This is a genomic window from Falsiruegeria mediterranea M17 (assembly GCF_900302455.1).
In the GTDB taxonomy this organism is placed as follows: Bacteria; Pseudomonadota; Alphaproteobacteria; order Rhodobacterales; family Rhodobacteraceae; genus Falsiruegeria; species Falsiruegeria mediterranea.
In genome coordinates this window covers 1-45344 of sequence record NZ_ONZG01000020.1, presented here as the reverse complement: position 1 = coordinate 45344, position 45344 = coordinate 1, and the positions used below count along the sequence as shown (strand labels likewise).

41 protein-coding genes and 1 pseudogene are annotated in these 45344 nt (G+C 59.5%); 29 read left to right on the top strand and 13 right to left on the bottom strand.

The window, feature by feature from the left end; translation table 11 throughout:
- Nucleotides 1-333 precede the first annotated feature (333 nt).
- On the top strand, nucleotides 334-1452 hold the full coding sequence (gene wecB / locus TRM7615_RS24285; protein WP_108792563.1) for a non-hydrolyzing UDP-N-acetylglucosamine 2-epimerase: 1119 nt from the start codon (nucleotides 334-336) through the stop codon (nucleotides 1450-1452).
- A gap of 26 nt (nucleotides 1453-1478) precedes the next feature.
- Nucleotides 1479-2735 carry a UDP-N-acetyl-D-mannosamine dehydrogenase gene (wecC, locus tag TRM7615_RS24280; RefSeq protein ID WP_108792562.1) on the top strand — a complete coding sequence of 419 codons (1257 nt, stop codon included), beginning with the start codon at nucleotides 1479-1481 and terminating at the stop codon, nucleotides 2733-2735.
- 79 nt (nucleotides 2736-2814) lie between these two features.
- On the opposite strand, the gene TRM7615_RS24275 is transcribed toward wecC, so the two are convergent.
- The 5 genes from TRM7615_RS24275 to TRM7615_RS24255 all read right to left on the bottom strand — a co-directional run bounded on the left by TRM7615_RS24275 (nucleotide 2815) and on the right by TRM7615_RS24255 (nucleotide 6815).
- Nucleotides 2815-3120: a hypothetical protein gene (locus TRM7615_RS24275; RefSeq protein WP_108792561.1), complete on the bottom strand. Its 306-nt coding sequence runs from the start codon at nucleotides 3118-3120 to the stop codon at nucleotides 2815-2817.
- On the bottom strand, nucleotides 3117-3443 hold the full coding sequence (locus tag TRM7615_RS24270; RefSeq protein WP_108792560.1) for a hypothetical protein: 327 nt from the start codon (nucleotides 3441-3443) through the stop codon (nucleotides 3117-3119). The genes TRM7615_RS24275 and TRM7615_RS24270 overlap by 4 nt, the downstream gene beginning before the upstream one ends.
- An 11-nt stretch (nucleotides 3444-3454) precedes the next feature.
- Nucleotides 3455-4738 carry a DUF2793 domain-containing protein gene (locus tag TRM7615_RS24265; RefSeq protein ID WP_125133743.1) on the bottom strand — a complete coding sequence of 428 codons (1284 nt, stop codon included), beginning with the start codon at nucleotides 4736-4738 and terminating at the stop codon, nucleotides 3455-3457.
- A gap of 238 nt (nucleotides 4739-4976) precedes the next feature.
- Nucleotides 4977-5648, bottom strand: a complete 672-nt coding sequence (locus TRM7615_RS24260) for an ABC transporter ATP-binding protein (protein WP_108792558.1) — start codon at nucleotides 5646-5648, stop codon at nucleotides 4977-4979.
- 3 nt (nucleotides 5649-5651) lie between these two features.
- Nucleotides 5652-6815 (bottom strand): KpsE/RkpR family capsule polysaccharide export protein, encoded by a 1164-nt coding sequence (locus TRM7615_RS24255; protein ID WP_235824206.1) that lies wholly within the window; start codon nucleotides 6813-6815, stop codon nucleotides 5652-5654.
- 114 nt (nucleotides 6816-6929) lie between these two features.
- Here TRM7615_RS24255 and TRM7615_RS24250 point away from each other — a divergent pair, with 114 nt between their 5' ends.
- Genes TRM7615_RS24250 through TRM7615_RS24240 form a run of 3 tightly spaced genes read left to right on the top strand, consistent with a single transcriptional unit; the run spans nucleotide 6930 to nucleotide 10171 of the window.
- Entirely contained in the window at nucleotides 6930-7727 is a 798-nt protein-coding gene (locus tag TRM7615_RS24250; protein WP_108792557.1) for an ABC transporter permease, read from the top strand.
- Nucleotides 7727-8884: a rhamnan synthesis F family protein gene (locus TRM7615_RS24245; protein ID WP_165821531.1), complete on the top strand. Its 1158-nt coding sequence runs from the start codon at nucleotides 7727-7729 to the stop codon at nucleotides 8882-8884. The genes TRM7615_RS24250 and TRM7615_RS24245 overlap by 1 nt, the downstream gene beginning before the upstream one ends.
- A 3-nt stretch (nucleotides 8885-8887) precedes the next feature.
- Nucleotides 8888-10171 (top strand): glycosyltransferase family 4 protein, encoded by a 1284-nt coding sequence (locus TRM7615_RS24240; protein WP_108792555.1) that lies wholly within the window; start codon nucleotides 8888-8890, stop codon nucleotides 10169-10171.
- A 40-nt stretch (nucleotides 10172-10211) separates the two neighbouring features.
- Here TRM7615_RS24240 and TRM7615_RS24235 read toward each other — a convergent pair whose 3' ends face one another.
- Complete coding sequence (locus TRM7615_RS24235; protein WP_165821530.1) at nucleotides 10212-12977, bottom strand: glycosyltransferase; 2766 nt, start codon at nucleotides 12975-12977, stop codon at nucleotides 10212-10214.
- A gap of 133 nt (nucleotides 12978-13110) precedes the next feature.
- On the opposite strand from TRM7615_RS24235, the gene TRM7615_RS24230 reads away from it, so the two are divergent.
- From TRM7615_RS24230 to glmM, 6 genes are all read left to right on the top strand, one after another.
- Nucleotides 13111-13740, top strand: coding sequence for a hypothetical protein (locus tag TRM7615_RS24230; protein ID WP_165821529.1), 630 nt, complete (start codon nucleotides 13111-13113; stop codon nucleotides 13738-13740).
- A 2-nt stretch (nucleotides 13741-13742) separates the two neighbouring features.
- Complete coding sequence (locus TRM7615_RS24225; RefSeq protein WP_108792552.1) at nucleotides 13743-15524, top strand: glycosyltransferase; 1782 nt, start codon at nucleotides 13743-13745, stop codon at nucleotides 15522-15524.
- Nucleotides 15521-17662: a glycosyltransferase gene (locus tag TRM7615_RS24220; protein ID WP_108792551.1), complete on the top strand. Its 2142-nt coding sequence runs from the start codon at nucleotides 15521-15523 to the stop codon at nucleotides 17660-17662. The genes TRM7615_RS24225 and TRM7615_RS24220 overlap by 4 nt, the downstream gene beginning before the upstream one ends.
- A 16-nt stretch (nucleotides 17663-17678) precedes the next feature.
- Nucleotides 17679-18335: a class I SAM-dependent methyltransferase gene (locus tag TRM7615_RS25805; RefSeq protein ID WP_207775271.1), complete on the top strand. Its 657-nt coding sequence runs from the start codon at nucleotides 17679-17681 to the stop codon at nucleotides 18333-18335.
- A gap of 68 nt (nucleotides 18336-18403) precedes the next feature.
- Complete coding sequence (locus tag TRM7615_RS24210; RefSeq protein WP_108792550.1) at nucleotides 18404-19162, top strand: class I SAM-dependent methyltransferase; 759 nt, start codon at nucleotides 18404-18406, stop codon at nucleotides 19160-19162.
- Nucleotides 19159-20499, top strand: coding sequence for a phosphoglucosamine mutase (gene glmM, locus TRM7615_RS24205; protein WP_108792549.1), 1341 nt, complete (start codon nucleotides 19159-19161; stop codon nucleotides 20497-20499). Before TRM7615_RS24210 ends, glmM begins: the two co-directional genes overlap by 4 nt.
- A 54-nt stretch (nucleotides 20500-20553) precedes the next feature.
- On the opposite strand, the gene TRM7615_RS24200 is transcribed toward glmM, so the two are convergent.
- Complete coding sequence (locus tag TRM7615_RS24200; RefSeq protein WP_108792548.1) at nucleotides 20554-21507, bottom strand: glycosyltransferase family 2 protein; 954 nt, start codon at nucleotides 21505-21507, stop codon at nucleotides 20554-20556.
- Between the two features lie 229 nt (nucleotides 21508-21736).
- On the opposite strand from TRM7615_RS24200, the gene gmd reads away from it, so the two are divergent.
- From gmd to TRM7615_RS24185, 4 genes are all read left to right on the top strand, one after another.
- Nucleotides 21737-22855, top strand: a complete 1119-nt coding sequence (gene gmd / locus TRM7615_RS24195) for a GDP-mannose 4,6-dehydratase (RefSeq protein ID WP_108792547.1) — start codon at nucleotides 21737-21739, stop codon at nucleotides 22853-22855.
- A 4-nt stretch (nucleotides 22856-22859) separates the two neighbouring features.
- Nucleotides 22860-23831, top strand: coding sequence for a GDP-L-fucose synthase (gene fcl / locus TRM7615_RS24190; protein WP_108792569.1), 972 nt, complete (start codon nucleotides 22860-22862; stop codon nucleotides 23829-23831).
- A 559-nt stretch (nucleotides 23832-24390) separates the two neighbouring features.
- A complete protein-coding gene (locus tag TRM7615_RS25685; protein WP_165821528.1) occupies nucleotides 24391-24639 on the top strand; it encodes a hypothetical protein in 249 nt (82 codons plus the stop codon).
- Between the two features lie 104 nt (nucleotides 24640-24743).
- Nucleotides 24744-25493, top strand: a complete 750-nt coding sequence (locus tag TRM7615_RS24185) for a hypothetical protein (RefSeq protein ID WP_108792546.1) — start codon at nucleotides 24744-24746, stop codon at nucleotides 25491-25493.
- Nucleotides 25494-25675: 182 nt separating this feature from the next.
- Here the strand turns inward: TRM7615_RS24185 and TRM7615_RS24180 are convergent, their stop codons facing one another.
- Nucleotides 25676-25858: a hypothetical protein gene (locus tag TRM7615_RS24180; protein WP_306417740.1), complete on the bottom strand. Its 183-nt coding sequence runs from the start codon at nucleotides 25856-25858 to the stop codon at nucleotides 25676-25678.
- Between the two features lie 283 nt (nucleotides 25859-26141).
- Here TRM7615_RS24180 and TRM7615_RS24175 point away from each other — a divergent pair, with 283 nt between their 5' ends.
- The 14 genes from TRM7615_RS24175 to TRM7615_RS24115 all read left to right on the top strand — a co-directional run bounded on the left by TRM7615_RS24175 (nucleotide 26142) and on the right by TRM7615_RS24115 (nucleotide 38000).
- Nucleotides 26142-26498: a hypothetical protein gene (locus TRM7615_RS24175; RefSeq protein ID WP_108792545.1), complete on the top strand. Its 357-nt coding sequence runs from the start codon at nucleotides 26142-26144 to the stop codon at nucleotides 26496-26498.
- Nucleotides 26499-26541: 43 nt separating this feature from the next.
- Nucleotides 26542-27162: a lytic transglycosylase domain-containing protein gene (locus TRM7615_RS24170; RefSeq protein ID WP_108792544.1), complete on the top strand. Its 621-nt coding sequence runs from the start codon at nucleotides 26542-26544 to the stop codon at nucleotides 27160-27162.
- Nucleotides 27163-27263: 101 nt separating this feature from the next.
- Nucleotides 27264-27548: a TrbC/VirB2 family type IV secretion system protein gene (locus TRM7615_RS24165; protein WP_108792567.1), complete on the top strand. Its 285-nt coding sequence runs from the start codon at nucleotides 27264-27266 to the stop codon at nucleotides 27546-27548.
- Between the two features lie 12 nt (nucleotides 27549-27560).
- Nucleotides 27561-27839, top strand: coding sequence for a VirB3 family type IV secretion system protein (locus tag TRM7615_RS24160; protein WP_108792543.1), 279 nt, complete (start codon nucleotides 27561-27563; stop codon nucleotides 27837-27839).
- Nucleotides 27829-30192, top strand: coding sequence for a VirB4 family type IV secretion/conjugal transfer ATPase (locus TRM7615_RS24155; RefSeq protein ID WP_108792542.1), 2364 nt, complete (start codon nucleotides 27829-27831; stop codon nucleotides 30190-30192). Before TRM7615_RS24160 ends, TRM7615_RS24155 begins: the two co-directional genes overlap by 11 nt.
- Nucleotides 30193-30393: 201 nt before the next feature.
- The gene (locus TRM7615_RS24150) at nucleotides 30394-31500 is read left to right on the top strand and encodes a transglycosylase SLT domain-containing protein (RefSeq protein ID WP_207775270.1); all 1107 of its coding nucleotides are present in this window, start codon (nucleotides 30394-30396) and stop codon (nucleotides 31498-31500) included.
- Nucleotides 31500-32327 (top strand): type IV secretion system protein, encoded by an 828-nt coding sequence (locus TRM7615_RS24145; RefSeq protein WP_235824204.1) that lies wholly within the window; start codon nucleotides 31500-31502, stop codon nucleotides 32325-32327. The genes TRM7615_RS24150 and TRM7615_RS24145 overlap by 1 nt, the downstream gene beginning before the upstream one ends.
- Before the next feature lie 113 nt (nucleotides 32328-32440).
- On the top strand, nucleotides 32441-33094 hold the full coding sequence (locus TRM7615_RS24140) for a VirB8 family type IV secretion system protein (protein ID WP_108792541.1): 654 nt from the start codon (nucleotides 32441-32443) through the stop codon (nucleotides 33092-33094).
- A 218-nt stretch (nucleotides 33095-33312) separates the two neighbouring features.
- The gene (locus tag TRM7615_RS24135; protein ID WP_235824203.1) at nucleotides 33313-33987 is read left to right on the top strand and encodes a TrbG/VirB9 family P-type conjugative transfer protein; all 675 of its coding nucleotides are present in this window, start codon (nucleotides 33313-33315) and stop codon (nucleotides 33985-33987) included.
- On the top strand, nucleotides 33984-35348 hold the full coding sequence (locus TRM7615_RS24130) for a TraB/TrbI/VirB10 family type IV secretion system protein (RefSeq protein WP_108792540.1): 1365 nt from the start codon (nucleotides 33984-33986) through the stop codon (nucleotides 35346-35348). The genes TRM7615_RS24135 and TRM7615_RS24130 overlap by 4 nt, the downstream gene beginning before the upstream one ends.
- Before the next feature lies 1 nt (nucleotide 35349).
- Entirely contained in the window at nucleotides 35350-36348 is a 999-nt protein-coding gene (locus TRM7615_RS24125; RefSeq protein WP_108792539.1) for an ATPase, T2SS/T4P/T4SS family, read from the top strand.
- Nucleotides 36335-36505, top strand: a complete 171-nt coding sequence (locus TRM7615_RS25680) for a hypothetical protein (RefSeq protein WP_165821527.1) — start codon at nucleotides 36335-36337, stop codon at nucleotides 36503-36505. The genes TRM7615_RS24125 and TRM7615_RS25680 overlap by 14 nt, the downstream gene beginning before the upstream one ends.
- Entirely contained in the window at nucleotides 36502-36906 is a 405-nt protein-coding gene (locus TRM7615_RS24120; RefSeq protein ID WP_108792538.1) for a hypothetical protein, read from the top strand. The genes TRM7615_RS25680 and TRM7615_RS24120 overlap by 4 nt, the downstream gene beginning before the upstream one ends.
- A gap of 14 nt (nucleotides 36907-36920) precedes the next feature.
- A complete protein-coding gene (locus TRM7615_RS24115) occupies nucleotides 36921-38000 on the top strand; it encodes a TrbL/VirB6 family protein (protein WP_108792537.1) in 1080 nt (359 codons plus the stop codon).
- 452 nt (nucleotides 38001-38452) lie between these two features.
- Here the strand turns inward: TRM7615_RS24115 and TRM7615_RS24110 are convergent, their stop codons facing one another.
- The 5 genes and pseudogenes from TRM7615_RS24110 to TRM7615_RS24090 all read right to left on the bottom strand — a co-directional run.
- On the bottom strand, nucleotides 38453-40411 hold the full coding sequence (locus TRM7615_RS24110) for a type IV secretory system conjugative DNA transfer family protein (protein WP_108792536.1): 1959 nt from the start codon (nucleotides 40409-40411) through the stop codon (nucleotides 38453-38455).
- On the bottom strand, nucleotides 40411-42708 hold the full coding sequence (locus TRM7615_RS24105) for a relaxase/mobilization nuclease domain-containing protein (protein ID WP_108792535.1): 2298 nt from the start codon (nucleotides 42706-42708) through the stop codon (nucleotides 40411-40413). Before TRM7615_RS24105 ends, TRM7615_RS24110 begins: the two co-directional genes overlap by 1 nt.
- Complete coding sequence (locus TRM7615_RS24100) at nucleotides 42695-43288, bottom strand: helix-turn-helix domain-containing protein (RefSeq protein ID WP_108792534.1); 594 nt, start codon at nucleotides 43286-43288, stop codon at nucleotides 42695-42697. Before TRM7615_RS24100 ends, TRM7615_RS24105 begins: the two co-directional genes overlap by 14 nt.
- Nucleotides 43289-43800: 512 nt before the next feature.
- Complete coding sequence (locus TRM7615_RS24095) at nucleotides 43801-44007, bottom strand: hypothetical protein (protein ID WP_108792533.1); 207 nt, start codon at nucleotides 44005-44007, stop codon at nucleotides 43801-43803.
- A 1002-nt stretch (nucleotides 44008-45009) separates the two neighbouring features.
- Nucleotides 45010-45344 (bottom strand): annotated as a pseudogene (locus TRM7615_RS24090) (hypothetical protein); the annotation flags it as partial.

Sequence of the window (45344 nt, the reverse complement as noted above, 5' to 3'; positions counted from 1 at the left end):
CGGTGTTTGACGGCAACCGCGGCGATTACACGATCACCCGGAGCTCGGCGACGGATGTGACGGTGACGGGGGCCGACGGCACCGACAGCCTGATCTCGGTCGAGTATTTCCAGTTCGACGACGAGACCGCGAACATCTGGCAATTCGCGATCGCCTAAGGCGGCGATCGCATTGATAACAAACACCCCCCCCGGCCCGCGTCATGCGGGTCGGGGGTTCGGGGTGGCAAGAGTACGGCTGGTCTTTGGCCTGCGGTGGGTTTTCAGTTGCAATTCCATCCGAAAACAGTAACCACAATCGCAATCGCTATATCGTTCAGAAGAGCTATTCGTCTTGAAAATTCTTGTAGTATTTGGAACTCGTCCCGAAGCCATCAAAATGGCGCCGGTCGTGCACCGTCTGAAAGAAACCCCCGGCCTGGAAACACATGTATGCGTCACCGCGCAGCATCGTGAAATGCTGGATCAGGTGCTCAATCTTTTTGATATCCAACCCGATTTCGATCTGAACATTATGAAGCCGGGTCAGGACCTGACGGATATCACCGCCAACATCATCCTGGCGCTGCGCGACATCCTGAAAGACGGCGGTTATGATCGACTGTTGGTGCATGGGGATACCACCACCACCATGGCCGCCTCGCTGGCGGCCTTTTACGCACAGGTCACCGTGGGCCATGTTGAGGCGGGGTTGCGCACTGGCAATATCTACGCCCCCTGGCCCGAAGAGATGAACCGTTCTCTGGTCGGGCGCATCGCCCAGATCCACTGGGCGCCGACCGAAACCGCGCGTCAGGCGCTGTTGGCGGAAAACGTGCCGGACGATCAGATCCTGGTCACCGGAAACACGGTCATCGATGCATTGCAGGACGTTGTCGCACGTTTTGAAAATGACGAAACGCTGAATGCCCAGATGCAGGCCCGGTTCCCCTTCCTCGATGCAGACAAGCGGATGATCCTGGTCACCGGCCACCGGCGCGAGAACTTTGGGACCGGGTTTGAAAACATCTGCCGTGCGCTGAAGGAAATCAGCGAAGAGAGCGATGCCCAGATCGTGTATCCGGTGCACCTGAATCCGAACGTGCAGGCCCCGGTCAAACGTGTGTTGGGCGATGCGGGTGACGTGCATCTGATCGACCCGCAGGATTACCAACCCTTTGTCTGGCTGATGAGCCGGGCCCACATCATCATCACCGACTCCGGCGGGGTACAGGAAGAAGCCCCGAGCCTGGGCAAACCGGTGCTGGTGATGCGCGAAACCACCGAACGTCCCGAGGCCGTTGATGCCGGCACCGTGCGCCTGGTGGGGACCGACCCCGAAAAGATTAAATCCGAAGCCCTGCGCCTGCTGGAAGATGATACCGCCTATGCCGAGATGGCCCGGGCCCTGAACCCCTATGGCGATGGTAAGGCGGCTCTGCGGATTGCAGAAATGCTCGCCGCTCAGAATTGATCCACAACACTTGAGGAACTAATTAGATGTTTGAACGCATTTCCATGATCGGATTGGGCTATATCGGCCTGCCGACCGCCGCTCTGTTTGCCGCGCACGGCAACCGTGTGATCGGCGTTGACGTGACCCCCCATGTGGTTGACACGATCAATGCCGGCAAAATCCACATCGTCGAGCCTGAGCTGGATGGGATCGTGCACAAGGCCGTGGCTGATGGCATGCTGCATGCCACGCTGGAAGCAGAGCCGGCAGACGCCTTCATCATTGCGGTTCCGACCCCCTTCAAGGGCGACTATCAGCCCGATCTGAGCTATATTCAGTCTGCTGCCAACATGATCGCGCCGGTGCTGAAAAAGGGCAATCTGGTGATCCTGGAAAGCACGTCGCCCATTGGGGCCACCCAGCAGATGGCCGAATGGCTGGCCGAAGCGCGCCCGGATCTGAGCTTTCCGCAGAGCGCCGGAGATGACGCCGACATCCAGGTTGCCCATTGTCCCGAGCGGGTCCTGCCCGGCCATGTGGTGCGCGAACTGGTGGAAAACGACCGCATCATCGGCGGTATGAGCGCCAAGGCCACCGAAATGGCCACCGCCATGTACAAGCTGGTGGTTCAGGGCGATTGTATCGCGACCGACGCCAAGACCGCCGAGATGTGCAAGCTGGTGGAAAACAGCTCGCGCGATGTACAGATCGCCTTTGCCAACGAGCTCAGCATCATCTGCGACAAGTTCGACATCAATGTCTGGGAACTGATCAGCCTGGCCAATCGCCACCCCCGGGTGAACATCCTGCAGCCCGGCGCCGGTGTCGGCGGCCACTGCATCGCGGTGGACCCTTGGTTCATCGTTGCGTCGGCCCCCGAAGAAGCCAAGCTGATCCATGCCGCTCGTCTGGGCAATGACGCCAAGCCCGACTGGGTGCTGGCCAAGGGCAAATCTGCGGTCATGGACGTTCTGTCGGACAATCCATCCCGGTCGATGTCCGACATCAAGGTCGCGTGCCTGGGTCTGGCGTTCAAACCTGATATCGACGATCTGCGCGAAAGCCCGGCGTTGGAAATCACCCGCAACTTTGGCGAGGTGGGTTGTCAGGTTCTGGCAGTCGAGCCCAATATTGACGCTCTGCCGGCCAAGCTGGATGGTCTGCCGATTACTTTGACACCTCTGGATCAAGCCCTGGAAGAGGCTGATGTGATCTGTGTTCTGGTCAAACATTCCGCCTTTGAAGATCTGCACAAGATATTGCCCGAAGGCACAGCATTGGTGGATGTTGTCGGCCTCTGAGCGGCGACACTCAAAACCTGACAAAAAGAGCCCCCGGTCGCTATGCGCCGGGGGCTTTTTTTGTTTCGGGACCTGGGTCTTAGAACCGCCGGGCCAGATCAGCCACCTCTGCAGGCAGGGGCGGCCAATCATCATCCCCGTGATCTTCGCCACAGGCCTCGCGCATGGCATGTATCCAGTTCAGCCCCAACCGATAAACGGCCATCTGCTCGGGGCTCAGCACGCCTGCTGCTGCGGCGGCGGCCAGATTGATCTGTGCGGTGGCGTCAATCACCGCGTAGATCTGGTCGCGGCACGCCTGTTTGCGTTGCATATGGCGGGCTTCGGCGACTTTGGTTGTGCGTGCTTCAGCGGTGATCACCTGTGAAAAATCAATCTGACTCATGCCTGTTCCTCTGCAATTTCAGTGGGTTCAAGGTCAAAGGGCGGCACGGGAACCTCACCGTCTGTGGTCTCGACCGGGATTGGAAACAGGGTTTCAGCAGGTGCTTTGGCCCCATGGGGCAACATCACCGAAAGATGGAGTTGCCCTTGCAGGCGCTCAACGTCCCCGGCAATCCAGTCATTGCTGATTGCACTGCGGGGCAGAATGGCCCCATCGGGCAGAGACGAGAAATCGAGGATATCCCCATTGAGGGTCAGCACGTCCCCGACACATGACATCTTGAGACGATCATCCCGACGGACAGGTACAAATGAAATACGCATGGGCAGTCTCCTCAGAACCAACGTCCGATCCATAGCTTGTCGCCGTCGATCTTGGTAATTGTGCCTGTGAATGCGGCGGCAGGTGTGGTGATTGCGGTATCGTCGTTGGTGCAGATCTGTGTCCCGTCAGCCCATCGCACATATTGGCCGCTGGCATTGCTGCCCTGTTCGACCACTGCGCCGGTCGGCACGCCGGCCAGCTGCGAGACCGGTCCAACCAACGAATTACTGTTATAGATCTCATACCAAGGCGACCAGTTGCCTCCGGAGTTGGCCCGCACCCGACGGAATTCCCGCAGCAGCGTTGGTGTGCTGCTGTGATAGCCATAGGTCGCGGTTTGCAGGACGGCGGCCCCAGTATAGATGGCCTGCGTTGTGACATATACAAACGCCCCATGCGGGGTCAGAGGCCAGGTCCCGGCGTTGGCATCCCTGATCAACCCGGCAAAGCCGGCATCGCAAGTATCGATGTTCGCGGTGGTCCCATTGGCTGAATAATAGCTTGTGTGATGGGACAGGGCCGCAGCATGGGCACCCTCGACCCGGACCAACCGCCCATCCGTGACATCGGTGGTTCCGGATTGAACGGCCGAGCCCGTTACGGGTGTGTCGATCTCCAGCTCGGCGGCGCTGAGCCGGACACGGGTGGTGCCATCGGGGGCCATCTCGATCTGCTGGCTGGTCGGATTGAGGCGCAGCATATCCTGCCAGTTGCTGCCATCTGCGCTGGTCTTGATGGCAAACGTCGTGTCACCAGCCAAACCCATCTCGGCATGGCCAGTCCAGTTCGATTGAAACAAGACGCTTGCGGTGTCACCGTCATCGGCCTTATTGATTTTGATCTGGTGTCCAGCCCCGGCATGGGAAAACAAGCTCGCGGGTGAGGCCACAGCCAGGCGGTTTGTGGCATCCGCCCCGGTGCCGATGCCCACCTCGCCCAGATTGTTCAGATCCGAGAGTTCGGGTTTCCACTCGGTGCCATCATGCACAAACGCCCGACCGCTGGACCGATCAAAGGCCCGCCACCCCTGGTGCGGGGTGACAAAAAGCCATGCATTGCCGGTCCAATAAGCCAATCTCCCCGCTTGTCCGGCCCAAGTCCCGGTGGGGGCGCTGCCAAGCGCGTGGGTTTCACCGGTCTCTGGCTCAGCGGGCGACGTTTGCGCGCCAACCTCCAGCACGACCAGCTGTGTCAGAATATCGAGACGTTGCAGCGCCTCGTTATGCGTTACATGTTTCTGAGCTTGCGAGGGCTGGATGTAGGGTAGATCCAACCGGGGTGATGAAGTCGCCATGAAGCTGCATCCCGTGATGATGACATTGACGAGAAATCTCACCGATACATGTCAAAATCTACCAAACGTACCGTCCTGCACTGGCGCAACACACGTTGATTTCAGAAGGGGGTCAAACACTTCTGCTGCGTCCGGGGCGCGACCCGGTCAACAGCTGACAAAGAGTTCCGCGCAGTGCGACCCATGCTGGAGTATGTCCCATTTTGTGCGCTCTTGCGTGACTCAAAGGTCCAGCAAGTTATTCAGGCGGAGAACGATATTTGAGGTTGTTTTCATGCAGTCGGATAGCTTTTTCCACATGTGTATAAAAGCTGAACGAGCCTCCCTCCAGCACAGCCCCCGAGTAGCAGATCTTACGTACATCAGACATGTTGTGCGAGACAAACAACGCACCGCTGTCCTTGAGCCGATCGAGCAGCATCTCCTCGCATTTTCGCTTGAAGGCCGCGTCACCCACAGCTGTCACCTCGTCGATCAGATAGGTGTCGAACTTGATCCCCATCGAGCAGGAAAACCCCAAACGAGAGCGCATCCCTGAGGAATAATTGCGCACCGGCTCGAAGAAGTGCTTTCCCAGCTCCGAAAAATCCTGGACGAAATCCAAAAGCTCCTGGGTATCCACGCCATAGACCCGAGCCAGGAAACGCGCATTTTGCGCTCCGCTCAGATCTCGGTGGAAACTGCCCTGAAACCCCACCGGCCAGGACACGCTGCCGGTGGTCACGATGCGCCCGGAATCCGGTTTCATGCTTCCTGCCAGCATCTGCATGAGTGTCGATTTTCCGGACCCATTGCGCCCGAGCAAGCCAACCGCCCGCCCCTTGGGTATTTCAAAGGATACATTGTTGGCCACCACCTTGTATCCCGTACCGACCCGAAAGGATTTGCAGACATTTTCCAGCCGGATCATGGATCACTTCCTGTCCTTGAGGCTGTAGATCACCAACATCAGAATGGACCAACTGCCAAACAGGATGAGCGACAGAACCGCCAGCAGGATTTCGCGCTGCGGATATTCCGGCGTCTCGGCCAAGGTCGGGTGCAGATATGCCGCCAGATACCGGCTTTGCCGCCGCGCCTCGGCAACGGCTGTGTCATAAGCAGACAAGGCCGAAATATAAGCCTGTTCGGCAAATTTCAGATCCACGGACAGGACTTCGAACTGGCCGACCAGATCGGCAAAAACCTTGACGTCATCATCGCCTGACACGCCCAGCTTGCGCCGCTCCTGGTCGATCCGCTTCTGGATCACCAACGTTTCGCGGCGGGTCTGTTCGATACGCGGGTCATTGGGGCGTACGGTTTGCGTCAGGATATCCAGTTCGATCAATGTTTCCGCCAGCTTCAACTGCAGAGAGCTGAGCAAACCCATTTGCCCTTGGATATCTGCACCGGGATCGACGATCTGAGTTTCATTGCGAAACAGGGTCATCGCCTGACGGGCCTCTTTCAGGCGCTGGATTGCCTGATCGAGCTCTTCACGGGCGTAGCGGGTCACATCCGTCCGTGCCACGGTGGACAGTTCGTTGATCATCGCGCTGGAGCGCTCCAACAAATCCTGTGCGATCCGCCGAGCATCCTGGGGGTCAAAGGCGCGGACCTCGACCTCGATCAATCCGGTGCCGGGGTCATAAATCACCCGCACCATGTCTTCCCAATAGTCCAGCAGATCCTCAAGCGAGCTGTCGGGCGCAAGCGTGAAATAAGGATCATCGGTCGGTTTCCCCCAGATCGTATGCAGATCCAGTGCCGTATCCACGGCCTCCACCAGTTCCTGGCTTTGGATGAACTTGTAAAGAATATCGGTATCCGACGATGACGATCCCGAGACATTGGTCAAACTGCCCAGGAACTCAAAAGCGGACCCGGTTTCCTCGCTGCGCACGGAAAACCCGACCCGCGAAGCATATTGATCGGCCGCACGGGTGTAGAGATACACACCAGCCAGCACGGTGGGCACGATTACACAGATCACAAAGGTGATGATCAGCATCCAGTGCCGGGGGCGCATGAACGCAGGGCGGACCGGGGGGGGGACGCTGTAGGCGGAGGGTAATTCGGACGGGGTCTCGGCCACAGTCAATCCATTCTTTTCAATATCTGTACAAGTCTTTACCCTAACTCCCGGACCGAGGCCAACTCAATTCAACACCCTTCTTTGAGCCATATATCACAAAGGATTGCGCGCCAGATGACATCTCCGACAGCGCCCCCACCAGGTCGGCGACGCTTCAAGACCTTTCGTGCCGTCTCGGCCCTGACCCTCCGGGAAATGGAAAGCACCTATGGCCAATCGCCCGGGGGCTATCTGTGGACCATATTGGAACCGGCGGCCGGGATCGCCCTGCTGAGCATCGTGTTCAGCCTGGTGTTGCGAAGCCCGGCCTTGGGGACCAATTTTGCCTATTTCTTTGCCACCGGCATCCTGCCGTTCATGCTTTATACTGGGGTCAGCGCCAAGATGGCGCAATCCATCCAGTTTTCCCGACCGCTTCTGGCCTATCCCGCGCTGACCTTTACCGATGCGCTGCTGGCCCGCTTCCTGCTCAATTCGGTGACACAGCTGCTGGTCATGTTGCTGGTGATCGTGGGCATCATCCTTTTCTACAACCTGCGCCCGATCATCGACTGGCCAAGCCTTTTCCTGGGCCTGGCCATGTTGCTGGCGCTCACCGCCTCTGTCGGGGTGATGAATTGTTATCTGACGTCCCGCTTTCCAATCTGGGGTCAGATCTGGGCCGTTCTGAACCGGCCCATGTTCATTCTGTCCGGTATCCTGTTCATTCCCGAAAACGTCCCGGCCCGGTTTCGGGACTGGTTCATGCTGAACCCGGTGGCTCATATTACCAGCCAAATCCGCAAAGGGTTCTTCGTCACGTATGATGCGGTCTACGTCCAGCCAGTCTATGTCTTCGTGATATCCTGTGTGCTGGGTATTTTCGGAATGCTGTTCCTGCTGAAAAACTATCAGTTCATTCTACAGCGATGATGTCACGACTGCTGCACCAGATCCGCGTTGTCCTTCGCTTTCTGACGCCAAACACACAGACCCGGCGCCATGTCCGGCTGCTGAAAGAAAGCGGCCTGTTTGATCGCGGCTTCTACATCCGCTCCAATCCCCGGCTGCGCAGACTGTTCCGCCTGGCACCAGAAAGACATTATGCTCTTTTCGGCGAACCAGCGGGCCTGTGCCCGAACCCGTCATTTTCCCCCCGGGCCTATCTCTACAACAATCCGGATCTGCAAGGAGGCGCCGCACGTCACCCGTTTCTGCATTACATTGAATGCGGACAGCACGAAGCCCGCACCGTGTTGGATACGGGGGCGGTGGCCGAGCTCCCCTTGCCGGTGATCCACCCGCCGTCCATGCATTCATCCCCCCCTGCGCCGGTGGCCGTGGCCCTGCATCTTTATTATCACGACATGTGGCCCGAATTTGCCACAGCACTCGAGCAGCAGAGCTTTGCCTTCGATCTCTATGTCACGGCAACCGGTGCCGAGGCCGAGGTCGCGCCCCTGCGCGCGCAGGTTCAAGCCCGGTTTCCCCAGGCCAGCGTCTGGGCCATGCCCAATCATGGGCGCGATATCTTTCCCTTTCTTCACCTCTTGTCGGCTGGCCTTTTTGCCCCCTACCGGGCCATCTGCAAGCTGCACAGCAAGAAATCTCCCCACCGCGCGGACGGCGCGGTTTGGCGGCAGAATCTGGTTGCCGGCGTGCTTGGCCCTCCTGACCGGACACAGACTCGGTTAGATGCCTTTCTGAACGATCCGCAGGCCGGGATCTGGGTTGCGGATGGCCAGCATTATCACGGAGAGGACTGGTGGGGCTGCAATCGCGACCTGACCCGGGACATCCTGGCGCGCGCGGGACTTGACCCGGCCACCGGGCCCCTGAATTTTCCGGCCGGGGCGATCTATTGGGTGAAACCCGCTGTTCTGGCCCAGCTTGCATCTCTGCGCCTGACGGCATCCGATTTCGAGCCCGAGCAGGCCCTGGTCGATGGCACCACCGCCCATGCGGTCGAGCGCACCCTTGGCTATCTGAGCCGGGCGGCCCAGATGGACATTCGCGAAAGCCATGACCTGGATGCCCCACATGTGGAGCGCAGCCCGTTTCAGAGAGCACGGATCAATTCATTGGATTAGAAGATGCATGTTTTAATACTCATAGACCAGTTTACCGCAGGCGGTCTGGAGACACACCTCCTCGGGAAGGTTGATGCATTGCGCCGTTTGGGCGCGCGGGTCACCTGTATGGGCGCACGCCTATCCGATATGGCCCCGCCAGACTTCCAGCGGCTGGATCTGGCCAAGGACATTCCGGCCAGCCGGTTTCTGGCTGAAGTGGCACGTTTAACAGCATTCTGCCAAACGGAGCAGGTCACTCACATTCACTGTCACTGCCCGTTTGTCGGGGTGCTGGGCGCCTGTGTGTCGGTGCGCTGTAATATCCCATATTTCCTGACGATTCACGGCATGTTCCAGGCAGCCCGAAAGGTGAACCAGACATTGGGGCTTCTTATTTCAAAGATGGTGTTCCCCTGCGCCGCAGCCGTGTACCCAGTCTCATCGGCGGCGCGCGATTGCATAGTGGCAACCCATGGTGTGCCGCAGCAGGATCAAACCGTCATGATGAATGCAGTCGGCAATTGGCAGCGGTCCCCACCCGCACCCCCGGACCATGGCAAATGGGCTTTTGTCGCCCGACATGAAAAGGAACATGTGGATGCCTTGCGGCATCTTGTGGCGGCTATGCCATCTCTGCCGATTTCCAGCTTGCATGTGTTTGGAGACGGGGCAGAGTCCGAACGCGCCAGAGCCATGACCGCCGACAACCCGGCTGTCGAATTTCACGGTTTTGTCGAGAATATCTCTGAACGGCTCGCGGAGTTTGATGGCATTGCCTGTCATGGGGAGCGCGTGTTTCTAGAAACAATGGCGGCGGGCCGCCCCTGCTTGATCTGTCATCGTGACGGGGTGATCGGGCTAAGCTCGCCCTCACTTATTGAGCGCACGCGCTTCAGCAATTTTACTGGTGAAGGGCAATCAAACATATCCGTTCAAGCACTACAGCGAGATTGGGAACGTTTGATCGGGCAAGACAACATAAGGGCCTGCCAAGATCTTCTCAGGCCCGACCATGATGCTGATCTGATATGGGCGCGTTATGTCAAAACAGCTCTGCACGGACACCTCCCACCAAAAGACAGATCAAGTCTCGAAGTTGCCCTGGCCGCGGCTCACAAGCTGGATGATGGGAATCTGATCTTTTGCCGTCCAGATTTCTTGGGGCATATGAAAGACATACTGCCCCCTTACAGCCAGATGGTATCTGCTCTCAACGATACCGGGTTTGTTTTGATGCGGTCCGAGATCACAACGCTACGGCGCAAACTGCGTGTGTTGAGACGTACGTCACTTCCGGCAAATTGATTGGATAAGACCGCAGGTAACGCGGAAGCACATCACCCGGTCAGGTGATCGAGGGCGGTTCGAGCGCAGCCAGGGACGCGGTTTCGGCACCGTCGATCAGCATTGCTGCGCGGGCACGGGCCGCTTTTGACGCTGCCTCCAGCCGACGATCGTCCGCGATAAGCGCACACAGCGCCTTGGCCACTGCAGCGGTATCGTCGGCTGCTGTCACAAACCCCGCACCCGCCTCACCCAGCAGGGTCGGCGGGGTCCCCCGGTCATAGCAGATCACAGGGCGCCCGGCGGCCATGGCTTCGAGCACGGTCAAACCAAAGCTCTCGGCAAAATGGGACAGCGACAGGACGATATCCGCCTGGCGCATGGCGGCCACCGGATCCGGGACATACCCCGCATGGCGTATGTTTGCCGGCAAATCTCCCAACCGTTTCAGATCCGGTGTCTCTGGGCCAATCAGCAGGAACTGAGCCTCTCCGCCCATCCGGGCAAACTGCCGGGCCACCTCGGCGAAATCCCGAACCCCCTTCTTGGCGATCAGGCTGCCGATGAGCGCCACGCGCGGCGGATCGGCGGGGGCAAAGGGCAGGGTCTGCAGGTCCGGGTTGATCCTGTTGGGCAGCAGGGCGATCTGACCAGCAGGCAGACCCAGCCACTCTGCCACAGCTTGTGAATTGGCGCTGAACCGGTCGGCGTGGCGCAGCAGATGGTGGCGCAGTTCTTCGGCGCTGCATCCCAGATCCATGCACAGGCGTGGATCCTGCGCGGGGAGCTCGTGCACATGCACCATGCTTGGAATGCCAACCTGTCTTGCGGCCCGCAGCGGGGCATCCATAACCGCGGTGTTCTGGTGTATTTCCACAGCTTTGCTGCTGCGGATCAGCTCGGCCAGCCCGGCAACGGTTGCAGGGTGTGGGGGGACGTTGCCAAAGATCCAGCCATAGGGTCGCACATGCACCTGATATGCGCGGGCTTTGAGCGTCTCCAGATAATCAGGGTTCTGGATTTGTGGCAGCACCACCGAGGGCGTCATGCCTGCCGCATACAGGCGCTCAAGCAGGTCGATCAGGCAGCGTTCAGCCCCAAATACATGAGAGCGCGCCTGATGCCCGAACACCAGAACATGCCGCCCCGCGGCGGGTGGGGGCAGGGCGCCCTCAAAGATCGGCAGAGGCGACAGGCCCTGTGCACGCCCTTCTTGCAGATAGTGGCGCAAAGGGGACCCGGAAAACGGCCCATAAGCCATACGGTAGCCCGAGGTGGAGAACCCTGGCCCCGGATCGCGATCCTCGGCCTCGCCGGTTGTTGCATAGTGCAGATGACCGTCCGTTTCGCGGATGCGCAGATCCGGATAGTTCTGCATGTACCAGCTGTCCTCATAGATCCCGGATGTGGCTAGCCATTCCGCATCATCCGCGCGCGGCGGCGGGTCATTTGTGGCGGGCAGGGCCAAGGCGGCGGGGATCTGGTAAGGGCGCTCTTTGGGGTATTGCGGCAAGGGCAGATCGCCCCGGTCCTGCATGCGAAGATGCCAGCGTTGCCCCGCCAGCTGATAATCCCGCCGCGCCCCGAACAGATGCGACCCGATCCCGGTTTCGCGCGCCTGTGTCAGGGACTGCGGGCGCACCCGGCCAAAGGATAGCGGGATACCGGGCAGCACCTCGATCAAGGACTTGGGGCCAAAGCGCGCCTGCAGGCGCAGATGATATTCGGTATCAGCGGCAGCGCGGGCCCGGTCCCAGAACCCGAGCGCTTCCCGGGCCTCGGCGCGGATCATCAGCGACGAGATGTCAGGATGGGTCAGCCCCTCTTCGCGCCACCAACGGGTAAAGCGCAGATCGGGGGTGGTGCGCACCCAATGGGCCAGGCTGGCGACGGGCGCGCGCGCGCCCGTCAGCGCGCGGGCCTGCTGCGCGATCCGGTCCGGATGGGCCCAGTCATCCGCATCCAGAACCGTGACAAAGGCACCGCTGGCCTGTGCCATGCCCAGATTGCGGGCGCCATAGGTGCCCGGTTCGGCATGTCCGTCCAACAGGCGGATACGGGGATCTTGCCGCGTGGCGATCCGGGCGATTTCGGCGGTTCTGTCGGTCGACCCATTGTCGACCACCAGAATTTCAAGATTGCCCCAGCTTTGATCGCGCAGGCTGCGCAGGGTGGTGGCCAGGGTGGTTTCGGCATTGTAGGCGGGCACGATGACACTGACCAGGGGGCCCCGGCGATTGGGGCGCACCGATCCTGCGGGGCGCAACCCATCAAAAGCGGGTTGATCCGGGTGGGCGGGGTCCACGGCAACACTGATCTTGCCCGCACGCCGGTAAAGCGGGGCCAGCACCTGTGTCCAGGCCGTACCATGCCCGGCGCCTATGGCCAGAATGTTGGCCTCGGCCAGGGTCAGATCGGGCAGGAGGCCGAACAGCGCCCGCGCCTGCGTCAGCATCTGGCGCGCCGCGGCAAGATCCCCGGCCATGACGTCAGCCTCGATGCTCAAAAGCGCCGGATCCGGCAGACAGAACCCGCGCAGGATCTCGCGGTCCGGATCGAGGCCGCGCAAAAGTGCTTGAGCATCCCCCCAGTTGCCGTTGCGCGCCTGCAGACGGGCACAGGCAAGCGTGGCCCAAACCTGATCGGCGCGGGGAATGTCTCCGGCGGTGTTGCGGGCCAGAGCGTCAAGTGTGTCGTGGTCTGCTTCCGACAGGCCCCAGCGCACATCGCGCTCTCGCCAGGCCGCCATCATGAGACAAGGCAGGCGCCCCTCGTCCCGACCCCACCGCAGGTAATGCTGCAACGGATCCAGCCCCGCAGCGGCCACATCTCCATATCTGTCCAGGTACCACTGTGCGTCAAAAAACAGCGGTCGGCACCTTGTGCGCCGAAGAAATTTGAGATGGTGCAGCATGGGAAGATAAAACAGACGAAGCGGTCGGGCAGGGGGCACCGCAGAATTGACCCGGGTAAGAGTGTCACTTTACAAAGGAAAAAATCAAGGTCATTTAGTGCACGTCTGTATTTGGCGCCATCCGTTTGACGTTTTTTTGGGATTGAAGATAATGACTGGAATTTCGGGGCAGAATGCCGGTTTTGCCCAACTTCCTGAAGCTGTCCGTGTTTTGCAAAGACAACTTGAAAGGCTCTATTTGTCCAGATCCGAACTGGAACGCGAGCTGCAGGAGTTGCGCGCAACACAGCCGCTGATGCTGACCCGTCCGCCGCGCCCCTCACTTCTGGTTCGAATCCTGATGCGCATCAGCAAGCGCCTGCGGCAGCGCCATTGTCTGGATATCATCCGCCAAAGCGAATTGTTCGATGCCGTCTGGTATCTCAAGACCTATGAAGATGTGCGCACCGCAGGCATGGATCCCGCGCTGCACTATCTGCTCAACGGCGCCAGCGATCTGCGCAATCCCGGGCCGTATTTCGACACCGAGCATTACCTCACACTCTATCCGGATATCCGAGACAACAAGATGAACCCGCTCTTTCACTACATGATTGCCGGGTTTAACGAGAAACGCTCCATCCGGCCGAACATGCCGGTCATCCCGGACCCCGCCCAGGACAAAAGAAACGTTTGATCATGTCTCAATCCCCGTCTTCATCTGTGCAGGGCTGGCGACTACCGCGTCGTGTCGCATATGTCGTGAACCACAGCTATCCCTACAGCAGTGACGGCTATGCCGTGCGCACCCATGAAATCGCGCGCGCCCTGGTCAAGCGTGGCCACGATGTGATCGTGTTCAATCGTCCCGGCCACCCCTGGGATGCAGACGATTTTCCCTCGGACCAGAAGGTCGCCCCAGAGCAGGTTATAGATGGGGTGCGCTATGTGTTCCTCCCCAGTGACAAACAGGTCGGTATGAACCGCCGCGCGCGTCTGCGTCAGGCCGAACGCACCCTGTTGGAGGCCTTTGAAATCTTTCGCCCCAATGCGGTCATCGCGGTGTCGAACTGGGAAAACGCAGAGCCCGCACAATATGCAGCCCGCCGGTTTGGGGCGGCGTTCCATTATGAACAGCGCGGGTTTTGGGAGATGACCCATGCGACCTGCAATCCTGGCTACGAGGACAGCGAGGAATATCAGCGGGACCGTACGAACGAGTTGCAGATCGCCAAGGCCGCCAAGCTGGTCTTTACCCTGAGCGGTGCGATGCGGGACGAGTTGGTGGCCCGCGGGGTGGACCGCAACAAGATCCTGCTGGTGCCCAACGGGGTGTCGCGCCCCAATCCGACCCGCGTCCGGCTTGACCGCAAGGACATCGGCTGCACGTCCCGGTATCTGCTGGGATATGTCGGCTCGCTCAAGGACTACGAGGGCACACAGGATCTTTTGCGTCTGGTGTCGACCTTGCGCAAAGATGGACTGGACGTGGATCTCATGGTCGTTGGATCCGGCGCGCCCAAGGGGTTGGTCGGCACCTCGCATGTCAGCAAGGCCGAACAGGAACTGCGGGCTGAAATCGAACGGCTCGGGCTGCGGGATGCGGTGCATTTGATCGCACAGGTCGAGCAGAGCCAGGTCGGCCCCTATTACAGCCTGATGGATGCAATGATCATGCCCCGGCACAGCACGCCGGTTACGGATCTGGTGCCCGCGCTCAAACCGTATACCGCCGCGGCCTATGGCGTGCCGATGTTCCTCAGCGATCTGGCCCCGCTGGTCGAGATGGCGCCGGACATCCATGCCTCGATCTTTCCCGAGGGCAACATCCCCGAACTGGCTCGGATGGTGCGCCACACGTTGGAACATGGCGGCCACCTTGCGGTGCTGAACACTCTGAAACCCGAGGTCTACTGGGACAAGCGGGTGGATCCGATGGTCCGGGCGTTGCAGCAGGCCGAACAGGCCGCCAAGCCCCTGTCTGATATCTTCGGCTCGACTGCTTCGCCCCATGCCGGTGATGCCGAAGCGCCCAAAGCCCGGTTTGATGCCCATATCCTGCCGCGGGTTGCACTGCGCGGCAACACCGGCGCCGATCCTGTTGCGGCGATCGGCCCCTGTGCGCATCTGTCCGAGGACACACAGATCACCCGCTTGACCCGCGCCAATCTGCTCTCGGAGCTGGCGCTTGGCGATGTGGGCTGTTTCATCATCGACTGGGCCGGTCTGCAGGAGGATCCCGGCGAGTGGTCGGGCCTGTGGTCGATCGCAAACATGCGCCTCAATCGCCAGATCATGGATGCCTGCCGCATTGCATTGGATCAAGGATGGCGGTTGCAGGTGATTGGCCCGGTGTTGCGCTCCAGGGCGCCTCTGTTCCGGACCGTTGCCGACGTTTTCGAGGAAATTCAGCCATCGCAACCGATGCTGCAACAGGCTGAGGCCGATCAGGACGCACAACGACAGGAAGCAAGCGCATGAGGGTCGCGATTCTCGCCGAGCAGAATTTCAATCTGATAGACGGATCCACGATCTGGCTGCTGAATGTGTGCAAGCTGCTGGCTCTGCAGCCTGACCTGACGATTGACCTGGTTCTGACGCATCGGTTGGACAATCGGGTTCTGGCCCAGGAATTGCCGGACACGATCCGGGTCTACAGCGCCGACGTTCTGCTGGAAACCGCCGGCATTGCCGACGCGCAGCTGCGTCCCGAGACCGTTGTTGATGTGATGCGCGCCTGGGAGGCGCAAACCGGGCCCTACGATCGTATTTTTGTGCGCGGTGCCGACTATCTGACCCGGTTGCTGAACACGCCCGAACTGCGGGACCGGATCGTGGCCTATGCCCCCAGTGCCATTCCTGATCTCGGCGCGCCGGAACCGGAATGGGTGCGCCTGGCGCGCGCCACCCGCACTCGGGTCGTGGTGCAGAGCGACACCGCCAAACACGCCATGGAAGCCCTGCTGGATTACCCGGCATATGTTGTCCATGTGGTGCCGCCCATCGTGTTCCAGCCCGACACTGCCCCGCAGGCCTGGGAGGGTCCGGCAACCCTGTGCTACTCGGGCAAGATCGACTTGCACTATGGGCTCGACTGGTTGATCGACCTCTGCGAAGAGGTCGCCGAAGATCCGCAGCTGAACGTGCAGTGGATTGCCGGCAAGGACACGCACCGTCCCCGCTATCGCCCGTTCTTCAAGGTGATGGACAGCTTCCGCGCCCGTCTGGCCGACGGGGCGCTGCCGGGGATATCGCTGCTGTCGAATATCCCCCACGCCGAGGCCAAGGATCTGATGCGGCAGGCCAGCCTGGCCTATTGCCTGCGTCATGACCGCTATGACGATGTGATCGAGATTTCGACCAAGATTGTCGAATTCTGCACCCTGGGCGTGCCACCGATCCTGAACGACAACGCCCTGAACCGTGCTCTGTTTGGCGACGACTATCCTTATCTGGTCGATATCGCCCAAGATGAGATCGCCCCCAAGGTTCTGGGCTTTCTGCGCAATACGGACAGCGCCGACTATGCTCGGGCACAGGAGCGGATCGCCGAGATTGCCCGGCAATTCTCGGCCGAAAGCCTGTCCGACAGCCTCAGTCATGCCATCCGTGGCTATCTTGCCAATGCGCCTGTGCTGACCGATACGCCGCGCAAGATCATGATCGCCACCCATGAACGCAAGTTCCTGCGCCAGTTCCTGGACCGCGTCCGCGGGGACAGCAATGTCGAGATCACCTGGGAGACCTGGAAGAGCACGATCAAGCCGCTGAACCGCCCGCATGTGCCAGACGATGTGGACACGGTACTGTGCGAATGGTGCTGTCAGAACGCGGTCTGGCATTCCAACAACAAACGCCCTGGCACCCGGTTGATCGTACGGCTGCACCGCTTTGAGGCGTTCCGGGAATTCCCCGCCCTGGTGCAGTGGGACAATGTGGATGCCCTGATCGTCGTCTCGGATTGGTTCCGCGACCGGGCGATCGAACGCTATGGGATCGCGCCCGAGCGTGTTCACGTCATGCCGCAATATATCGACTGGCACGGGCTGCAGCGCCCGAAACTGCCCGAGGCGCGCTTTACTCTGGGGCTGGTGGGTATCAACCCGTTCGAACATAAGCGGTTTGATCGGGCCATTGATTTCTTCAAGGCCCTGCGCCAGCGCGACTCGCGGTTTCAGCTGGCCGTGCGCAGTTCCATGCCATGGGAGATCCAATGGGTCTGGGATCGCCAGGATGACACCCGTGCAAAATTCGAGGAAACGTTCCAACGCATTTTCACCGACCCGGATCTGGCCTCCAGCATCCGGTTCGATCCGGCCGGCCAGGACATGGAGGAATGGTATCGCGGGATTGGCGTGATCCTGTCCAGCTCTGACAGCGAAGGATGCCATACCTCGGTGATCGAGGGTTTGGCCTCTGGGTGCTTGCCAGTCGTACATGACTGGCCCGGGGCCAGGTCCCTGTTCGATCCACATGTTTATGCAGATATGGCCAAGGCCATTCCCGCCGTGATCGCATTTGCCGATGATCCGGAAACAGGGCAGACCCGCGAGACTCTGGCCTCCAGCGTGGCCTGTCATGATGTTGAAAATTTTGCACAGAATTTCATGAAGTTATAACCGAGAGGGAATAGGGGTGAAGAAAGTCACTTTTGAACAGGTAGAGCGCAAGCGCAGAGAGTTGTCACAGGTTCTACGCCAGTTCCGGGCTGCAAAGGGGCGTTATCACAACCCTGCTCCGGAATTGCCGGCACATATCCTGGAAGAGTGTCAGGTGCTGCCGGGGCGGCTTGCCCTGCTCGACAAGTTGGAACCCGATCAGACCCTGGGACTGCTGGGCGTTGCCACCGGCGATCTGGCGGCACAGATCCTCTATCGCAGCAAGCCTGCCATGTTGCACTTGTTCGACGAAGATCTGTCTCGCATGGTCAACCCGGACATCCGTGCCGAACTGGCCTCGGAGGAATGCCGCCTCAAACCCCATGTCGGGGGTGTCGGCGACACGCTGTCCCGGCTGCCTGATGCGCATTTCGATGTGTTCTACATCAACGGCGATCACGCCTATGACGCGGTCAAGGCGGATATCGAACGCATCCTGCCCAAGATCAAACCCGGCGGCGCGATGATTTTTCATTCCTATACGACCTGGTCGGCCGTCACCATGTATCACTGTGGGGTTGCCCGGGCCGTGCATGAATTCTGTTTGGAAAACCCTTGGCGGTTCCGCTATCTAGCGCTGGAACCAATGATGTACAACGACGTGATGTTGGTGCATGAGGCCGACAACAGCTGAGGCTGTGGACCGCACGTCGTACTTTCGCTCGCTCGAGCGCTTTGATCGTATTGGAAAGGAAATAAGTGATGGCTCCGACCAAGTTTCAGGCCAAAATTCTCAATAAAGGCCAGGAGCGTTATACCCGTTACCAGGTGCAGCATCGCAAGTATTTTGGCGCGCCGCAGACCGGGCGGGTCCTGGATTTCGGCTGTGGGGCGGGGGGCTTTGTCCTTGGCGCCTTGCAGGACGGGCTGGATGCCTGGGGGATTGAGGTCGATGAAGAGCGTGAGCGCCAGTTCGACAACATCACCGAACGCAATTTTCCGCAGTGGCGTGATCGATTCTATCTCTATCCCGGGCGGTTGATGCCCTATCCGTCGAACCATTTTGACGGCATCTATTCCTGGTTCGTGTTCGAGCATGTCCCCGATCCGCAGACCTCTCTGCGCGAAATCGCCCGTGTCCTGAAACCCGGTGGGACCCTGCACATTCACGCCGAAGATGTGCGCAACCTGTGGGAAGGTCACGCGCTGGCGCCTTGGCCCGCCTATATGCCCCGTGAGTTTGCCGCAGCCTATCTCGAAGGTCTGGGCAAGACAGATCATGCGGATTTCGTGACCAATCTGGTGGTCTATATCAGCGCCCCGATCATTCAGGAAATCCTGACCACCCTTGGCCTGGAAGTTGTCTATGCCAGCGCCGCACCGGTTCGCCCTGCCATTCCCGAGGGACTTTATGTTACAAATGACCAAGAGGCCCGCGCCCTTGGGATGAAAATGCGCAATATCGCAATTTCCGGGCCTCAGGAAAATTTGACCATTATTGCTAGAAAACCAAAGATATGACGCGAAAACTTTTTGGAACAGACGGCGTAAGGGGGCGTGCAAACAGCTACCCTCTGGTTGTTCCCACTGTTGTCAGCCTGGCCTCGGCCGTCGGGCAATATTTCAACCGGGACAAACAGCGCCACCGGGTGGTGATCGGCAAGGACACACGCCGATCCTGCTACATGCTGGAAAATGCCCTGGCTGCGGGATTTACCGCAGCGGGGATGGATGTGTTTGCACTGGGGCCCATTCCGACCCCGGCGGTCGGGCGGCTGACCCATTCGATGCAAGCCGATCTCGGGGTGATGATTTCCGCCTCGCACAACCCGCATTATGACAACGGGATCAAATTCTTCGGTCCTGACGGATACAAGCTCGACGATGCTGCCGAGGCCGAAATCGAGGCCCTGATGCAGCAGGCCATTCCGCCCGTCGATGCATTGAAAATCGGCCGGGTCGATCGTCTCAACGACGCGGGCGGGCGATATGTGGAATATGCCAAGACAACCGTTGCCGATCGCGGCCGGCTGACGGGGCTCAAAGTGGTGTTGGATTGCGCCAATGGTGCCGCCTATCGGGTGGCCCCCACCGTGTTGTGGGAACTGGGCGCCGAGGTGATCCCGATGGGGATCAATCCAAACGGATACAACATCAACGCAGGGTGCGGATCGACCCAACCTGATCTGGCGGCCATTGCGGTGCTGGAAAACAAGGCCGATATCGGGATCTGCCTGGACGGAGATGCGGATCGCATCGTGATCATCGACGAAACCGGTGCGGTGGTGGATGGGGACCAGCTGATGGCTCTGCTGGCCGAAAAATGGGCCGCAGCCCAGAAGCTGCGCCACAACACCCTGGTGGCCACGGTGATGTCGAACCTGGGGCTGGAACGCCACATGACGGACCGGGGGATCAAGCTGCAGCGCACGCCGGTGGGTGATCGCTATGTGGTCGAGGTCATGCGCAAGAACGGCTACAATCTGGGCGGTGAGCAATCGGGTCATATCGTCATGACCGATTATGCCACCACCGGGGATGGTCTGGTTGCGGCCTTGCAAGTCCTGTCCCTGCTACAGGAAAGCGGGCGTCCGGCCAGCGAACTGACCCGCGTGTTTGAAACCGTGCCGCAGATCCTGGAAAATGTGTCCTTTCTCGAAGGCATCGCGCCGCTGGAAAACCCCATCGTGGTCGAGGCGATCCGCGAAGGTGAGGCCCGTCTGGGCACAAAAGGCCGGCTCTTGGTGCGCAAATCGGGCACCGAACCCCTGATCCGGGTCATGGGCGAATGCGAGGATTCCGCCCTGCTGCAATCGGTGGTCGCAGACATCGCCCAAAGCATCTCGCAGCTGCGCTGAGACGCGCGCCTGCCTTTTGGGGGAAGGGCGCACAGCACTTACCTGCTCATGGTGTCAAAGCCGGTTGAGCACACAGGCCATGTACAGGGCGATATCCCCCAGTCGCCCTTGCCGATAGACCCCGGACTGGCGCAACGACGAAAGCCGTCGCACGACCCCTCCTCTGCGGGCCTGGGCGAAGTGCTGCAGAACCCTGTGGGCGTCGGGGGTCATCTGCGGTTCAAGCCCGGCCAAGGCGGCCAGATTGGTCGCGCTCCACGATCGGAACTGCCCCCCCAAAAGCGCAACCAGACGCGCCATCTGCGCCCGTGCCGAAAGGTTTGCACCAATCTGGTTGTGATCGTGCTGCCGGTAGGACAGCACGGGGTCCGGATCGCGCACAATGGTGCCACCACAGCCGCTGACCACCTGATAGAGCCACCAGTCATGTGCCACCGGGATAGCCTCCTCGTGGATGCAGGTTGCAACCAGATCCAACGCAGCCCGGTTCAGCACCATGGTGTTGCCACCGCCAATGGATTGCACCAGCGCATTGCGAAACCCCGGTGTCCGCGGGAAATGCGGGGACGGCCCCATCGGGGTCAGGTCCTCGTCACAGATCAGGGTCCGGGCACAATAGAGCGCAGGCACCTCTGCAGGCAGGGCCGCCAATTGGGTCAGGGCGCGTTCGATCTTGTCGGGAAACCAGACATCATCCTGATCCGACAGGGCCGCATAAGGCACGTCAGGCGGGACGGCTTGCAACAGTGACTGGAAGTTTCGGACAAATCCCTGCTGTGGTCCGTTCCGGCAGGTGATCTGCCGATCCGGATGGGCGGCCGCAAAGTCGGCCACGATTTCGGGGCCCTGATCGCGTGATCCGTCATCGGACACGATCAACGACCAATGCGGCCAGCTTTGCGCCGCAAAACTGTCAAGCTGCTCCTGCAGGAAGCGGGCGCCCTGATACAGGCCCAAAAGGATGCAGACACCATCGTTTTCAGACAGCTGTGCCTGTGATGTCCTCATCTCTGTCTCCTGCCTGGGCCACGGGGTCCGAGTGTTTTATCCCGCTCCGGCCCAGACACAAGCATTGTAACGAAGGGTTTGGCAAAAGCCGCGCCAACCCTGGGGCAGACCGGGGGCAGACCGGGGCAAATGCCGCCGATCTGATACCTCGGTGGTGGACTTTACAGCCCGAAACAGAATATCGAGGGGGTCAGCCGCTCTGACGTGACAACTGCATCTGGAACTTCACATGAAATCAGCACTCATCACGGGGATCACCGGACAGGATGGATCGTATCTGGCCGAATTCCTGCTGGAAAAAGGCTATGAAGTCCACGGTATCAAACGCCGGGCTTCGTCGTTCAACACGCAGCGGGTGGATCACATCTATGAGGATCCGCATGCCGGAAGCGGCCGGTTCAAATTGCACTATGGCGATCTGACCGACAGTTCGAACCTGACCCGGATCATCCAGGAAGTGCAGCCTGACGAGGTTTATAACCTGGGCGCGCAGAGCCACGTAGCTGTCAGCTTTGAAAGCCCGGAATACACGGCGGATGTGGATGCCATGGGCACGTTGCGCCTGCTCGAGGCGATCCGCTTTCTGGGGCTGGAGAAGAAGACGCGGTTCTATCAGGCCTCGACGTCAGAGCTGTATGGTCAGGTGGTGGAAACCCCGCAGACCGAGAAAACCCCGTTCCACCCGCGCAGCCCTTATGCGGTGGCCAAGATGTATGCCTATTGGATCACGGTGAATTACCGCGAGGCTTACGGCATGTATGCCTGCAACGGCATCCTGTTCAATCACGAGAGCCCGCGCCGGGGCGAGACATTCGTGACCCGCAAGATCACCCGCGGTCTGGCCAATATCGCGCAAGGGCTCGAAGACTGTCTTTACATGGGCAACATCGACGCGCTGCGCGATTGGGGCCACGCCAAGGACTATGTGCGCATGCAGTGGATGATGCTGCAGCAGGACGCGCCCCAGGATTTTGTCATCGCCACCGGCGTGCAATATTCGGTGCGCCAATTCATCGAATGGTCGGCCCAGGAATTGGGGATCACGCTCGAGTTCTCAGGCACAGGCACCGAAGAGATCGCCACCGTGGCCGCGATCGAGGGCGACATGGCCCCCGCGCTCAAGGTCGGCGATGTGGTGATGCGCATCGATACGCGCTATTTCCGCCCCGCCGAGGTCGAGACCCTGCTGGGCGATCCGGCCAAGGCCAAGGCGGAACTGGGCTGGACGCCTGAGATCACCGTGCAGGAAATGTGCGCCGAGATGGTGCGCGAGGACCTCAAGACCGCGCGCCGCCATGCGCTGCTGACGCAGCACGGCATGGATGTGCCGGTGGCACACGAGGGCTGATCTGATGCAGAAGATCTATGTCGCCGGACATCGCGGTATGGTGGGCGGGGCCATTTTGCGCCAATTGCAGGCACGCCAAACGGCGGGCGAAGCGCTGGATCTGATCACCCGCACCCACAGCGAGCTGGATCTGACCGATCAGGCCGCCGTGCGCGATTTCATGGCGATGGAAACACCGGACGTGGTGATCCTGGCCGCCGCGCGTGTTGGCGGCATTCACGCCAACAACACCTATCCGGCCGATTTCATCTATGAAAACCTGATGATCGAATGCAACGTGATCCATCAGGCCTTTGGCGCCGGGGTGCAGCGTCTGCTGCAGCTGGGATCATCCTGCATCTATCCGCGCGCCGTACCCCAGCCCATGCGCGAGGATGCGCTGCTGACCGGCGTGCTGGAGCCCACCAACGAACCCTATGCGGTGGCCAAGATCGCGGGCATCAAGCTGTGCGAAAGCTACAACCGCCAGCATGGGGTCGATTATCGATCTGTCATGCCGACCAATCTCTATGGTCCAGGCGACAACTTTCACCCCGAAAACAGCCATGTTCTGCCCGCCCTGATCCGCCGCTTTCACGAGGCGGCACACAGCGGCGCAGAAGAGGTTGTGATCTGGGGCACGGGCACACCGCGCCGCGAGTTTCTGCATGTGGATGACATGGCCGAGGCCTCGCTGTTTGTGCTGGATCTGCCTGCGGACACCTATGCCGCCAACACCGATCCGATGCTGAGCCATATCAACGTCGGCACCGGCAGCGACATTGCCATCCTGGAACTGGCGCAGATGGTGGCCAAGATCACCGGCTTCACAGGCCGGATCACAACCGATCCGGACAAACCGGACGGCACCCCGCGCAAGCTGATGGATGTGGGTCGGCTGGCCGGGATGGGGTGGCGGGCGCAGATCCCGCTGCAACAAGGCGTCACCGAAACCTATCAATGGTTCCTCGACAATCAGGACCGGTTCCGGGGCTGATCCAGCTCTGCCTGGGCCAAGTCCGTTCTCCTTGCTGGTCAGCAAGAAAGGGGATTTGTCGCAACCCAGTTTAGAATGTGCCCTTTACGGGAATCAAAAGCGATTAATCCGTTTTATGTTAAATAATTTCGATCCTATACGAAATGAGCTGCGCAACCCCCAAATTCCCCACAGGCTGCAACAGTACACATTGTTACGCTTTTTCAAACTACGGAAACCAACGAGTGAACACCTTTGGGTTCCCTCGGACACTCAACCAAAGATTGCCTCGGCTAGAAGACGCCGACAGAAGGCTTCATAAAAAATACATTAGATGTATTGGGACGTTCCCAATACATTCGATGCCAATCGGCGTCACATTGTAGGTGTTATCCAACTTAATCCGTTTTATCGCTGACAGAACACAACCAGCGGCAACCAATCCAGCGTTGAGGAAGTCCCAACCAGCACTTCAGCCAACAAGTTGAGAGTACAAGTACATTTATCACGCCCTGACCTTAGACGAGGACCAAAAGAGGCCGCAAAACACCCGCGTTAATGAGTTTCGAGAGCAGAACGAGTGACCAAGTATAGAACAAGCGGATCATCGATCGCTAAGCTAACAAACGCTGCAGGCCGGACCATAGGCTGGGTCATCTTGTGGGACAATTCCGAGTTGTCTGCTCTCTGGCTCGGTGGTGACCGAAAAGCAAAGCAGATTGATCCACCTTTGCCATCCAGAACGATCAAGGCCGCCAAGGCCGTCACCACCGATGCGATAACAGATCTACTTGAAACCTTGTCAGCAAAGAGTGAAGGCGAGATCTAGCAATGTCGGGCAAGATATTCCTTCAAGTTATATGATTTCAGTTCACAATAGTATACTATTGTGGAAATCTTGATTCGACCTTGTGATTGCTCAGAGTTCACCCCATGCCGCGCAAACTGACGTATTTCACATTCACTGCTGCCCTTGGATTGGGAACTCTGACGAGCTTTTCCCAGGAGGCCGAGGCCCAAACCTATCCGATCGATTGCGCCATTCTTCTGTGTCTCTCTGGCGGATGGCCAGCCTCGGCTCCATGCGCCCGCGCGCGGGCAGAATTCATCCGACGGATCACACCCTGGCCCGTTGAACCACCACTTCAGATCTGGCGCTGCCCCATGGGTGCATCTTTTGATCCTGGCAATGATCACCTCTACCTACCACGCATCTTCGATGCACTCATGGATGCTCCCATTCCGCTTCTTCAGAGCCTTCCTGCAGATGAGGGAAACGCCGGGTTCACGCCGACTACAACCGTGCTTCATTTCAACAGACCTACAATCAAGGTGCCCCTGGGAGACTACGCCCTGCACCTTGCACAGGAGCGCGCTGACATCGATATCAGCGGGCCCGAGTTCAACTTCGTACGCTCTATCCGTGTTTTCGACGTGCGATATGCACGACAAAACGTGGAAGACCGTGATGGGTGGTGCTATCGGAGCGCAGCGGTCGTTCTGGGCACCTATGGGACCCAAGGCGACTTCTCATGGGCACCGTCATCTGTAGCAGCGTTGCCTGAGGCCCTTAGCGGACTAGACCGCTGGGGCGAGGACTGCCCGAGTATCTACCACCGTTCAGTCTTCGTGGATTGGCGGGATTTTGAAGGCAGTTACGGCTACGAGCAGGTAGATTACTAAGCCCCAACATCCCCAAGTCCGCGTTCGACTGAATGACATGGCCCCAGCTGCACGTATCCTGCGAAGTAGCTACACTGGAAGATCTGACCATGCGCGATTTCCAGAACGCGAGGCGAGCAAAACGCAACAGGCATCGGTTCCCAGCCTGAACTTGAAACAAAACGCCCCCTACCCAGAGCAGATCACTCTCCGAGGTCCTCCAGGAACCGCCCATACTCCTGGCTCACCTCACGCGCCTCTTCAAAAGCCCGGACACGTTCCTCTTCAAGGCATCGGAAATAGCTCTGGATGTCCCGAATGTAGAGCTCGAAGTCGCCCTTGATGATATCGACATAATCCCGCACGGCCCGAGGATCGTTTGGCACAAATGGTCTGGGTGGTGGGCGACATGACGAAGCTGATGCGCCACCGGTCAAACAGATCAGCAAAAGTATAGCTTGGAGCCCAATCCCCCATTGCGGCCGGATTTTGCACATTATCCTTATTTTCTTGAACACGTGCACGACCCCGGTCTATTCGTTAAATGAGCAAAAATCTGCTTGCCTCGCAACAACTATATCTTGCGAATTATTGCTATACTATCGTATGCCTGGGCTTCAATATGAAAACCCGGTCATCCGCCTATGAGAAGAAAGCGTGATCCGGGTGATGGACCTAGAACAAGAAGCACCGAATGTGGTTACCGAATCCGGCTTCCGCGCGCTCGTCGAGAGCGGCCATCGTGTGGAAGTCATCTGCAAGGAAGACGCTTATAAGAAAGGCCCCAACTGGCACGGGGTCTGGATCATGCGCACCGTCAGCGATGCAGGCGTCGAGAAGCTTCTCGTCACAGCCCGGACCCGAACGTCCCGCAACGATATCAAGATCCGCGAGATCAGAACGGTCACAGGGGTCATTTCCTTCCTTCAGGGGGTCGGTTTCTCACACGCAGATATTCCGCTCGAGGAAGGCAAGCGAACGGTTCACAAGCTCTCCAGCGAAGAGCTGGCGGCCGGTCGGACTTAGCGGCCTTCTCCTCTCCTTCCTGAGCCTGCCCGCATCAGCCGACATGGTGCTGGTGATGGACAGCGATGGCTCGCTTTTTCCATCGCAGGCTCAGATCAAATTCGCTCGCAACTACAATGCTGGGATTGGTCAAACCCCGGCATCAAACAGTCTTCTCATCATCGGTGGAGAGGCCAACGCCGAAGATGATGCTACCCTTAAAATTGCATCTGCTGCACCTCGCACCGCAGCCCCTCGCCCGGATGTTCTGGACGCGATCGAACAAACCGGGTTGCGGTACGCGCGCCACCACGGACTTCGCGCCGCCGACATAACCGTCACGGATTGGCTCAACCTCTACCAGGCCAACATAGAGATCGAGAGCGCTTATGATCCGCGCGCCGTCTCCCAGGCCGGGGCGATCGGGCTTGGGCAACTCATGCCGGAAACAGCCAAAGCACTGAATGTTGATCCACATAACTGGCGACAGAACCTTGATGGCTCAGCCCGCTATCTCGCCCTGATGCTGGCCGAGTTCAGCGACGTGCGTCTCGCCCTTGCCGCCTACAATGCCGGCCCGGACACGGTGCGCCAGCATTCCGGCATTCCCCCCTTTCGAGAAACCCAGAACCACGTCCAGCGGGTGCTGGCCGTCTTCAACCGGCTTGAAGGAGCAACCCAATGAGGTCACGCGTTTTTTGGCGATCAAAGCTCAGATCAATCAATGCCAACACCACAAAGGCGCGGAACGCTGCTGTTCGGTCGCGGGGCTCCGGTCGGACCCAGATACTAACTGCCTGCATCTCCCTCTTTGTGGTCCTGGCCGACCCGGCACTCGCACAGAGCATCGATCTGTCCCCGATCCAGAGCCTCCTTCAGGGCATTGTGGATGCGCTCACAGGACCCCTGGGCGTGGTGATCGCCACCCTCGCCGTGCTGGGCGTGTTCCTGAGCTGGTTCTTCAACATCATTGATCTGCGTCAGGCGCTCTGGGTTCTGGTCGGCATCGCCGGGGTTGCCGCCGCACCGACCATCGTTGCAGCCGTCTTTAGTGGCGGAACCGCCCCCTAGGAGATGAGAGACATGGCCGAGCGATCTCCTCTCTTTCTGGGCCTGGTCCGCCCACCAAAGCTGCTCGGCTTGCCGATCATGTATGCCATGGTCTGGCTGTTCGGATCGGTGCTGCTCTTTGTTTGGGTCCAACATTTCCTGGTGCTCGGGGTCGCGGCAATCCTGTATCCAGTGCTTTGGAAAGCGGCAGATTGGGATCCGCGGTTTTTTGACGTCATGATGACCGCACTCCAGGAAACACCTCCAACGCGGAACCGTTCGATCCACGGGGGTGACAGCTATGCCCCGTGATACGACCATCGACGCGCGCACCCTCATGTCCGATTGGTATGCCCGCGAGACACACCTGGCGCATATGCTGCCCTATGTTAGCCTGGTCGACGACACGACAGTTCGAACCCGGGTCAATGAGCTTTTCCAGTGCGTCCGGCTGAGCGGCATCAACAGTTACACCACCGATGATGCCTATCTCGATAAGGTGACCGCACTCTTTGCCCGCATCATCGCGCAGCTTGGTCCGGAGTTCAGCTACTACGTTCACAAGGTGTCGAAGTCGATCATACCAGATCTACTTCCCGTCAAAGGAGAGGGTTTCGCGGCAGCGGTGGATAGGACCTGGCGCGCAAAGCTCGTCTCCGCAGGCCTGCGGGATAAGACCCTGACGCTGACCATCATCCACCGTCCGCCGCTAAAAAGCTTCCTTGGTTTCGTGAACCGCAGCGCTCCAGAGCGGTTCCAGGAAGAGACCCAAAAACGTGTACGCCGCCTCAGAGAAGCAGTCGGCGTGTTCATATCCGGTCTTGCCGAGCTGAACCCCCATGTCCTTTCAGCGGCCTCAGGCGAATTGGTCGGCTTCCTCGGCGCGTTGAACACGGGTTGCGAACTGCCGCTTTATCCCGCCAACCGCTTCGGGTTCCTGGCTTACAACGTGGCTAACACGCGGACGACGTTCTTTGAGGATCACTTCGAGCTCTCGGACGGCGTCGTTGGCCGTCGCTTCGGAAAGAGCTTCGCCATCGGCGAATATCCCGAGGCCACGACCTGCACCATGTTCGATATGCTGAACCTGCCCGTCGATATGATCGTCACCCATTCCTTCACGCCGATCAATTCAAACCTGATGGCCGGACGCATCAAGCGGCAAAAACGCCAGATGCGGGCCTCCCAGGACGCCGCCCTCTCGCTGCTGGAAGCCCTCGACATCGCACTCGATGACCTCGAGGCCAAACGCCAAAGCTTTGGGGACCACCATATGGTCGTGACCGTTTTCTGTGACAGTCTCGACGAATTGCAGACCCTTGGAGCCGAGATCGTCAATGCAGCCGCGGCGGAAGGCGTGAAGATGATCGGCGAGAAGATGGCAGCCAGAACGCATTACTTCAGCCAGCACCCGGGCAACCAGCCCAAACGGATTCGCGCCAGTGCCGTCACCAACCGCAATTTTGCAGATTTTGCGGCGCTGCATCGCACCCAGCTCGGCAAGGAAAAACACCAATTGCCCTGGGGGCAAGAGATCACGCTCTTTCCGACACCGGAGCAAAGCGCCTATCGCTTTTCCTACCACGAACAAGGATCACCCGACAAAGAGCCGAGCAGCGGTCATACCCTCATTTTGGGCCGTCCCGGCTCCGGCAAATCCGTCCTGTCCGCCTTTCTGATGACCCAGTCGCGCCGAATAGGCGCCCGCATCTTCGTCTTTGACTACCGCCTCGGGATGGAAATGGCCGTTCGCGCCAATGGCGGTCGCTACGCCTCGATCAAAGCCGGGCAGGTCACCGGTCTCAATCCGCTCTGGACCGAGACCGACGAGCGAGGAACCGCATGGCTCTCGGATTGGCTGGCCTCTCTCCTCCATCGATCCGACAAACCACTCACACCGGTTCAGACCAACCGCATTCAGGAGGTGGTCCGTCAGAATGCCACGGCGGCCAACCCGGCCTTGCGGAACTGGAAGGATTTTGCGTCGCTCTTCGTCTCAACCGATGACAACGGTGATTTGCACCAGCGGCTCCTGGAATGGACCGAGGACGGGCGGTACGGCTGGATCTTCGGCCAAAGCCTTGAGGACACCTTCTCGCTGGAAGGCGATGTCGTCGGTTTCGACCTCACCGGCATTCTTGACAGCGAGAGCGAGAAGGAACGCATGGCCGTGCTCTCTTACCTGTTTCGGCGCATCGAACGGGAGATCGAAGACCGTCGCCCAACAATCATTGTCATCGATGAAGCCTGGAAGGCGCTGGACAACGCATATTTTGCTGAGCGGCTGTCCAACTGGCTGGTGACCGCCCGAAAGCAGAACACAGTTGCGGTGATGATGACCCAATACGCGACCCAGCTTGAGCGCACGCGCACGGGCAAGACCATCGTCGAGGCCGTGCCAACGCAGATCCTGCTCCCCAACATTCGCGCCCAGCCTGCTGATTATGCGATGCTGAACCTTTCTGAAAAAGAACTCGACGTGCTTCTGAACACGGGCAGTGACAGCCGTCTCGCCCTGATCCGGGACGATAGCGGCTCGGTCGTGGTCGATGCCGATCTCTCGGCGCTTGGTCCGCTGCTCACGATCCTTGGTGGCATGGAAAAGGGCGAGGCGCTCGTCGGTGCCGATTACCGCGATCACCCCGAATTCTGGAGGCCGACATGACCCGCCTGCCTCTCCTGTTGCTTGCGCTCAGCGCGCTCATGTCCTGCGCAGAGTACCAAGAACCCAAGGCAAATTGTTTCGCCTTCCGTGCCTCAGCTGGCCCCGCTGACCCGAGCTGTGTGTTCACACCACTTGGATCGCAGGAGGACGGCGTTGAGATCTAGGGTTGCCCATATCCCTCTGGTAATCTGTCTGCCTTTGATGGCGGCCGCCCAAGGCGTGCCGGTCAACGATTCCGGATTGACCGCTCGGGATATCGCCGAAACCGGCGACCGGGAGGCTGATCTGACTGTTCAGCGGGAAAAACTCACCGTCGAAGAACTCCTGACAGAGATCGAACGGGAGCAACTCGCCGTGCTGCGCAACATCCTGGACGCGCAAACAAGCTTTGGTGGGCAGGGCCTGCCGGACATGGTGTCCAACCTGGAGGCGGGCGGTGGTGATTCTGCTCGGTCTGCTGCAGAGGTCTATGGGGCAGGCGATATCGATCCCAATCCTGGCGGGGCCGGTATGTTCGGCGATGCGGCAGAGAACATCGAGCAGTTAATCATCCGGGTCGCCCGGGAAACCCATGGGCGACCCGGGATCGGTCACGCCGGGTTTTCGGTCGTGCAGTGGCGCGCGCTCCTTCAGGCCCTGATCTGGCAGGAGAGCCGCTTTTCCATCGGCGCGCGCTCGCCTGTGGGGGCCTTCGGCCTCACCCAGATCATGCCGGGCACGGCCAGTGATCTCGGCATCAACCCGGCATACTACGACAGCCCCTATCTGCAGGTTGAGGGCGGTGCGCGCTATCTCGCGGCCCAACTCAAAACCTTTGATGGCAACATCCTCAATGCGCTCGCGGCCTATAATGCGGGTCCGGGCCGTGTCTTTGAATATGGTGGCGTCCCACCCTTCAAAGAAACCCAACACTACGTCCAGGTCATCCCCGAACGCTACAATCTGTATCTTACCCGCATCGGCGGCATCGAAGCGCGTGGCACAATCGATCCCGCACTGCTCGCCAACGCACAGCTTTCATTTGCCGGACATGGCGCGACCACCTACGGGAACAATGCCCCCGCAGCGATCCGTCAGGCCGCGCTGCGCCTCCAGGATATCGTCACCCAGATCGGTGCTGCCGAAGATATCCAGGAGAGCATGGCCCTCAACACCTATGCCCGCGCAGAACTGGTTCGTCTCATGGTGGCCCGCCTTCGGCTCAAGGCCGCCCGTACAAAAGCCTTGAGCGCCACCCAACTGGCGCAGGCGGCTGCGCGCATGGCCGAACAGGAGTTCATGGATTTCACACTGGAGGAGCTGGATTGATGCCTTGCATTCTCATCCCCAGAAAGCGGTTGCGCGCGTTGACGATCGCCGCCACGCTGGCAGTTTGTTCGTCGTTTCTGAGTGCGCCCCCCGCTCTGGCACAGGGCGTACCGGTGGTCGACACCCAGAATATTGCCCAGAACATCCAGCAGCTCCGGCAGATGATCGAAGACGAGATTTTGCAGAACGAGCAGCTGGTTCAACTGCGCGAGCAGCTTTCCACACTCACGGAGCAACTCGCCGAATTGCAGCGGACATATGAGGCGCTGACGCGTCTCGCCGAACTCCCCGAGATCATCCAGACCCGGATGGAAGAGGAGCTGAACGGTCTCCTCGATCAGGAGTTCGGCGACATCATCGCAACTATCGAGGCGATCAAAACGGGGGACTTCTCGGGACTCTCCGGCTCAGGTGCCAGCGAGATCGAAACCCAGATGGACCGGGTGCTCGCAGGTCTCGGCTTTGACGAGGACACACTCTCGGAGATGGCGCGCAGCGGCAATCCCGGTGCCGAACGGGTGGCGACACAAGCCACAACAGGCGCGCTGGTCTCGGCTGCGGCTCAGAACAGTTACGACGATGCCGGACAATCCCTGGAACGGGTCGACCGGCTTGTCGGGCTCATCGATGATATGGATGAGCTGAAAGAAAGCGTCGATCTCAATACCCGCGTCACCGCAGAGCTGGCCATCGCCCTTGTTGCCATGTGGCAGCTCGAAGCGATCCAGACCGTGGGCGACGGCACCGGCGGCGTCATCGATGCCGCCACCATCGCCGAGGAACAACGCTTCATGGAGTTCACCCTCCCCGATTTGAGAGCAGATTAGGGCGTTTCGAATTTGGCCAATGAAATCAGATATCGGTTTTCGCGTTCGAGCGAAGCGAGAGGCAGCGAAGAACCAATTCAACTTAATTCGAAACGCCTAAGGAGCGGGGAGCCGTGGACGAAGAGACAGCCATCATCGAAGAGGAACTGGTCTACGGCGCCTTGAGGCGAGAACGGCTCTGGCAGCGTCTCGGCGTTCTTGGCCTGATCTTCGGTGTATGTGGATGTCTCAGCGCCGCCGCCGTTGCCATTCTGGACGTCGATCCCCCGCCCGTGGTTGTTCCATACGATCCGGAAACAGGTTTTGCGTTGCCGGAAGCCTCGGTCGGTGCCACCACGGTCACCGAAAACCGCGCCATCATCGAGGCGGAAGTCTTTCGCTATGTGAGTGATCGCGAGGTCTACAATCAACTCGACAATGATGTGCGCATCAGGAGCGTCCTGCGCCGCTCGGACCGCGCCGCGCGGGCCTCACTGCGTCAGATCTGGAACTCCGCCAATGCGGAGTATCCGCCGACTGTCTACGGACCCAACGCCCGGCTCGACGTCGAGATCCTAAGCATCAACAGGATCGGAACCAACCGGGCCACGGTGCGGCTGCGAAAGCGTCTCACCTCAATCCAAGGGGTTCAGGCAGGTCTCTTCACCGCAACTCTGCTGTTTCAGTTCCGACCCGAGGAAAGCCGATCGATCGACCAGGTCTGGACCAATCCCTTTGGCTTCACCGTCGTCGAATATGCGATCAGCTCTGACAGATTGGAAAATTAATGCGTTTTGAGCTCAGCAAGAAGAAACGACCATCTCTGTTCGCGTTCGACCGCAGGGAGAGGCAGCGAACACGAGATGCATGTTTTGCTCAAAACGTCATGATGCGCTTGTGCGAACCAAAACAACGAGCTCCTTTGCCACTGTCCCCAGACCGCAAAGCGCGACAGGGGAATGTCACCGCTTGTCCCTCCCGAAACGCATTTACATGTCTCGCTGCCGTGATCTGCATTGCCCTGATCCCTGCCCTGGCTCAGGCTGAAGCGATCCCACGTGGCGGCCCAAAAGATCACCGTGTACGGATCGCCACCTATCAGGATGGTCAGGTCTATCGGGTCAACGTTTCGCTCACCCATGTGACCACCATCGAGTTTGGTGAGGGCGAGAGCATCCGGTCGATTATCGCCGGGGATACGGAAGGTTTTGAAATCGACGGCGTGCCCGGCGGGCGAGCCTTTGCGATCAAACCCATGGCACGTGGCGTCCACACCAATGTCACAGTCTACACCAATCGACGGAGCTATTACTTCAACGTGAGCGAGGTCGCGCGCCCGACATTCTATGTGGTCCAATTCCAATATCCTCAGACCAATCGCCGTCCCGCAAATGCCATCGCACGCTCCGCTCCCAATACCAACTACAGGGCCAGCGCACGCACCGAGTTCACGCCCTCACGGGTTTGGGATGACGGCACCTTTACCTATTTCGCCTTTCCCAAGAACGCCCCTGTTCCCGCCATATTCCGCTACACGGGCGGGCGTGAACGCACGGTGAACACGGGTGCTGTCGAAGACGGCGTAATCCGCGTCTCCGGCGTCAATCGCCAATGGGTGTTCAGGCTCGGCGAAGAGGTCGTGTGTATCGAGGCGACAATGCCCGCGGGGGCCACCTCATGAGTGACACCAACGCAGAGCTCGAACGGCGCCTGGCCGCACTCGAAGAAGGCAACCCACGTCACGGGTCGGCGCCGAAGCGCCGCCCGCCGCTCCTCGCCCTTCTCGTGGTCGGCTTGATCCTGGCAGGTGGGCTTGCCCTCTACTTCTTGTCAGAGCCTCAGAACGAGGCCACCTTACCGACGGCGACACCAGATGAGTTCCAGGCCGAGGGCGACGGCTTCGGAGAAATCGAGCCCTTTATCCCACCCCCTGCCCCGGAACCGGAGATCGTTGTGGTCACACCCGATCCGGTCGAACCCAATGCCGAACTCCTGGCCCAACTCGAAGCGCTGCAGGCCCAGATCGCGGACTTACAAAACGCCCCTGAACCTGTTTCAGAGGAAGACACGGCTGCGGCGGAGGCAATCGATGCGCTGACGGCTCAAGTGGCGGCCTTGCGGGACGCGTCAGAGGTTGCGCAGACACAGTTCCAGGAAGAACTCACGGCGCGGGATCGCAAGCTTCAACAGCTGCGCATGGATCTGGATCTCGCAAAGCTGCAGGCAAACACGCCGACCCCTGCCCCACTCGGCCCCAGTGATGAGGAGTTGCGGGCACGGGAGGAAGAAGCCAGACGGCTGGCAGAGCTGCAGCGGCGGTCCGAGGAAGAACGCGCGTTTCAACAGCGTCGGATCGCGTCGCCTGTGATCGCCTTTGGCGGCAACGCTGGAGCCGGAGAGACCGAGCTGACGAAGCGCGATTTTGGCGAGGTGACGGATTTTGTATTGAACGGCGCGCTGCCCAGCACGGTCACCCAGGCCCAGGTCATCGCCAATCCCTCGAACACCGTCATCCAGGGCACAATGATCCAGGCCGTGATGGAAACCGCCCTCGACAGTTCTCTGCCCGGCCAGACCCGTGCCATCATCTCGGAAGACGTGTTCAGCTATGATGGATCGCGGCTTCTGATCCCACGCGGATCCCGCCTCATCGGACGCTACCGCTCAGGTGTCGAGATCGCGCAGAAGCGTGTCACTATCGCCTGGGACCGGATCATCCTGCCAAACAGTCAAACCGTTCAGATCAGTTCCTTCGGGGGAGACGCGTTGGGGAGATCCGGTGTCACCGGCTTTGTCGACACTCGCTTTGCGCAACGCTTTGGATCCGCGGCACTGATTTCGATCATCTCGGCAGCGCCAAATGTCGCATCCGCAAGTGTCGACGATGAAACAGCCGCGGACGTCCTGAGGGACATCGGGGATGATCTGGCAAATGCCACCGACAGCGTGATCGGCGAATATCTCTCCATCGGACCTGTCATCTATCTCGATCAGGGCGCGCGCGTCACCGTTATGGTGGATCGCGATCTGGAGATCTTCTGAGATGACGCTCTCCTACCTCCAGGCCTCACTCGACAAGCTGACAGACGCGGCGCGTGACGATGTGATCGAGATCTGCATCAACCCCGATGGATCCTGCTGGGGAGAGTTTCAGGGGGATCATTTCATGCGGGCGCTGGACCAGCACCTGACCGTCACCGAAGTGCGCGATCTCGGCAACCAGATCGCATCCGCCGCCAACACGACGCTCAGCAAGGACAAGCCGATTGTTTCGGTGTCAATCACCTATCGCGACCGCCCGATCCGCACCCAAGTCGTAACCCCGCCTGCGGTTCTGTCAGGTATGTCGATATCATTGCGATTCTTCCCAAACCTGCCCCTTGATCAGATTGAGCTTCAATTCTTGTACGGTGAAGAGCGCAAGCTTGAGGCGTTGCGTCAGGAGAAGAACAGAGCCCTGCGCGATGTCGTGGCCGCTGGCGACATCAATGAGGCCATTGGCTTCTGCGTTGAAAACAAGCTCAACATGATCGTCTCTGGCGGCACCTCAACCGGGAAGACCGTCGCCGCGCGCAAGATCCTGTCCTACATTCCAGGTGAAGAGCGGATCATCACCATCGAAGAGGCCGCAGAGCTTCTGCCCTCCCAGCCCAATGCGGTCACCCTGATCGCCAACCGGGACGCGGAATTCCAATCCGCCGACGTGCTCCTGACCGCAACCCTCCGGATGCGCCCCGACCGCATCATCCTTGGTGAGGTTCGTGGCAAGGAGGCCATGACCTTCATCGAGGCCATCAACACCGGCCACGGCGGCTCCATGACCACATTGCATGCCGAGACACCCCAGCTTGCTGTCCAGCGCCTCGCCATCGCCGCGCTCAAAACCGAGATCCCCATGACCTATCAGGACATGGTGCAATACATCGAAAGCTCGATCGATGTCATCATCCAGGCCGGTCGCGAAAACGGCGAGCGCGGCATCACAGAGTTCTATCTTCCCGGAACACGAAACAACGGAGGACTATCCGATGAAACAGTTTGAGTACGATGCCCTCTTCTTCCACGTGAAGAAGCAAAGAGACTATGACGCCATGCGGCGCCTTTTGAATGAGCGTGATGCGGAAGGCTGGGAAGTCATCACAGCCGACGCAGGTGACAACGGCTACACAACCTTTGTGAAACGCGAGCTTGCGAAATGAAGGGAGCCCTCGCGTATGCAGTGTTGTTCGTGTTTTGCTTTGCAAAGGGTTCTATTGCCGAGCGCAACCTGATCCCGTCTCTGAATAACCAACCAGATGTCTGTCCGGAACAGCCTCCCGAGCCGGAGTGGATGCAGAACATTGAGACGCGCGAGTCCTACAAACGGCTTTTGGTACAGCAAATCTACCGTGCAGACAGCATGCAGCGCATCGTCGATGCGCAGAACTGCGAATGCGACGTACGCTATCCCTCATGGACGTCCGCCGAAAGCACGTTCGTCAAAAACTATGGTGCGGCGGATTACTGGGACATTGTCGAAGCCACGTCAGCATACGGCAGGCAGGCAAATGAGCTCCGGAAAGAGGCGATGCCGATCTGTGAAGCGGCCGGGAACTGGTGAGATAGGGAACGGGAATGAGCGTCGTCACATACTTTGTGGAAACCGCAGAGAGCTATCTGGATACCACGGCGGAAACACAGTTTGGAGCGGTGGCAGCGACGGTTGGAACGATGCTCGTTCTCGGCACAACGCTCGTGGTCATTCTGGTGTGCTTCAACATGATCTACCAATATCGAGCCATGGACGGTCAAACCGCTTTCTGGCTCGCTGTGAAGGTAGGGTTGATAGGGGTTTTTGCGACCAACTGGGTCCAGTTCAATACGCTAGCCTCCGCAGTTCTGATCGGCATTGACAGTATCGCCGGTTCGCTTGTTGCTTCGGTTGGCGGCGGAACGCCAGGCCCTTCGGGAACCTTTGCAGAGGAATTCGATCAGCTGATTGCGGCGCTCGGAGACTACCTGAACGCCGCCGGGTCCGAGTTGAATTGGATGGCGGGCGCACTCTTGGACACTCTCGGCGTTTTACTGCTTTCAATCCTTGGGGGATTGGCTGCTTTCATCGTCGTCGCATCTCGACTGATGATCGCGCTTCTTATCGGGGTCGCACCGATTATGATTTTTCTGACTCTGTTTGAGGTGACAAAAGACTATTTCGCCCGCTGGCTCTCTGCGCTTATCTCGTTTGCGATGTATCCGATTGTTGTCGCGGGCGTATTTGCAACAATCACCGGGGTATCGCGAGCGCTCCTTGCAGAATTGGGCGATCCTGAGGGTGCATCCAACATTGGCGCCCTCATTCCGTTCTTCATGATGGTGCTGATGGCCAAAGGGTTCATCATTGCAACACCGTTCATCGTTCGCTCGGTCTCTGGCAACATCATGATGCCCGCACTTTCGGCAGGGTTCGGTGGGGGCTACGCCTTCTCGAGGGGATTGGCCGGTAGCCAGCAGGTTTACAACCGCTACGCAATTGGAGGCGCGACAGGGGCAGAATACGCCGCACTTCGAACACGACAACTCTTTGGGGTTCAAGCACTTCCTGCTCGCCCAAATGCAACGGGCGGAGCGCAACCAAGCCCGTCAAATGCATCCACCGGAACCGGCGCTCGTATGCTCACCCAACTCGCTAGATTGAGCAGATTGGGACGGCGGTAAGTAAACGGAAAGTTGTACTTCGTTTTGCTGTATCATAACCGGTCCAGTACCGGACCTTGTTGCCGCTCGCCTCATTTGCATTGTCGATCCGCCTGAGCGGCAATTTTTCGCCGATAACGACCTTTGCAAAGTCTCTGAGACGGCTGCCAAGCACACGACGCAAACGGCCCAAAACTTCCGCTGGTGCTGAAGCCAAGTGCTGCGATGCAACTTTTCCTAGGTGGACATCCACCACTTAAGCCAAGTCGCATCGTTACCGCTTGGTCGGGAGATTTCCGCTCTTTTAAGCTACGGCTTGCTCGTGACAAATCGGCTTCCCGCCCGAGATACCACAAGGGCGATGCCTTCATTGGGCTGGTTGCCGCTGAATTCGCTCACAGTAATCAAGCCGCTTAGTAATGGCGATTTCGGATCTTTCTTAGATAATCCCTGCATGCGGGTCTAACAGTAGCTTACCTTGCAACCGCCCTTTCAGAACTCCTCGCCTCCCCGGTAATTTCCCCCTCCAACCGCTCAAGATCGCTTAGTGCATCTTGCACCTGAACCACGTCACCTTCGCTCGGCGCACCAACCGTGAGATCTGTCTGACCCTCGAAGTTCATCTCAAACTGCTGCTCTTGCACCCAGGTCCTCTGCCGCCCGTCGTGTTCGCCACGCGCAACCGCTGTATTGCTGGTTTCAGCATCAGAACCACCCCTGCCCCGGGGCGAATCTGGCATTGCCCGAACGCTCAGCGGCAATTCCCCCATCGGCCCGACCGGGCCTTCTGGAAACGGAAAGTCGCCCTCCTGCGCCGCATGAATACTCTTGAAGAACGGATCTTCGAAGTAGACCGCGCGTTTTGCCCGGATCGGCATCTGCGCATCGACAACGACGACGATTTCGTCGAGCGGCAAGCGCCGTGCCTCGTCTTCGGGCAAGAGCGACACCTCCTCGGTGCGCTCCGACTGGCTGCGCCCCTCAAAGGGGTTTTTGCCGACCGCCCGCGACCGCGTAACCACCGTTTTGGTCGTCTTGCCCACGGCCTTGCTCAACTCCTCGACGGTCTTCTCGTCTGAGGGGGTCAGATAGAGTTTGATGCCGGCGTTTCCCTGCAACGCCCGCCGCGTGTTCTCTCCATAGATTTCATCTATGGCGGGGATGGTCTGAGTGACCACGGCCAGATGCCCGCGATAGGCCCGCAACACCTCGATGCTCTCGGCCACGATCGGCATCTTTCCCAGCCTGTTGAACTCATCGAGCATGATCATCACCGGCCAGGGCTCATCCGGCCCCGGTTCCCTGTCCTGAAGGGCAGAGAGCAAATCCGAGAAGAAGAGCCGGATCAACGGGGCCAGAGGCTTCACCATCAGAGGCTGGACGACAAGATAGACGCTGAAGGGCGTTTTGCGGATCGTACGGAAATCAAAATCCGACACCGCCGTGGCATCGTCAATCGCCGGGTTTTGCCATTGATCCAGACCGGAGGTCATCAGGAGCGATACATAGGAGGTCAGCGTGTCGTTGTTGGTCGAGGCCAGGCGCGTGAAGATCAACCGCGCCGCTGGGTTGTGCACCTCGTGGGACCTCGCCAGATACTCCTTCTGTTTGTTTCCACCCGAGGCCGAGATGCGGTAAATCTCACCCAAGGTCGGCCGTTTGCGTTGGAAGGCCAGCAGACCCGCCGCAACAAAGAGATCGATCCCGCCCTTGAGCAGCCCTTGCACCCGATCGTTGTCGTTCTGCAGGAAGAGTGTCGCCAGAAGCTGCAACTCCATCTGTTGGCGGGCCGGGTCTTCGAGCTCGTAGATTCTGAGAAGCGGGTTGTAGCGATGGGTCCGCTTGTCCTCCCAATCCGTCGGGGCGAACCGATAGACCTTGTCGCCCTGCACCGCCCGGTGGCGGGCCGAGGCCTCAAAACACTCGCCCTTAACATCGAGCACAACCGCCGATCCCTGCCAGGTCAGCAGGTTTGGGATCACAAAGCCGGTGGTCTTACCACGCCCGGTTGGCGCCACGATCAATGCGTGGGGGAAGGTCTTGGAACACAGAAACGGCGCTCGCGCGGCCGGTTTTCCCAGCTTTCCGATCACAAACCCGGTGCCGGGAGTGCCAAAGAACCCGTTGCGCTTCATCTCCCGGCGGGTCTGCCAATGGGTATAGCCAAACCGCGTGAGGGCCGAGCCGGAAATCGCAAGGCTCATTAAAAGGCCCGCTGCCCCTGCTGCACCCATGATCAGATTGATCAGACGGAACTCATCGGGCTGCACCGCACCAATCGCCTGGTAGTTCTGCGCAATGTAGAAAAAGTCGATCTCCGCCTGGAACCCTTGGTCCCGGAACGTCACCACGGCCGATGCGATGACATAACCGATCGCGATGGCAACCAGGGTGACCAGCATCACGCCAACTACAAGGTGCCCCTTTCCCATTAATGTGTTTCCCCGCGCTCGCTCTCACCATCGACCAGATCGGCGCGGTGGAGGTCATATTCCCGGTCCGCGATCTCTTCGACCACGGTGCGCGTCGCCTCACTGTTGGCGGTGACCGCATCCGATTGCAGATAGGTCTTGGCGACATAAAGTCGGTCGAGGCGATCCTCGAGCCGGTATTTCAACACATCCGCATCGCCGCCCCGAAGCCGCTCAATCTGCGCGTCATCGAGGTGCCGCTCGACCTCGGCGCGATACGCCTGACGCTGACTGTCATCCGGGAAGGGCGCGTGAAGGTTGCCTGCGCGCTCGTGCTCGACCACACGGAGAATCTCGCCAGACTGGAGGTCAGCATGGTTGCCCACGCTCGTTTTGTTCGAGAGCGCTTCGCGCAGGTTGTTTTCGCGGCGAACCTGGGCGATGACATCTGTGTCCCGCGCCTCTGTCACAGCCGCGTAGGTCGCCCCCAGGCCACGGGCGAGATGGCCGGGCATATCAGGATACCGCGCGCGGAAATCATCCGCGACGGCGTCCGCAACAAATGTTCGGACATCCCGCCCCTCCATGATGCGATCAACGTCTCGGGCAATGTCTCTGGCCAGGCCCTCATCCGTGATACGATCGCAGAACGGCTGGGATCGGTCGATGATATCTCCGGGGCGTATCAGCAATTCGGGATGCGCCTGAAGGTATGCGCGCTGCTCCACCTCAACCCCGTGTTCCGCCCGGCTGACGACCTGCTCGTCCCGATCCTTGATCTGCTGATCCGTCAGCCCATCCGCGCACATCTCGGCCCGGACCACCCTTGCCGCCGCTTCGACGGCTTCGGGATGATAGTGGAACCGCTCTGTGACAGGTTCTTGCTCCCTGGCACCGTCTACGCGCAAGACACCTGCGCTCTCGAGCGTCTCCCCCAGCTGGACATGCGCCCGGTTTACCGCCTCGCGCGCCACCTCCTGATCTGTGCGACGCTCGAGATTGAGGTCTTCCTTATCGGCCACCCGCGCCAGATCATCAGCGATCCACTGGCGCTCCAGGGCGGCGTTCTGCGCCCCTGTCTCCATCCGCGCGACAACAACCGATGTGCTGATCCCGGTCCCTCGGAGCGCGGTATCTACCTGTGCCCGAACCTCGGGGTCGTGCAGCCTCTCCAATTGATCGCGGTCGATGTTGGCTTCGGAATAGATCCCGCCCTCCGAGGGTTGCTCAGTCAGCGTCACGGAGCGCAACCCGAGCGGTTGCATATGAGACAGGCGCGACTGGATTTCATTGAGGCTGCGTTCAAAGCGCGGTCGCTCGGCCTCGGGCTTTTCCGCGATCATACCATGGACGCGCTCGACCTGTTCGGCGTAGCGGGTTTTCAGATCTTCAAACGAATAGTCCTCTGCCATGTAAACCCCTCCTTCTGAGGTAAGCTTGCCACCCTTCGCCAACAGCTCTCCGGACCGGAACAGCGCCTGCGCAATGTCTTCCCGATTGTCGGACGAGGCCTCGGCGGCGAGCGAGTGGTATATGATCCGTGTATTGGCGATCTCTTCGAGTGCCCGGTCGAGATCCGCCCCCACACGCGGGCGGAATTCTGCGAGCCGTCCTTCCGCCTTCGCCGCGTAGATCTCGCGCGTCCTTGGCGGATAGTGGACAACACCTCGATCCAGACGCCGGGTGGCTTCCAGGCGCACGCCGAACCTCTCGGCCTCCTCGACCATGGCGAGGCGGAAACTATCGTAGTTGAACCGATGATCCCGACCCAGGAAGAAGAACTCCCCCTCCTGTGACCTGCGGTTCAATACTATATGTGCGTGGGGATGATCCCGATCCTCGTGAACGGCTATGATATAGTCGAAATGCCCCTCTTCGCTCTGGAAGAACCGCTCAGCGACATTTGCCGTTATGTCCCGCACATCCTCCCCGCGTGTGCCGATAGGATAGGACATGAGCATATGGGTGGTCTGCCCGAGCTTCGGCTTGAGCCCGGCGCCCCAGCGCTTGGCAAAGCGCTCGGAGAGATCATTGATCTCGCCCGCTTCAAGCTTTGTCTTCCCGTCCAGGAACCCGCTTGAATCGACGATATGGGTGGACTTGGTGGTGAGGTAATCGAGCTGGTTCATCAGCTGCGACTTGGTGTGTGTGCCGCCGCTGCGGATGGCCTTGAACACAGCCGCCCTATGGCCCGCGGCGGCGCGCACCAGTTGCCTCTGCCGGGCGGCTTGCAGCCCTTGCATCGATCCCCGGATCCGGCTCCAGCCATCCCGGAAGATCTCGCCGGTGACATCATGGACCGCATCATTCAGCCGCATGAGCAAACTCCCTCAGAACGGCGGAGACCTCGAGCTGCATCGTGTCCCGACGACGACGCAACAGGAGATCGATCTCATCAGCGGTATCAAGGATGAACCGCGCCAGCCCACGCATCTGCGCCAGGCGCAAGTCGGAAAACTCCGCGCCCGCTCCGCCATCAGCCCCCTGCCCCATCCGGTTGGCGTATTGCATCTGCTTGGAGATCTGGGCGACCCCGTTGCCGACCTCATGCAGAGAGGCCCGGTAGCGGGCCATCTCACGCGCCAGATTGGTATCAGGAACAAACACCCCACCGGCCATCTGAATGAGCCGCCGCAGCCCCTCGGCCCGACTCTCGATCCCGGCGGCGGCCAGCACCTCGTCAAAACCCGCAAGCTCCTCAACCGTCACCTTCACGCTAACGGCCGCCACGGGAATGGCCGCATCCGATTGACGCTCGGCATCGGCTTTCAGGATGTACCGAACGGCCCGGGCGGTAACCCCGAAGCGTGCGGCCAGCTCCGATGTCGAGATACCGTCTGTTGCCTCGCGGACGATCTCCATCCTCTGGGTCTCGGTCAGTCGCTTCGCTTGGGACATGCGGAAGAAAGCCCCCCTATTTCCTGCCACCTTCATGCAAGGCTGCTCCACCATCATACAAAACTATATATAACAGTCAATATTATACTATCGTTGATTGATGCTTCAGCAGCCTTGTATACCGTTTCACGCCGAGCGCCGAAGGCGCGCGGCCGCCCGACAGGGCGTATCCATCCCCCAACCTTCTCAGCCCGCAAATCCATCCGATAGGAAACGCCCCGCCCGAAGCTCTGACCGAACACACACATGTGTTCGGACGGAAGCGAGGGGGTGGGCGTAACACCTCTGCCAACAGGGCCGACAGGCAGGGTCAAGGGCGGCCAGATTTGGCTTGCCCAAATCTCTACCAAAAAACCGACCGGCACCGCCCCGAGGATTTTTGGATGGCCCCCTTGAGGCTGGTTGGCGGATCTGTTCTCGGCACCTCTCCGGGACGGGAAACAGGTCCACGCGAAGCGCTCCCCGGAACGGGGAAAGGGCCGCCTCGCGGCGGCCCATCCTCGCCAGGGGATTTACTCCTGAGGTTCTTTGGAGCTTGGCGGGAACATCACCAGTTCCGAGACGGCGACCGGGAAGTCGAGCTTGAGGTTGAAGAACTCCGATCCGTCCCCGTTGCGGGTGTTGCGGAACATAGCGCCGACGCGTTGGAAGCGGGTGCGTTCCTGGCCATCGTTATCGGTGAATTTGACGGGGACGGTGGCGACGTAGTGGTTGGTCATTTGGGTTACTCCTTTTTGCGATGGGGATCACCCGGCACGGGGGCGTCAGGACCGGCTGCAAGCGCAAATACGGAGGGTCCTCGCGCCCCGCGCGTGGAAACCGTATTTGTGCTTGCCGGAGCGAAGCGGAGGGCACGGCCGGGCCGCCCCTGTGCGATCCACATGCATAAGCAAAAAAGGGGTGACCCAAATCTGCGCCGCCACTTTGCAGTCGCCTTCGTTCCCGTGGATCGAGATGGGAAATGGCTTGGGCCGTTCTGCTTCATCGCAGCTGTAAAATGATCCGCCGCGCCCGACAGATTGCAGGCCCGTTCTGAGCCGTATGTACAAATCCGTCGGCAGCGTCCAGTGGCTGTCGCTGTCACCAGCACCAGGGTTCCGGACGTGGAGGACAAACTGGTGCGGCCAGACCTTCGACAATGAGCGTGTGTCCCACGTCCCGGGCCGACAGGCACAGGTCATGCGTTCAAACTCAATCGACGCCGCATTCCGCACCAATTGACCAAGACGCGCCGTGGCACGTTCTCCGAGCTGTCGCTCTGCCGTGCAGGCCGGTTTCCATGTCTCAGGGGTGTTAAATCCGACAAGACGTATATTTGCGGTCAGGCCCCGAACTTCAATCGTATCACCTTCAATGATCCGTATGTCGGTAGAACGAAGGAACCGGCTTTGGGAGGCTGTTGGCAGGCGCGACAACACTGAATTCACTTCCTCGCAAACCTTCAGTTTAACTTATCGCTTTCCTGCTCTGCCTCTACCTTGTTTCACTGCCTATCCCCTTGATTTGTCGCTTTTTATAACGACAAGAATATCTTTCTGATTAGTTTCACGTACGCCGGGACTTACATGAAACAAATATATTGCAGATTGAGTGGGTGAGCTCCCAGGTACCGGGTCATTCTGTTGGCCTCACAACCCATTAGATAGGGTACGATTCCCTGCACAACCAAAAAACCCCGACCCGCAAAATACGGACCGGGGTTTCTTGTTCTGAGTGCCGCCTTACGCGATCGCGAATTGCCAGATATTCGCGGTCTCGTCGTCGAACTGGAAGTACTCGACCGAGATCAGGCTGTCGGTGCCGTCCGCGCCGGTCACCGTCACATCCGTCGCCGAGCTCCGGGTGATCGTGTAATCCGCCCGGTTGCCATTAAAGATCGCATAATCCGACCCGGCGCCGCCGTTGATCGTATCGTTGCCCGCGCCACCCTTCATGTAGTCGGTGCCGCCGTAGCCGAACAGGAAGTCATCCCCGTCCAGGCCCGACAGCTGGTTGCGCTCGTTGTTGCCCGTCAGGCTGTCGTCGAAGTTGGTGCCGACCAGGTTTTCGATCTCGA

Bases quoted from the DNA above. Each gene is read 5' to 3' on its own strand.
- TRM7615_RS24125 (WP_108792539.1), top strand. From the start codon at position 35,350: ATGACGCTCTCCTACCTCCAGGCCTCACTCGACAAGCTGACAGACGCG.
- TRM7615_RS24170 (WP_108792544.1), top strand. From the start codon at position 26,542: ATGGTGCTGGTGATGGACAGCGATGGCTCGCTTTTTCCATCGCAGGCT.
- TRM7615_RS24105 (WP_108792535.1), bottom strand. From the start codon at position 42,708: ATGCGGCTGAATGATGCGGTCCATGATGTCACCGGCGAGATCTTCCGG.
- TRM7615_RS24150 (WP_207775270.1), top strand. From the start codon at position 30,394: ATGGCGGCCGCCCAAGGCGTGCCGGTCAACGATTCCGGATTGACCGCT.
- TRM7615_RS24265 (WP_125133743.1), bottom strand. From the start codon at position 4,738: ATGGCGACTTCATCACCCCGGTTGGATCTACCCTACATCCAGCCCTCG.
- TRM7615_RS24225 (WP_108792552.1), top strand. From the start codon at position 13,743: ATGTCTCAATCCCCGTCTTCATCTGTGCAGGGCTGGCGACTACCGCGT.
- TRM7615_RS24115 (WP_108792537.1), top strand. From the start codon at position 36,921: ATGAGCGTCGTCACATACTTTGTGGAAACCGCAGAGAGCTATCTGGAT.
- TRM7615_RS24275 (WP_108792561.1), bottom strand. From the start codon at position 3,120: ATGAGTCAGATTGATTTTTCACAGGTGATCACCGCTGAAGCACGCACA.
- TRM7615_RS24240 (WP_108792555.1), top strand. From the start codon at position 8,888: ATGCATGTTTTAATACTCATAGACCAGTTTACCGCAGGCGGTCTGGAG.
- TRM7615_RS24095 (WP_108792533.1), bottom strand. From the start codon at position 44,007: ATGACCAACCACTACGTCGCCACCGTCCCCGTCAAATTCACCGATAAC.
- TRM7615_RS24200 (WP_108792548.1), bottom strand. From the start codon at position 21,507: ATGAGGACATCACAGGCACAGCTGTCTGAAAACGATGGTGTCTGCATC.
- TRM7615_RS25680 (WP_165821527.1), top strand. From the start codon at position 36,335: ATGAAACAGTTTGAGTACGATGCCCTCTTCTTCCACGTGAAGAAGCAA.
- TRM7615_RS24220 (WP_108792551.1), top strand. From the start codon at position 15,521: ATGAGGGTCGCGATTCTCGCCGAGCAGAATTTCAATCTGATAGACGGA.
- TRM7615_RS24100 (WP_108792534.1), bottom strand. From the start codon at position 43,288: ATGTCCCAAGCGAAGCGACTGACCGAGACCCAGAGGATGGAGATCGTC.
- TRM7615_RS24145 (WP_235824204.1), top strand. From the start codon at position 31,500: ATGCCTTGCATTCTCATCCCCAGAAAGCGGTTGCGCGCGTTGACGATC.
- TRM7615_RS24175 (WP_108792545.1), top strand. From the start codon at position 26,142: ATGGACCTAGAACAAGAAGCACCGAATGTGGTTACCGAATCCGGCTTC.
- TRM7615_RS24130 (WP_108792540.1), top strand. From the start codon at position 33,984: ATGAGTGACACCAACGCAGAGCTCGAACGGCGCCTGGCCGCACTCGAA.
- TRM7615_RS24270 (WP_108792560.1), bottom strand. From the start codon at position 3,443: ATGCGTATTTCATTTGTACCTGTCCGTCGGGATGATCGTCTCAAGATG.
- fcl (WP_108792569.1), top strand. From the start codon at position 22,860: ATGCAGAAGATCTATGTCGCCGGACATCGCGGTATGGTGGGCGGGGCC.
- TRM7615_RS24120 (WP_108792538.1), top strand. From the start codon at position 36,502: ATGAAGGGAGCCCTCGCGTATGCAGTGTTGTTCGTGTTTTGCTTTGCA.
- TRM7615_RS24250 (WP_108792557.1), top strand. From the start codon at position 6,930: ATGACATCTCCGACAGCGCCCCCACCAGGTCGGCGACGCTTCAAGACC.
- TRM7615_RS24155 (WP_108792542.1), top strand. From the start codon at position 27,829: ATGCCCCGTGATACGACCATCGACGCGCGCACCCTCATGTCCGATTGG.
- TRM7615_RS24110 (WP_108792536.1), bottom strand. From the start codon at position 40,411: ATGGGAAAGGGGCACCTTGTAGTTGGCGTGATGCTGGTCACCCTGGTT.
- TRM7615_RS24210 (WP_108792550.1), top strand. From the start codon at position 18,404: ATGGCTCCGACCAAGTTTCAGGCCAAAATTCTCAATAAAGGCCAGGAG.
- TRM7615_RS24260 (WP_108792558.1), bottom strand. From the start codon at position 5,648: ATGATCCGGCTGGAAAATGTCTGCAAATCCTTTCGGGTCGGTACGGGA.
- TRM7615_RS24245 (WP_165821531.1), top strand. From the start codon at position 7,727: ATGTCACGACTGCTGCACCAGATCCGCGTTGTCCTTCGCTTTCTGACG.
- gmd (WP_108792547.1), top strand. From the start codon at position 21,737: ATGAAATCAGCACTCATCACGGGGATCACCGGACAGGATGGATCGTAT.
- TRM7615_RS24160 (WP_108792543.1), top strand. From the start codon at position 27,561: ATGGCCGAGCGATCTCCTCTCTTTCTGGGCCTGGTCCGCCCACCAAAG.
- wecC (WP_108792562.1), top strand. From the start codon at position 1,479: ATGTTTGAACGCATTTCCATGATCGGATTGGGCTATATCGGCCTGCCG.
- glmM (WP_108792549.1), top strand. From the start codon at position 19,159: ATGACGCGAAAACTTTTTGGAACAGACGGCGTAAGGGGGCGTGCAAAC.
- TRM7615_RS24185 (WP_108792546.1), top strand. From the start codon at position 24,744: ATGCCGCGCAAACTGACGTATTTCACATTCACTGCTGCCCTTGGATTG.